At 70.6% G+C, this 56,383-nt stretch carries 52 protein-coding genes, 3 tRNA genes and 1 pseudogene; 30 read left to right on the top strand and 26 right to left on the bottom strand.

The genetic code is table 11. The annotated features are described in order from the left end of the window. Positions 1-8 precede the first annotated feature (8 nt). On the bottom strand, positions 9-893 hold the full coding sequence (locus IFT90_RS00275) for an NAD(P)H-binding protein (RefSeq protein ID WP_192040507.1): 885 nt from the start codon (positions 891-893) through the stop codon (positions 9-11). Here IFT90_RS00275 and IFT90_RS17215 point away from each other — a divergent pair. Both IFT90_RS17215 and IFT90_RS00270 read left to right on the top strand, forming a co-directional pair. Continuing rightward, positions 892-1,014 (top strand): hypothetical protein, encoded by a 123-nt coding sequence (locus tag IFT90_RS17215; RefSeq protein WP_256413418.1) that lies wholly within the window; start codon positions 892-894, stop codon positions 1,012-1,014. The genes IFT90_RS00275 and IFT90_RS17215 overlap by 2 nt on opposite strands. 54 nt (positions 1,015-1,068) lie before the next feature. Continuing rightward, the gene (locus tag IFT90_RS00270; protein WP_192040506.1) at positions 1,069-1,983 is read left to right on the top strand and encodes a cation diffusion facilitator family transporter; all 915 of its coding nucleotides are present in this window, start codon (positions 1,069-1,071) and stop codon (positions 1,981-1,983) included. Between the two features lie 13 nt (positions 1,984-1,996). On the opposite strand, the gene IFT90_RS00265 is transcribed toward IFT90_RS00270, so the two are convergent. After that, positions 1,997-2,533: a universal stress protein gene (locus tag IFT90_RS00265; protein WP_192040505.1), complete on the bottom strand. Its 537-nt coding sequence runs from the start codon at positions 2,531-2,533 to the stop codon at positions 1,997-1,999. 159 nt (positions 2,534-2,692) lie between these two features. Here IFT90_RS00265 and IFT90_RS00260 point away from each other — a divergent pair, with 159 nt between their 5' ends. Then, on the top strand, positions 2,693-3,376 hold the full coding sequence (locus IFT90_RS00260; protein ID WP_192040504.1) for an SOS response-associated peptidase: 684 nt from the start codon (positions 2,693-2,695) through the stop codon (positions 3,374-3,376). Between the two features lie 168 nt (positions 3,377-3,544). Here IFT90_RS00260 and IFT90_RS00255 read toward each other — a convergent pair. Beyond that, positions 3,545-3,628: transfer RNA gene (locus IFT90_RS00255), tRNA-Leu, on the bottom strand. Between the two features lie 109 nt (positions 3,629-3,737). On the opposite strand from IFT90_RS00255, the gene IFT90_RS00250 reads away from it, so the two are divergent. The 7 genes from IFT90_RS00250 (at position 3,738) to pknB (ending at position 12,802) form a co-directional block, all read left to right on the top strand. Beyond that, positions 3,738-4,451, top strand: coding sequence for a DUF3662 and FHA domain-containing protein (locus IFT90_RS00250; RefSeq protein ID WP_123547418.1), 714 nt, complete (start codon positions 3,738-3,740; stop codon positions 4,449-4,451). After that, positions 4,448-4,981, top strand: a complete 534-nt coding sequence (locus tag IFT90_RS00245) for an FHA domain-containing protein (protein ID WP_370544942.1) — start codon at positions 4,448-4,450, stop codon at positions 4,979-4,981. Before IFT90_RS00250 ends, IFT90_RS00245 begins: the two co-directional genes overlap by 4 nt. Positions 4,982-4,988: 7 nt before the next feature. Beyond that, positions 4,989-6,233 (top strand): PP2C family serine/threonine-protein phosphatase, encoded by a 1,245-nt coding sequence (locus tag IFT90_RS00240; RefSeq protein ID WP_123547417.1) that lies wholly within the window; start codon positions 4,989-4,991, stop codon positions 6,231-6,233. Further along, on the top strand, positions 6,217-7,710 hold the full coding sequence (locus tag IFT90_RS00235) for an FtsW/RodA/SpoVE family cell cycle protein (protein WP_192040503.1): 1,494 nt from the start codon (positions 6,217-6,219) through the stop codon (positions 7,708-7,710). Before IFT90_RS00240 ends, IFT90_RS00235 begins: the two co-directional genes overlap by 17 nt. Continuing rightward, positions 7,710-9,182, top strand: a complete 1,473-nt coding sequence (locus tag IFT90_RS00230; RefSeq protein WP_192040502.1) for a penicillin-binding protein 2 — start codon at positions 7,710-7,712, stop codon at positions 9,180-9,182. The genes IFT90_RS00235 and IFT90_RS00230 overlap by 1 nt, the downstream gene beginning before the upstream one ends. Continuing rightward, entirely contained in the window at positions 9,179-10,963 is a 1,785-nt protein-coding gene (locus IFT90_RS00225) for a serine/threonine-protein kinase (protein ID WP_192040501.1), read from the top strand. The genes IFT90_RS00230 and IFT90_RS00225 overlap by 4 nt, the downstream gene beginning before the upstream one ends. Before the next feature lie 129 nt (positions 10,964-11,092). Next, positions 11,093-12,802: a Stk1 family PASTA domain-containing Ser/Thr kinase gene (gene pknB / locus IFT90_RS00220; RefSeq protein ID WP_192040500.1), complete on the top strand. Its 1,710-nt coding sequence runs from the start codon at positions 11,093-11,095 to the stop codon at positions 12,800-12,802. A gap of 57 nt (positions 12,803-12,859) precedes the next feature. Here the strand turns inward: pknB and IFT90_RS00215 are convergent, their stop codons facing one another. From IFT90_RS00215 to IFT90_RS00205, 3 genes are read right to left on the bottom strand one after another with little or no spacing between them, the layout of a single operon-like run. After that, a complete protein-coding gene (locus tag IFT90_RS00215) occupies positions 12,860-13,498 on the bottom strand; it encodes an aminodeoxychorismate/anthranilate synthase component II (RefSeq protein ID WP_192040499.1) in 639 nt (212 codons plus the stop codon). Next, entirely contained in the window at positions 13,495-13,656 is a 162-nt protein-coding gene (locus tag IFT90_RS00210; protein ID WP_192040498.1) for a hypothetical protein, read from the bottom strand. The genes IFT90_RS00215 and IFT90_RS00210 overlap by 4 nt, the downstream gene beginning before the upstream one ends. Positions 13,657-13,658: 2 nt before the next feature. Then, positions 13,659-14,432: a class E sortase gene (locus tag IFT90_RS00205; RefSeq protein WP_192040497.1), complete on the bottom strand. Its 774-nt coding sequence runs from the start codon at positions 14,430-14,432 to the stop codon at positions 13,659-13,661. Positions 14,433-14,546: 114 nt separating this feature from the next. Between IFT90_RS00205 and IFT90_RS00200 the strand changes: the two genes are divergently transcribed. Beyond that, positions 14,547-14,810, top strand: coding sequence for a cell division protein CrgA (locus tag IFT90_RS00200; protein ID WP_123547410.1), 264 nt, complete (start codon positions 14,547-14,549; stop codon positions 14,808-14,810). A gap of 205 nt (positions 14,811-15,015) precedes the next feature. Here IFT90_RS00200 and IFT90_RS16720 read toward each other — a convergent pair whose 3' ends face one another. Further along, the gene (locus tag IFT90_RS16720; RefSeq protein WP_192040496.1) at positions 15,016-15,861 is read right to left on the bottom strand and encodes a rhomboid family intramembrane serine protease; all 846 of its coding nucleotides are present in this window, start codon (positions 15,859-15,861) and stop codon (positions 15,016-15,018) included. Further along, positions 15,862-16,401, bottom strand: a complete 540-nt coding sequence (locus IFT90_RS00190) for a peptidylprolyl isomerase (protein ID WP_123547408.1) — start codon at positions 16,399-16,401, stop codon at positions 15,862-15,864. It lies immediately after the preceding gene. A 138-nt stretch (positions 16,402-16,539) separates the two neighbouring features. Between IFT90_RS00190 and IFT90_RS00185 the strand changes: the two genes are divergently transcribed. Beyond that, positions 16,540-17,085 carry a hypothetical protein gene (locus tag IFT90_RS00185; protein WP_192040495.1) on the top strand — a complete coding sequence of 182 codons (546 nt, stop codon included), beginning with the start codon at positions 16,540-16,542 and terminating at the stop codon, positions 17,083-17,085. 327 nt (positions 17,086-17,412) lie between these two features. On the opposite strand, the gene IFT90_RS00180 is transcribed toward IFT90_RS00185, so the two are convergent. The 10 genes from IFT90_RS00180 to dnaA form a co-directional block, all read right to left on the bottom strand. Further along, positions 17,413-17,485, bottom strand: a tRNA-Ala gene (locus IFT90_RS00180). A gap of 37 nt (positions 17,486-17,522) precedes the next feature. After that, positions 17,523-17,596, bottom strand: a tRNA-Ile gene (locus IFT90_RS00175). Positions 17,597-17,667: 71 nt separating this feature from the next. Then, complete coding sequence (locus IFT90_RS00170) at positions 17,668-18,075, bottom strand: DUF3566 domain-containing protein (protein ID WP_123547406.1); 408 nt, start codon at positions 18,073-18,075, stop codon at positions 17,668-17,670. Then, the gene (gene gyrA, locus IFT90_RS00165) at positions 18,068-20,740 is read right to left on the bottom strand and encodes a DNA gyrase subunit A (protein WP_192040494.1); all 2,673 of its coding nucleotides are present in this window, start codon (positions 20,738-20,740) and stop codon (positions 18,068-18,070) included. The genes IFT90_RS00170 and gyrA overlap by 8 nt, the downstream gene beginning before the upstream one ends. 76 nt (positions 20,741-20,816) lie before the next feature. After that, positions 20,817-22,790: a DNA topoisomerase (ATP-hydrolyzing) subunit B gene (gyrB, locus tag IFT90_RS00160; protein WP_123547404.1), complete on the bottom strand. Its 1,974-nt coding sequence runs from the start codon at positions 22,788-22,790 to the stop codon at positions 20,817-20,819. Positions 22,791-22,955: 165 nt separating this feature from the next. Continuing rightward, a complete protein-coding gene (locus IFT90_RS00155; RefSeq protein ID WP_371741043.1) occupies positions 22,956-23,537 on the bottom strand; it encodes a DUF721 domain-containing protein in 582 nt (193 codons plus the stop codon). Next, complete coding sequence (gene recF / locus IFT90_RS00150) at positions 23,534-24,784, bottom strand: DNA replication/repair protein RecF (protein WP_192040493.1); 1,251 nt, start codon at positions 24,782-24,784, stop codon at positions 23,534-23,536. Before recF ends, IFT90_RS00155 begins: the two co-directional genes overlap by 4 nt. Positions 24,785-24,799: 15 nt before the next feature. After that, complete coding sequence (gene gnd / locus IFT90_RS00145) at positions 24,800-25,684, bottom strand: phosphogluconate dehydrogenase (NAD(+)-dependent, decarboxylating) (RefSeq protein WP_192040492.1); 885 nt, start codon at positions 25,682-25,684, stop codon at positions 24,800-24,802. A 56-nt stretch (positions 25,685-25,740) separates the two neighbouring features. Next, positions 25,741-26,889 (bottom strand): DNA polymerase III subunit beta, encoded by a 1,149-nt coding sequence (gene dnaN / locus IFT90_RS00140; RefSeq protein WP_192040491.1) that lies wholly within the window; start codon positions 26,887-26,889, stop codon positions 25,741-25,743. Between the two features lie 490 nt (positions 26,890-27,379). Further along, positions 27,380-28,795: a chromosomal replication initiator protein DnaA gene (gene dnaA / locus IFT90_RS00135; protein ID WP_192040490.1), complete on the bottom strand. Its 1,416-nt coding sequence runs from the start codon at positions 28,793-28,795 to the stop codon at positions 27,380-27,382. A 307-nt stretch (positions 28,796-29,102) separates the two neighbouring features. Between dnaA and rpmH the strand changes: the two genes are divergently transcribed. From rpmH to IFT90_RS00095, 8 genes are all read left to right on the top strand, one after another. Continuing rightward, a complete protein-coding gene (rpmH, locus tag IFT90_RS00130) occupies positions 29,103-29,240 on the top strand; it encodes a 50S ribosomal protein L34 (RefSeq protein ID WP_123356527.1) in 138 nt (45 codons plus the stop codon). An 8-nt stretch (positions 29,241-29,248) separates the two neighbouring features. After that, positions 29,249-29,584: a ribonuclease P protein component gene (rnpA, locus tag IFT90_RS00125; RefSeq protein ID WP_123547399.1), complete on the top strand. Its 336-nt coding sequence runs from the start codon at positions 29,249-29,251 to the stop codon at positions 29,582-29,584. Then, positions 29,581-29,943, top strand: coding sequence for a membrane protein insertion efficiency factor YidD (gene yidD, locus IFT90_RS00120; protein WP_123547398.1), 363 nt, complete (start codon positions 29,581-29,583; stop codon positions 29,941-29,943). Before rnpA ends, yidD begins: the two co-directional genes overlap by 4 nt. 10 nt (positions 29,944-29,953) lie before the next feature. Further along, a complete protein-coding gene (yidC, locus tag IFT90_RS00115; protein ID WP_133739077.1) occupies positions 29,954-30,916 on the top strand; it encodes a membrane protein insertase YidC in 963 nt (320 codons plus the stop codon). A 95-nt stretch (positions 30,917-31,011) separates the two neighbouring features. Beyond that, complete coding sequence (locus tag IFT90_RS00110; RefSeq protein ID WP_244644725.1) at positions 31,012-31,611, top strand: R3H domain-containing nucleic acid-binding protein; 600 nt, start codon at positions 31,012-31,014, stop codon at positions 31,609-31,611. A 7-nt stretch (positions 31,612-31,618) separates the two neighbouring features. After that, positions 31,619-32,269, top strand: coding sequence for a 16S rRNA (guanine(527)-N(7))-methyltransferase RsmG (gene rsmG, locus IFT90_RS00105; RefSeq protein WP_192040489.1), 651 nt, complete (start codon positions 31,619-31,621; stop codon positions 32,267-32,269). 462 nt (positions 32,270-32,731) lie between these two features. After that, positions 32,732-33,682: a ParA family protein gene (locus tag IFT90_RS00100; protein ID WP_192041354.1), complete on the top strand. Its 951-nt coding sequence runs from the start codon at positions 32,732-32,734 to the stop codon at positions 33,680-33,682. Then, the gene (locus IFT90_RS00095; protein WP_192040488.1) at positions 33,682-34,644 is read left to right on the top strand and encodes a ParB/RepB/Spo0J family partition protein; all 963 of its coding nucleotides are present in this window, start codon (positions 33,682-33,684) and stop codon (positions 34,642-34,644) included. The genes IFT90_RS00100 and IFT90_RS00095 overlap by 1 nt, the downstream gene beginning before the upstream one ends. A 433-nt stretch (positions 34,645-35,077) precedes the next feature. On the opposite strand, the gene IFT90_RS00090 is transcribed toward IFT90_RS00095, so the two are convergent. The 6 genes from IFT90_RS00090 to IFT90_RS00065 all read right to left on the bottom strand — a co-directional run bounded on the left by IFT90_RS00090 (position 35,078) and on the right by IFT90_RS00065 (position 43,138). After that, positions 35,078-36,037, bottom strand: coding sequence for a D-alanine--D-alanine ligase (locus IFT90_RS00090; RefSeq protein ID WP_192040487.1), 960 nt, complete (start codon positions 36,035-36,037; stop codon positions 35,078-35,080). A gap of 65 nt (positions 36,038-36,102) precedes the next feature. Then, positions 36,103-37,410, bottom strand: coding sequence for a PLP-dependent aminotransferase family protein (locus tag IFT90_RS00085; protein ID WP_192040486.1), 1,308 nt, complete (start codon positions 37,408-37,410; stop codon positions 36,103-36,105). A gap of 123 nt (positions 37,411-37,533) precedes the next feature. Continuing rightward, the gene (trxA, locus tag IFT90_RS00080; protein WP_123547390.1) at positions 37,534-37,860 is read right to left on the bottom strand and encodes a thioredoxin; all 327 of its coding nucleotides are present in this window, start codon (positions 37,858-37,860) and stop codon (positions 37,534-37,536) included. Between the two features lie 71 nt (positions 37,861-37,931). Then, positions 37,932-38,939, bottom strand: a complete 1,008-nt coding sequence (trxB, locus tag IFT90_RS00075) for a thioredoxin-disulfide reductase (RefSeq protein WP_192040485.1) — start codon at positions 38,937-38,939, stop codon at positions 37,932-37,934. 219 nt (positions 38,940-39,158) lie between these two features. Further along, positions 39,159-40,832 carry a murein biosynthesis integral membrane protein MurJ gene (gene murJ, locus IFT90_RS00070; protein WP_371741097.1) on the bottom strand — a complete coding sequence of 558 codons (1,674 nt, stop codon included), beginning with the start codon at positions 40,830-40,832 and terminating at the stop codon, positions 39,159-39,161. Then, entirely contained in the window at positions 40,829-43,138 is a 2,310-nt protein-coding gene (locus tag IFT90_RS00065; RefSeq protein WP_192040484.1) for a DUF6049 family protein, read from the bottom strand. The genes murJ and IFT90_RS00065 overlap by 4 nt, the downstream gene beginning before the upstream one ends. 173 nt (positions 43,139-43,311) lie before the next feature. Here IFT90_RS00065 and IFT90_RS00060 point away from each other — a divergent pair, with 173 nt between their 5' ends. The 7 genes and pseudogenes from IFT90_RS00060 (at position 43,312) to dnaB (ending at position 50,310) form a co-directional block, all read left to right on the top strand. After that, entirely contained in the window at positions 43,312-44,742 is a 1,431-nt protein-coding gene (locus IFT90_RS00060; RefSeq protein ID WP_192040483.1) for a CCA tRNA nucleotidyltransferase, read from the top strand. 16 nt (positions 44,743-44,758) lie between these two features. After that, positions 44,759-46,165: a sugar ABC transporter substrate-binding protein gene (locus tag IFT90_RS00055; protein ID WP_192040482.1), complete on the top strand. Its 1,407-nt coding sequence runs from the start codon at positions 44,759-44,761 to the stop codon at positions 46,163-46,165. A 210-nt stretch (positions 46,166-46,375) separates the two neighbouring features. Then, positions 46,376-46,738: pseudogene (rpsF, locus tag IFT90_RS00050) on the top strand (30S ribosomal protein S6); the annotation flags it as partial. A gap of 111 nt (positions 46,739-46,849) precedes the next feature. Then, positions 46,850-47,425: a single-stranded DNA-binding protein gene (locus IFT90_RS00045; protein WP_192040481.1), complete on the top strand. Its 576-nt coding sequence runs from the start codon at positions 46,850-46,852 to the stop codon at positions 47,423-47,425. 51 nt (positions 47,426-47,476) lie between these two features. After that, positions 47,477-47,737 (top strand): 30S ribosomal protein S18, encoded by a 261-nt coding sequence (gene rpsR, locus IFT90_RS00040; RefSeq protein ID WP_055964231.1) that lies wholly within the window; start codon positions 47,477-47,479, stop codon positions 47,735-47,737. A gap of 28 nt (positions 47,738-47,765) precedes the next feature. Beyond that, the gene (rplI, locus tag IFT90_RS00035; RefSeq protein ID WP_123547383.1) at positions 47,766-48,218 is read left to right on the top strand and encodes a 50S ribosomal protein L9; all 453 of its coding nucleotides are present in this window, start codon (positions 47,766-47,768) and stop codon (positions 48,216-48,218) included. A gap of 688 nt (positions 48,219-48,906) precedes the next feature. After that, the gene (dnaB, locus tag IFT90_RS00030; RefSeq protein ID WP_192040480.1) at positions 48,907-50,310 is read left to right on the top strand and encodes a replicative DNA helicase; all 1,404 of its coding nucleotides are present in this window, start codon (positions 48,907-48,909) and stop codon (positions 50,308-50,310) included. 11 nt (positions 50,311-50,321) lie between these two features. Here the strand turns inward: dnaB and IFT90_RS00025 are convergent, their stop codons facing one another. Together IFT90_RS00025 and IFT90_RS00020 are read right to left on the bottom strand one after the other, a co-directional pair. After that, a complete protein-coding gene (locus tag IFT90_RS00025) occupies positions 50,322-51,923 on the bottom strand; it encodes an ATP-binding cassette domain-containing protein (RefSeq protein ID WP_192040479.1) in 1,602 nt (533 codons plus the stop codon). A 341-nt stretch (positions 51,924-52,264) separates the two neighbouring features. Beyond that, complete coding sequence (locus IFT90_RS00020; protein WP_192040478.1) at positions 52,265-52,891, bottom strand: TetR family transcriptional regulator; 627 nt, start codon at positions 52,889-52,891, stop codon at positions 52,265-52,267. A gap of 101 nt (positions 52,892-52,992) precedes the next feature. Here IFT90_RS00020 and IFT90_RS00015 point away from each other — a divergent pair, with 101 nt between their 5' ends. From IFT90_RS00015 to IFT90_RS00005, 3 genes are all read left to right on the top strand, one after another. Further along, a complete protein-coding gene (locus tag IFT90_RS00015) occupies positions 52,993-54,849 on the top strand; it encodes a carboxylesterase family protein (RefSeq protein WP_199861616.1) in 1,857 nt (618 codons plus the stop codon). A 133-nt stretch (positions 54,850-54,982) separates the two neighbouring features. Continuing rightward, positions 54,983-55,255, top strand: a complete 273-nt coding sequence (locus IFT90_RS00010; RefSeq protein WP_192040476.1) for a hypothetical protein — start codon at positions 54,983-54,985, stop codon at positions 55,253-55,255. A gap of 149 nt (positions 55,256-55,404) precedes the next feature. Then, positions 55,405-56,307, top strand: a complete 903-nt coding sequence (locus IFT90_RS00005; RefSeq protein ID WP_192040475.1) for a phosphotransferase — start codon at positions 55,405-55,407, stop codon at positions 56,305-56,307. Positions 56,308-56,383: the final 76 nt, after the last annotated feature.

Raw genomic sequence — 56,383 nt, 5'->3', positions numbered from 1 at the left:
TCGGCGGCTCAGGCGCCGCGCGGGCCGAAGAGGGTCTCGATCGTGAGCGGGTCGTGGCCGGTCAGGTCGCGGACGTCGGTCGTGACGCGGGACACCTCGCCCGACGCGATCGACGTGTACGTGCTGACCCACGCATCGGCCTGCCACGGCTCGGGCTGCCAGCGCTGCCGTGACGCGTACGCCTCGTCGAGCGTCTCGTCCACGAACGAGAACGGCCGGCCGAGCGCGCCGGCCAGGCGTGCCGCGGCCTCCTCGAGGCTGACCGCCTCCGAGCCGGTCAGCTCGTAGGTCGCACCGGCGTGCGCTGACGGCTCCTGCAGCACGGCCGCGACGACGTCCGCGACGTCCGCCCGTGCGACCGCGGCGACGCGCCCCGACCCGGCGGGCCCGCGGAGCACGCCCTGCTCGTCCGCGAACTCAGGCAGCACGTCCAGGTAGAAGGAGTCGCGCAGCAGGGTGACCTGCATGCCCGACGAGCGCAGCGCCTCCTCGGTGGCCCAGTGGTCGCGGGCGAGGGTGAAGACGGCGTCGGGCGCCGCGCCCTGGAACGACGTGTAGACGACGTGGCCGACGCCGGCCTCGGCGGCCGCCGCGACGAAGTCGAGGTGCTGGGCCCGCCGGTCGGGCGCCTCGGCGGCCGAGACCATGAAGAGGACGTCGACGCCGCGCAGCGCCGCGACGGAGGCCTCGTGGTCGCCGTAGGTCGCCTCCGCCACCTCGGCTCCCTCCAGGCGGGGCGCCCTCGAGGCGTCGCGGACGACCAGGCGCTGCCGGACGCCAGCCTCGGCGAGCGCCGCCGCGACACGGCCGCCCACGGCACCGGTCGCTCCGGTCACGCCGACGAGCGGGCCGGACGAGGAGGGGCGGGGGACGGAGGAGGAGGTCTCGGTCATGACGCTCCCAACGACCGAGGCGCCTCCTGTGTTCCCCCTCTCTGCCTGGGTCGCGCAGTCGGGAACGATCCTCGTCATCGACTGGCTCGCACACCTGTCGAGCGTCGGTCGCCGCCGGTAGGGTCGACGACGGCCGGCACCCGGCAGGCCGACCGGGTGACGTGAGGAGCGACGCATGGGCCACGACCACGCGCACGGCCACATGGCCGCCGACGGCCGTCGCCTGCGCCTCGCGATCGGCGTCATCGCCCTGGGCCTCGTCGCCCAGCTCGTCGGTGCGGCCCTCTCCGGCTCGCTCGCGCTGCTCGCCGACTCCGGGCACATGGCCTCCGACCTCGCCGGCCTCGTGATCGCCCTGCTGGCGACGATCGTCGCCGCCCGCCCCGCGAGCGGCCGTCAGACCTACGGCTACCGACGCGCCGAGGTCTTCGCGGCGCTGATCAACGGCCTCGTGCTCGTCGCCGTCTCGCTCTCCGTGGCCGTCGCCGCCGTGTCGCGGCTCCTCGACCCGAGCCACCTCGAGGTGCTGGGCCTGCCGATGCTCGTCGTCGGCCTCGTGGGCGGGGCCACCAACGTCGTGGCGCTGCTCGTGCTGCGCGGCGGCGCCTCCCACTCGATCAACATGCGCGGCGCCTACCTCGAGGTGCTCGGCGACCTGCTCGGGTCGGCGGCGGTCGTCGTCGCCTCGGTCGTCGTGCTGACGACGGGCTTCGCCCAGGCCGACTCGGTGGGCTCGCTGATCATCGCGGCCATGATCGTGCCGCGGGCGTGGTCGCTGCTGCGCGAGGCCGTGCGCGTGCTCTTCGGCTCGGCGCCGGGCGACATCGACCTCGCGGCCGTGCGCGCGCACATCACCGACACGGCCGGGGTGGTCTCCGCCCACGACGTGCACGCCTGGCAGATCACCAGCGGCGCGACCGTCTTCTCGGCGCACGTCGTGGTCGAGCGCGACGTGTTCTGCGACATGCGCGTCGACGAGACGCTCGACGCCCTCGACAAGTGCCTCGCCTCGCACTTCGAGGTGGAGCACGCGACGTTCCAGCTCGAGCCGGCCGACCACGCCGAGCACGAGCGCGCCACGCACGACTGAGCAGGAGGCGCCGCTACAGCTCGTCCTCCCACGGCAGCGCCTGCGTGCGGGCCACGGGTGCGAGCGGCACGACGACCACGGGTCGCGTCTGCCGGTGGCTGAGGTGCAGCGCCACGGAACCGGCGAAGAACTCGCGCAGGCTCCCCCGGAGCCCCGCCTCCCGGCTGCCCACCACGATCATCGGCGCGTCGACCGTGCCGGCGAACGACGCGAGGCCGGTCGCGGGGTCGCCCGTGAGCGCCACGAAGGCCACGGGCCCGGCGTGGTCGACGAGCACGGTGAGCAGGCGCTCGCGCAGCTCCGGCTCGAACGTGATCTCGTCGGCCCAGTCCTCCGGCGCGATCGGGTACGAGAGCACGGTCCCGTCGATGCTCTCGGCGAAGGCCATCCGGTCGGGCTCGACCGCCACGCAGGCGAGCCCGGTGCCGAACCGGCGCGCGAACTCCGCGGCCCGGGCGACGACGGCCTCGGCGGTGGCAGGGACGACGCCCACGACCACCCAGCCGCGCAGCTCCTCCGCCGGGTCCGGGACCTCTCCTGAGCGAGCCACGGCGACCACCTCTCCTGCTCCCGAGCGGCGGCGGCGCCGCCGCGCGTGGCCACAGTGAACCACGCGGGTGCCCCCGAGGGGAACCGTCCGGCGCCCCGTCGACAGAGGGCCCCGGTCCGGCCTCTTCCCCCGACGTCCCGACGGGAGCAGACTGACGCCATGTGCGGCCGCTACGTCATCGCGAAGGCCACGTCGGACCTGATGCCCGACCTGCTCGCCGGTCTCGGGACCCTGCCGGACGACTTCAACGTCGCCCCGACCACGACGGTGCCCGTGGTGCGCACGCGCCACGGCGAACGTGAGCTCGCCCAGGCGCGCTGGGGGCTGACGCCCTCGTGGTACCCCGACCTGAAGAAACGGCCCCAGCCGATCAACGCCCGCGTCGAGACCGTCGCGACGAGCGGGATGTTCCGCCGGCCGTTCGCGCAGGCACGCTGCATCGTGCCGGCCCTCGGGTACTACGAGTGGGTCGTCACCGAGACGGGCAAGCAGCCGCACTTCGTGCACCAGCCGGACGCCGGCCTCGCGATGGCCGGCGTGATGAGCGCGTGGCCCGACCCCGGCAAGGACGAGGACGACCCGACGCGGTGGGTGCTCTCGATGTCGATCATCACCCGGGACGCCCACGTGGCTCCCGGCGAGGTCCACGACCGGATGCCGTCCTGCCTCACGCCCGACGCCTACGACGACTGGCTGGGCGACCACCTCGACACGGGCGAGCTGCTCGCGCTGCTCGACCGCGCCTCCTTCGAGGTGGCCCACGACCTCGTGCACCACGAGGTCACGCGCGACGTCGGCTCGGTGCGCAACACCGGCCCCCGCCTGATCGCCCCGCTCGCCTGACCCCGCAGCGCCGAAGCGCCGCAGGGGCGGCGGCGCGACAGAAGGCACGACGAACGAAAAAGGCCCTCCTACAGGAGGGCCTCTCGACGCTGCGCCGCAGGGGCGGCGGCGCAGCCAGACGAACACAAAGGAAATGGCTCACCCGCAGGGGTGAGCCATTTTCGTTCGTGCGCGAGGGGGGACTTGAACCCCCACGCCCTTTCGAGCACTGGCACCTGAAGCCAGCGCGTCTGCCAATTCCGCCACTCGCGCGAACTCGAGAACATTATCATGTCCGAGCGCCCCGTCAGAGCACCTGCGGGGGCCGTCCACGCCGTCCGGCTAAGATCGGGCGACCAGCGACCCCCGAACCTGGAGACCCATGGGACTGCTCGACAACTTCGAACGCGGGCTGGAGCGCGCCGTGAACGGCGCCTTCGCCAAGACGTTCCGTTCGAGCGTGCAGCCCCTCGAGATCACGAGCGCGCTGCGGCGCGAGCTCGACACGAAGGCGGCGGTGGTCTCCCGTGACCGCATCCTCGTGCCGAACGAGCTCCTGGTCCGGCTGTCCCCGGCCGACCACGAGGCGATGGCCTCCGTGGGTCCCGCCCTGATCGACGAGCTCACGCAGCTCACGCAGCGTCACGCGACGGCGCAGGGCTACCAGTTCGCCGGTCCGCTCCGGGTCCAGCTCCGGGAGGACGAGGCCCTGAGCGTCGGCATCCTCGCCGTCGACTCGCGCAACGTGCAGGGCGACGTGAAGTGGCGCCCGTTCGTCGACGTCGACGGCACGCGCCACGCCATCACCGGCCAGCGCACCGTCATCGGCCGCGGCAGCGACGCGGACATCACCGTGCAGGACACGGGCACGAGCCGCAAGCACGTCGAGATCCTCTGGGACGGCCAGCGCGCGCAGGCTCGCGACCTGGGCTCCACGAACGGCTCGAAGCTGAACGGCGCACCGCTCTCGAAGGCGGCCCTGCAGCCCGACTCGGTCATCGAGATCGGTCGTACGCGTATCGTGTTCCGGGTGCTCCCCCAGTCATCGACGCCCGACCCCTTCGACGGGCCCGACGTCCGAGGGGGATCCTGGTGACCAGTGAGCTGACCCTCTTCGCCCTCCGCTTCGCCTTCCTGGCCGTGCTGTGGCTCTTCGTCTTCGCCGTCGTCTTCGCCCTGCGGTCCGACCTCTTCGGCCAGCGCGCGCGCAAGATGCCGACCGACCAGCAGCCGGGACGAGCCTCGTCGGCCGCCGCCGCGCCTCCTGCGCCCCGGCCCGTGTCCACGCCGGCGCCCGCGCAGCAGCGCCCTCCTGCCGCCCCCTCGTCCGACGGGGCCGCGACGCGCCTCGTCATCACGAAGGGCGCCAAGGCGGGCCTCGAGATGCCGCTCGGCGACGGCCCCCTCACGATCGGTCGGTCGCAGGAGAGCAACCTGGTGATCCGCGACGACTACACCTCGACGCACCACGCCCGGCTGATGCTCTGGAACGGACGCTGGGTCGTGCAAGATCTGGACAGCACGAACGGGACGTTCCTCGCGGACGAGCGCGTCACCGTCCCCACTCCGGTGCCGACGGGCGCCACGGTGACGATCGGGCAGACGAGCTTCGAGCTGCGACGGTAGCCGCCCGATGACGACGCCCAAGAGTGCCGCCCTGTCCAACGTGGGCAAGATCCGGTCCAACAACCAGGACAGCGGCTACGCCGGTCAGCAGCTGTTCGTCGTCGCGGACGGCATGGGCGGCCACGCCGGCGGCGACGTCGCCTCGGCCATCGCCATCCGCCGCATCCGCGAGACCGACAAGCAGTACACGTCGCCGGGCGACGCGGAGTTCGCGCTGCAGTCGTCGCTGATCGCGGCCAACCAGCTGCTCGCCGAGACGGTCTTCGAGCACCAGGAGCTCACCGGCATGGGCACGACCGTGAGCGCGCTGCTCCGCGTCGGCGACAGCATGACGATCGCCCACATCGGCGACTCCCGCATCTACCTGTGGCGCGACGGCGAGCTGAGCCAGATCACCGCCGACCACACCTTCGTCCAGCGGCTCGTCGACAGCGGCCGGATCACGGCCGAGGAGGCGGCGGTCCACCCCCGCAGGAGCGTCCTGATGCGCGTCCTCGGCGACGTCGACGCGGCCCCCGAGATCGACACGGCCATCATCGGCACCCAGCCGGGCGACCGCTGGCTCATCTGCTCCGACGGGCTGAGCAGCTACCTCGCCGAGGACCGCATCAAGAAGGCCCTCGCCGCCGGCCTCGACGCCGACCAGACGACGCGCCGCCTCGTCAAGGAGACCCTCGACCACGGCGCCCCCGACAACGTGACGGTCGTGGTCGTCGACGTCGACGACACCGGCGACTCGTCCGTCGAGCCTCCGGTCACGGTCGGCTCGGCGTCGGCCCCGCTGACGTTCGAGGGCGAGGCCGGTCGCAAGTCGCTGCGCCTGCCGACGATCCTGCTGCACCCCCTCAAGGTCGCCTCGACCCCGGAGGACAGCCACTTCGAGCCCGAGTCCGACGAGTACCTCGCCGAGCTCATCGCCGAGGACAGGCGTCGGCGTCGCCGTCGCCGCGTCACCTGGCTGGTGGCGCTGGTCGTCGCCGTCGGCGCCCTCGTCGCCGGCCTGTTCCTCGCCTACCAGTGGACGCAGGACCACTACTACGTCGGCGAGCGGAACGGCACGGTCGTGATCTACAAGGGCGTCCAGCAGACGCTCGGCCCGATCACGCTGAGCGAGGTGCACGAGGTCACCGACGTCCGGGTGGACGACCTGCCGAACTACACGCAGCAGACCGTCGAGGACACGATCAACGCGGACTCGCTGGGCGACGCCCGCGCCATCGTCGAGAGGCTGGCCGATGCCGTCGCTCGATGACCAGTGGTCCGACGAGGCCTCCACCGAGCTGATCGGCCGTCCCGCAGGAGGCGCGGGGGCGTCCCGCGGACCCGCCCGCTCCTCCGGTGCCTCGCCTCGTGACCCCGGGCAGGCCCAGAACCTGACGCAGGCGATCACGCTGCGGCTGCGCCAGCCCGCGAAGCTGCGGAACCTCGAGCTGCTGCTGCTGATCGTCGCGGCCGGCATCTGCGCCGGGGCCATCGTCCTCGTGCAGCTGGGCGCGACCGGGGCGATCGACGCCTCCGTGCTGGTGGCCGGCTCCGCCGTGCTCGGCCTCGGGCTGATCTTCCACCTCGTGCTCCGGGTCGTCGCCCGCGAGGCCGACCCGTTCCTCCTGCCGATCGCGCTGACGCTCAACGGCATCGGCATCTCGATGATCTACCGGATCGACCTCGCCTACGGGCGCGAGGGCTGGGCCGCCTTCGGCATCAAGCAGATCGCGTGGACGGTCATGGCGATGACGATCGCGCTCGTCGCGCTGATCGTGGTGCGCAACTACCGGGTGCTCTCGCGGTACCGCTACATCGCGATGTTCGTGTCCATCGCGCTGCTCCTGCTGCCCCTGGTCCCCGGCCTGGGTCGTGAGGGGCTGAACGCGCGCGTCTGGATCGACATCGGCCCGTTCTCGTTCCAGCCGGGCGAGATCGCGAAGATCACGCTGGCGATCTTCTTCGCGGGGTACCTGGTGACCGCCCGCGACAACCTCTCGCTGATGGGGCCCAAGATCCTCGGCATGCGGTTCCCGCGCGCCCGCGACCTCGGGCCGATCCTCATCGTCTGGGTCGTCGCCATGGGCGTGCTGATCTTCCAGCGCGACCTCGGCACCTCGCTGCTGTACTTCGGGCTGTTCCTGGTCATGATCTACATCGGCACGGGCCGCGGCAGCTGGATCGTGCTGGGCCTCACGATGTTCCTCGGGGGCGCCATCGTCGCCAGCACGTTCCTCGGGTACGTCCAGGGGCGCTTCCGGGCCTGGCTCAACCCGTTCGACCCTGCCGAGTACACGGCCGACGGCGGCTCGTTCCAGCTCGTGACGGGCCTGTTCGGCTTCGCGAACGGCGGCCTCGTCGGCACCGGGCTCGGCCAGGGCCGTCCGCAGACGACGCCCCTCGCCGAGAGCGACTACATCTTCGCCTCGCTCGGCGAGGAGCTCGGGCTGGCCGGGATCTTCGCGATCCTGGCGCTCTACCTGCTGCTCGTCTCCCGTGGCTTCCGCATCGGCTTCGTCGGCCAGGACGACTTCGGGCGGATGCTCGGCGTCGGCATCGCCTTCGTCATCGCCCTGCAGGTGTTCGTCGTGATGGGCGGCGTCACGCGGGTGATCCCCCTGACCGGGCTGACGGCCCCCTTCATGGCCGCGGGCGGCTCCTCCCTCGTGGCGAACTGGATCATCGTGGCGCTCCTCTTGCGGCTGTCCGACTCCGTCCGCGACCAACCGAGGCTGGTGATCGGCTGATGAACAAAGAACTCAAGCGCGTGAGCTTCGTGGTGCTCGCCATGTTCGTGGCGCTCTTCATCTCGAGCTCGTACATCACGACGATCCAGGCCGACACGCTGCGCGCCGACGGGCGCAACTACCGGTCCCTGCTCGCGAGCTACTCGGCCCAGCGCGGCCCGATCCTCGTGGGCGGCCAGCCCGTGGCGCAGTCGGTGCCCGTCGACGACGTGTACGAGTTCCAGCGGACCTACCCGCAGCCGGAGCTCTACGCCCCCGTGACGGGCTACTACACGCTCGGCCAGGGCTCTCGCGGCGTCGAGGACGCCATGAACCAGCAGCTGACGGGCAACGCCAACTCGCAGTTCTTCGACCAGATCAACTCCCTGCTCACCGGCCAGGACCCGGAGGGCGCCACGGTGAACCTCACGCTCGACCCCGCGGTGCAGCAGGCGGCCTACGACGCCCTCGGCGACAACTCCGGCTCGGTCGTCGCGATGGACCCGGCGACGGGCAAGATCCTCGCCATGGTGTCGAAGCAGAGCTACGACCCGAACCCTCTCGCGTCGCACGACCCCGCGGCGGTCAAGAGCTCGTACGACGCCCTCGTCGCCGACCCGTCCGACCCGCTGCAGAACAGGGCGATCCAGGGCGACCTCTACGCCCCGGGCTCCACGTTCAAGCTGGTCACGGTCGCCGCGGCCCTCGAGAGCGGCGACTACACCCCCGACAGCGAGTTCCCGAACCCGGCGACCCTGCAGCTGCCCGGCTCCACCTTCAGCATCAACAACGCCGAGGGCGGCAGCTGCGGAGGCGGCGAGACGGCCACCATCGCCACCGCTCTCCGCCTGTCGTGCAACATCCCCATGGCCCAGCTCGGGCAGGCGCTCGGCGCCGACGCCATGGCCGACCAGGCCGCGGCGTTCGGCTTCGGCGACGACTCGATCGACATCCCCCAGGCCGTCACGCCGAGCCGCTTCCCGATCGAGCGCGACGGAGAGCCGATCGACGACGCCACGCTCATGCTGCAGTCGTTCGGCCAGGGCTCGGACCGTGTCACGCCGCTCCAGATGGCCATGGTCTCGTCCGCGATCGCCAACGGCGGCACGCTCATGGACCCGACGCTCATCGAGAGCGTCCTGAACCCGGACCTCAGCCCTGTGGAGGACTTCTCGCCCAGCGAGTACGGGAAACCGGTCAGCACGGCGACGGCTCAGACGATGACCGACATGATGGTGCAGGACGTCGCGGACGGCGCCGCCAGCGGTGCGAGAATCGCTGGTGTCGACGTCGCGGGCAAGACGGGAACGGCCGAGAACGGCCCGGGCGACCCCTACACGTTGTGGTTCACCGGCTTCGCGCCGGCGGCGGACCCAGAAGTGGCCATCTCGGTGGTCGTCGAGAACGGCGGCGGACTCGGACAGTCCGCGTTCGGGAACAGTGTCGCGTCACCAATCGCGAAGAAAGTACTAGAGGCGGTGCTGAACAAATGAGACCTTCCGGCGGAATCACCTTCGGTGGGCGATACCAGTTGTCGACCCGCGTCGCCATCGGCGGCATGGGCGAGGTCTGGGAAGCCACGGACCTGGTCATCGGCCGCACGGTCGCGATCAAGATCCTCAAGGACGAGTACCTCGGCGACCCCGGGTTCCTCGAGCGCTTCCGCGCCGAGGCGCGGCACGCCGCCCTCGTCAACCACGAGGGCATCGCGAACGTCTTCGACTACGGCGAGGAAGAGGGCAGCGCCTACCTCGTGATGGAGCTCGTCCCCGGCGAGGCCATGTCGACCGTGCTCGAGCGCGACCGGGTGCTGCCCACCGACAAGGTGCTCGACATCGTCGCGCAGACCGCCTCCGCCCTGCAGGCGGCCCACGCCGCGGGCCTCGTGCACCGGGACATCAAGCCGGGCAACCTGCTCGTGACGCCCGACGGCCGCGTCAAGATCACCGACTTCGGCATCGCGCGCATCGCCGACCAGGTGCCGCTCACCGCCACCGGCCAGGTCATGGGAACGGTGCAGTACCTGTCGCCCGAGCAGGCGAGCGGGCACCCCGCGTCGCCGAGCACCGACATCTACTCGCTCGGCATCGTGGCGTACGAGGCGCTGGCCGGCCGGCGTCCGTTCACGGGTGAGTCGCAGGTCGCCATCGCGATGGCGCAGATCAACGAGCAGCCGCCGGACCTGCCCTCGACGGTGTCCGAGCCCGTGCGTCGCCTGGTGCTCTCCTGCATCGCCAAGAAGCCGGCCGACCGCCCCGCCAGCGCCTCGGCGCTCGCCCAGGCGGCCCGGGCCCTGCGTCGAGGCGACGTGGCCGCTGCCACCGTGGCGGTCCCGATGATCGGCATGGCCGCCGCCGGGGCAGGCGACGCCGCGACCCAGGCCTTCAGCGCCCAGGACGCCACCACCCAGCTCTACGACCCCACCGGCAGCACGCGCCAGCAGCCGGGCGCCGCCGCCTGGACGCCCGGCTCCGCCGACCCCGAGGCCCAGCGCGGCGAGGGCGACGAGCTGGACGACGAGAAGAAGCCGCGCAGCCCGTGGTTCTGGCCCCTCATCGTGCTGGGCGTCATCGTCCTGGTCGGTGTCGCTGCCCTCGTCGCGTTCGCGGTGAACTCGGACGACCCGGCGCCGGCCCCGACCACCCCGTCGTCGTCGGCCCCCGCGCCGTCCCCGTCGACCACGACGCCGGAGCCGGAGCCGAGCCCGACGACGGTCGCCGTCGACGAGAGCGCCTACGTCGGCCTCGCCGAGGACGACGCCCGCAGCCGACTCGCCGACCTGGGCCTCGACGTCCTGTCGGTCGACGCGACCACGCAGGCGCCCGACGAGGCCGCGGTCGGCACCGTCGCGGGCCTCGACCGCAGCGGCAACGTGCCCATCGGCGCCTCGGTGACGATGTACATCTACCGTGCCGCGCCGACGCCCCCGCAGCCCACGGCGCCGACCGCCTCCGCGCCCCAGGTCAGCGGCGACGGCCAGGAGCAGGTCACCATCTCGTGGCAGGCGTACGGCAACTGCCCCGTGGGCTACACGCTGACCGGGTACACGTACTCGGTCACGGGCGGCACGGACACCGCCGGCCAGACCAGCGGACAGCTCGGCACGAACGTCACGAGCGTGTCCGTGAAGTCGGCGACGCCCGGCAACATGACCGTCCAGTACGTGGCCGTCTGCGGCCAGCTGAGCTCGGCTCCGTCGGCCGGCGTGACGGTCGCCGTCACGGCTCCCGCCATGAGCCCCAGCCCGAGCCCCAGCAACGGCGAGGACGGGTAGCGCGAGGGTCCGTCCCCCNCATCCCTCTGGCGTAGGCGGCGGCCCCGTCCGGGGGTCGAGGCCCGGATACACTGGGTGCGGTTCGGAAGGGTCGCGCAGGCAGCGGGGTCCCAGAGGGGAGACTGGCGCGTGGCTGAAGGCGTGAGAGAGGGCATCCACCTCCTCGCCAACCGGTACCAGATCGGCGAGCTGATCGGCCGGGGCGGGATGGCCGACGTCCACGTCGGGACCGACGCGCGGCTCGGCCGCCGTGTGGCGATCAAGCTGATGAAGCCGTCGCTCGCCACCGACCCCGCATTCCGCACCCGCTTCCGCCAGGAGGCGCAGGCCGCGGCCCGCATGGCGCACCCCACCATCGTCCGCGTCTTCGACGCCGGCGAGGAGTCGACGCGGGACCGCAGCGGCCACGAGGTGCAGGTCCCCTTCATCGTCATGGAGTACGTCGAGGGGCGGCTCCTCAAGGACGTCGTCCGCGAGGGCCCGATGGACCCGACCGAGGCCGTCCGCATCACCGAGGGCATCCTGACCGCCCTCGAGTACTCGCACCGGGCGGGCGTCGTGCACCGCGACATCAAGCCCGGCAACGTCATGATCACGCACTCCGGCCAGGTCAAGGTCATGGACTTCGGCATCGCCCGAGCCATCTCCGACTCCTCCGCGACCGTCGCGCAGACGACGACCATCCTCGGCACGGCCCAGTACTTCAGCCCCGAGCAGGCACGGGGCGAGACGGTCGACGCCCGCTCCGACCTCTACTCGACCGGCGTCCTGCTCTTCGAGCTCCTCACCGGCCGCGCGCCGTTCCGGGGCGACTCCCCCGTGGCGGTCGCCTACCAGCACGTCAGCGAAGCGCCCGTGCCCCCGAGCACGGTGGCGCCCGCGGTCTCCCCGGCCTTGGACGCCGTGGTGCTCCGTGCCCTCGCGAAGGACCGCTTCGAGCGCTTCCAGACGGCCGCCGACTTCCGGGCCGACGTCCACGCCGCCGGCGAGGGTCGTGCGCCCGAGCGACGCCGGGCCGCGCCCGAGGCCGGCTCGACGCTCTTCGGCGTCGACCCGCACAGCCGGGTCGGCAGCGAGGCCGCGCTCAAGGAACTCTCCTCCGACGACAACGACCGGCCCCAGCGGACGCAGACCCGACCCCCGGTCGCCTGGATCTGGGCGGGCATCGTGCTCGTCGGCATCGTGATCGTGGCCGTGGTGTTCTGGGTGGTGAACCTCCAGCCGCCCCAGATCGACAACGCCCAGACCTCGACCATCCCCGTCGTCGCCGGCAGCACCTACGACGACGTCGCCGCCCAGCTGGGCGACCTCGACCTCACGGTGACGCGCACCGACGCCCCGAGCGACACCGTCGACGAGGGCCTCGTCATCTCCACCGACCCGGAGGCCGGCACGGCCGTGCTCAAGAACTCCGCCGTGGCCGTCACGGTGTCCTCGGGGCCCGTCCAGGTCGCGATGCCCGGCGTCGACGGCCAGCAGCTCGACGCAGCCTGGGCCGCGATCACCGCGGCCGGGCTCGTCCAGGGGCAGCAGGTCTCCGACTACTCGCCCGACGTCCCCGAGAACGGCGTGCTCGAGTCGACGCCGGCGGCCGGCACCCAGGTCGACGTCGGCAGCACGGTCGACCTCGTCGTCAGCAACGGCAAGGTGAGCGTGCCCGACGTGACCCGCCAGTCGTTCGAGCAGGCCGTCTCGGTCCTCGGCGACCAGCTCGGCCTGACGGTCAAGTCGTACGTCGACCCCGGCTGCTCCGGCGGCAGCGTGTCCAACCAGTCCCTCCCGCCGGGAGACCAGCCGCAGGGTTCCGAGATCACGCTCGGCGTGTGCAGCGCAGGCTGACCCGCGCGGCTGCTGACGGCCACGGGCCCAGACGGCCGACGCGGCCGGGGGCCGACGTCAGCTCAGGTCGACCAGCGGGCTCAGCGAGCGCGCGGTGACCGACGCCTCCGGCAGGCCGGCGACGCCGAGCCAGTTGCCGATCATCTGGTAGCCGCCCTGGGTGAGCACCGACTCCGGGTGGAACTGCACGCCGTAGAGCGGCGCGGAACGGTGCTGCAGGCCCATGATGACCCCGCCGGAGGTGCGGGACGTGACCTCGAGGTCGCCCGGCACCGTCTCGTCGACGACGGCCAGCGAGTGGTACCGGGTGGCCGTGAAGGGCTGCGGCACGTCGGCGTAGAAGGCGCTGTCGTCGTGCTCGACGCGCGACGTCTTGCCGTGCATCAGCTCTTCCGCGTGCGTGACGGTGGCGCCGAGTGCCTCGGCGATGGCCTGGTGGCCGAGGCAGACGCCGAGCAGCGGCTTGTCGACCGCGAGGGCGGCGTGCACGACGTCGACCGAGACGCCCGCCGCCGCCGGCGTGCCCGGGCCGGGCGAGAGCAGGACGGCGTCGTACTCGGCGATGCGACCGGCGATCTCGTCGCGGCCGAAGGCGTCGTTGCGCACGACGTCGGTCTCGGCCCCGAGCTGCTGCAGGTAGCCGTTCAGCGTGTAGACGAAGCTGTCGTAGTTGTCGACGACCAGGATGCGCGTCATTGTTCCTCCACGGTGACGTCGGGGGCGGGGACGAGCTCGTTCACGAGCGGGAAGACCCACTCGACCAGGGCGAACAGGACGGCGGCGAGGAGCACGAGCAGCAACAGGAGCCGCAGCCACCAGGGGCCCGGGAGCACGCGCCAGAGGGCGCCGTACACGGTCAGCCCCCGATCCCGGCCGCGGCCAGGGCGGCGGGCGGGCCGTCCGAGAGCGGCTGCCACGAGTCGAAGACGCCGTAGGCGACGATGCGCTCCTGGGCGGTGAACATGGGGTTGCAGCTGGTGAGGGTGATGAGGCGCTCCCCGGAGGCGGCGGAGACGTCAGGTGCGTCGGGCACGGGCTGGAGCACCGAGACCTGGGTCGCCTGCACGTACTGGAGGTTGCGGAAGGTGTAGGTGTACCAGCCGTCGGCCGTCTGGACGTAAAGCTCGTCGCCCGGTCGCAGGTCGGCGACCTCGTTGAACGGGGCGCCGTAGGTCGTCCGGTGCGCGGCGATCCCGAAGTTGCCGACCTCGCCGGGCATCTGCGTGTCGTCGTAGTGCCCGATGCCGATCTTGTTCAGGGTGCGGACCGTGCTCGTGCCGCCCGCGATCGGCACCGCGTAGTCGGCGCCGAAACGCGGCACGTACAGGTTCGCGAAGGTCTCCGCCTCGGCGGGGGCGGCGGTGACCGGGGGGTCGCCGGCCTCGTCCGCGGTGGCGGGAGGCGCCTCCTGCGCCTGGCGCTCGAGCTGCTGCGAGAGCTGCGAGGCCTGGTCCCGGTGCTCGCCTGCCACGACCAGGTCGTTGAACCACTGCTGCCACGCGATGAAGAGCAGCACCAGGACGCCGGCCGTGATGAGGAGCTCGCCGAGCACGCCGACGAACGACACGGGGCGGCGCCGTCGCCGGGGACGACGGCCGTCGGCGGGGGCGATGCGCGCGTCGACGGTCATGGGGTCGATCCTAACCGCGGCGCCTGGGGTGTCGGGGGCTGCACGCCGGACCCTGTGGACGAGGTCCCGCACGGCCGAGGGGCCCGTCAGGGCCGCCACGCTAGGATGTGCGCCATGGCTGCAGACAAGAACCCCACCTCGAAGCCCGCCCGCGCCCGCGCGGACCGCTCCGCCGAGGCGCGCCCCGCGGCCGACGCCCCGAACCCGGTGTGGTTCAAGCCGGTCATGTTCGGCTTCATGCTGATCGGCCTGGCCTGGATCGTCGTCTTCTACGTGAGCCAGAGCGCCCTGCCCATCGGCTCGCTCGGCTCCTGGAACATCCTGATCGGCTTCGGGATCATGTTCATCGGGTTCCTCATGACCACCCGTTGGCGCTAGGCACCCGAGACCTCCGTCCCTCTCGAACAGGCGTTCGCACTTACACGGCTGTAACTATCCCCACTGTGGACAGTCCTGTGGATAAGTCGGTGGACAACCTCGTTCTCTGAGATGTGAGCGGCCCGACGACGAAGGAGGCGGCACCCGGGTGGGTGCCGCCTCCTTCGTTCTCCTCACCTCACGTCGGAGGCACCCGCGGGCCGGGTCAGAGGTAGCCGAGGTACATCGCCGAGCGCCCGAGGACGATCAGCAGGCAGACCGCACCGATGGCGACGAGACCCGCCGTCTGCAGGCCGACCTTCGAGCGGTGGCGTGTCTTCGTGTAGACGAACGACACCAGGGCGCCCACGACGAGGCCGCCGACGTGCGCCTGCCACGAGATGTTCGGGGAGACGAGGCCGATGGCGAGGTTGATGCCCAGCACCACGAGCAGCTGGACGCCGTTCGAGCCGCCCAGGCTGCGGGCGATCACGAAGAAGCCCGCCATGAGGCCGAAGATCGCGCCGGAGGCGCCCACCACCGGGGTGGTCGGCGACAGGAGCGTCACCGCGGCCGCGCCGCCCAGCCCGCTGATGAAGTAGAGCGCCGCGTAGCGGGCCCTGCCCAACGTCCGCTCGAGCTGCGCTCCGAAGATGTACAGCGCGTACATGTTGAAGAGGATGTGCAGGACGCCGCCGTGGGTGAACATCGACGTGACGATGCGCCACGGCTCGACGAGCGCGATCGGCGCGTAGTACGAGAACGCCGAGCTGACCACGCCGCCCGTGAGCACCTGCGCGAGGTACACGACGAGGCTGACGCCGATGAGGCCGTACGTGACGACCGGGGCCCCGCCGCGGGAGGCGCTGCGGATGCTGCCCAGGACACGAGGCTGCACGCGCGGAGCGGAGGCCTGAGCCTCGCGCACGCACTCCGGGCAGTGCACGCCCACCGCGGCCGGGGTCTGGCACTGGCCGCAGATGGTGCGACCGCACCGCTGGCAGAGCACGAAGCTCTGCCTGTCGGGGTGCCGGTAGCAGTAGTTCGCTGCGTCGGCGGGGACCTGTGTCACCTAGACCTCGTCGATGGTGACGCTCTCGATCACGACGTCCTCGAGGGGCTTGTCGCGCGCGTCGGTGGGGACGGCCTCGATGGCGTCGACGACCTTCTTGGACTCGTCGTCGGCGACGACGCCGAAGATGGTGTGCTTGCCCTGCAGCCACGGCGTGGCGACGGTGGTGATGAAGAACTGCGAGCCGTTGGTGCCGCGGCCGCCCTGCTTGCCGGCGTTCGCCATGGCGAGGACGTAGGGCTCGCCGAAGTTCAGCTCGGGGTGGATCTCGTCGTCGAACTGGTAGCCGGGGCCGCCGATGCCCTGGCCGAGCGGGTCGCCGCCCTGGAGCATGAAGTCCTTGATGATGCGGTGGAAGACGACGCCGTCGTAGAGCCGGTCGGTGCTGACCTTGCCCGTGGAGGGGTGGGTCCACTCGATGGTGCCGGTGGCGAGCCCGGTGAAGTTGGCGACGGTCTTGGGTGCGTGGTCGCCGAAGAGGTTCACGGTGATGGTGCCGTGGTTGGTCTTGATGGTGGCGACAGCGGTGTGCGTAGACATGAGGCCATTCTCCCACAGGGCCCTCAGCACATCAGCGGGTGCCCAGCGAGCACGGTGTTACCTGCCAGGAAGCCTCGTGCCAGACTGGGAGGCCAGCAGCGAACCGAGCCGTTGCGCACTAGTCGTTGGAGGAACACTGTGGCCCTGTCACGCAAGCAGAAGAAAGAACTGAAGAAGTTCAAGAAGCACGCGTTCGACGTGTGGTCCGAGCAGCGCGAGGTCGTGAGCCACGCAGGCAAGGTCATCGGCGACGCCCGTGACCACGGAGTCCGCTACGCCAACAAGAACGTGACGCCGCGCATCAAGCACGCCGTCGACCAGAACGTCCGTCCGGCCGTCTCGCAGGGCCTCTCGGCCGGCAGCCACGCCGCGACCGTCGCCCAGGACCGTCTGAAGCACGACGTCTACCCGGCCCTCTCCTCCTACTTCGGCGGTCTCGACCTCGTCAACGACCCCAAGGTCGCGAAGGCCGTCAAGAAGGCCAAGAAGCAGGGCGGCAAGTTCGCCTCGCAGGCGTCGAAGTACGCGCCGACCAAGAAGAAGTCGGGCCCCGGCGTCGGCGGCGTGTTGCTGATCGGCCTCGGCGTCGTGGCGCTCGGCGGCCTCGTCTTCGCCGCCGTGCAGACGCTCCGCGCCGACGACGAGCTCTGGGTCGCCGACGACGACGCCGACACGAAGGCCTAGTCACTCAGTCCCCACCCGCACCACCCCGCAGGGCCCGCCTCCTCCCCGGAGCCGGGCCCTCCGCACACCCCCCGGCGCCGCAACGAGCGAAGCGAAGTTGCGACCGGCGACGAGCGAAGCGACGTCGCCCCCTCGCGGCAACGAGCGAAGCGAAGTTGCGACCGGCGACGAGCGAAGCGACGTCGCCCGCTGCGCAGGCGGCTGTACCGTCTGGGTCGGCGTAGCCGACACGCTGCGCCGCAGGAGCGGCGGCGCAGCCGAACCAGCACGAACGAAAAATCCCCGCGAACCCACGACGTGGGCGAGCAGGGAAAGGCCTATTTTTCGTGGAGCCTAGGAGAATCGAACTCCTGACATCCTGCTTGCAAAGCAGGCGCTCTACCAACTGAGCTAAGGCCCCGAGGTACCGGGTGCACCCGTCGGAGGACCTTCGGGAGTGGGGCTAACAGGACTTGAACCTGTGACCTCTTCGTTATCAGCGAAGCGCTCTAACCGCCTGAGCTATAGCCCCCGGACCGTCGTAAAGCCTACAGCACCACGACGGAGATGACGAATCGACCGCAGGGGCCGATCCGACCCGGATCAGTTGTTCGTGAAGCCGACCAGCAGGCCGCCGGTGACCCGGACGCTCAGGTTGTAGAGCACGGCCACGACGGCGCCGAGCACGGTGCCGACCACGACGTTCAGCACGGCCACGACGATCGAGAACAGCATGACCTGCCCGACGTTGAAGCTGTCCTGGATGGTGAAGTTCTGGTCGCCCAGGATGTCGCGCAGCACCTGGTCGAGGTCGTTGAAGATGCCCGTCTGGTTGAGGATCAGCCAGATCAGGAACGTCGCCACGACGGTGACGATCCCGAGCGCGACAGCGATCAGGAACGACAGCTTCACGACGGACCAGAAGTCGATGTAGACGAGCTTCAGGCGCACCTGCTTGGTGCCGGACGGGCGCGCGGTCTTGCGCTGAAGCTTCTCGGCGACGCTACTCATTGGTCGGTTCCTCTCCGGTGCTGCTGTCGTCGGCCGTGTCCGCGGGTGCCTCCGTGACGGGGTCGACGGCGTCGATCACGTCTCCGGGGCTGACTGCGGGCACGGCGTCGTTGTCGCCGACGGCGTCGATGACGGCCTCGTCGGACGGTGCCACGAGGTTGCGCTCGGTGTTGCGCGCCAGTGCGATGATGCGGTCGTCGGCGGCGAACCGCGCGAAGACGACACCCATGGTGTCACGTCCCTTCGCCGGTACCTCGGCCACGGCAGAACGTACCACCTTGCCGCTCGAGAGCACGACGAGCACCTCGTCGTCGTCGCCGACGATCAGGGCGCCGGCCAGGTCGCCCCGGGCCTCCGCGAGCTTGGCGACCTTGATGCCGAGCCCGCCGCGGTTCTGCACGCGGTACTGGTCCGCGCCGGTGCGCTTGGCGTAGCCGCCCTCGGTGACGACGAAGACGTAGCCCGTGTCGTCGGCCACGGAGGCGGAGAGCAGCGTGTCGCCCTCGCGGAAGGTCATCCCCTTCACCCCGGACGTGGAGCGGCCCATCGGGCGCAGCGAGTCGTTGGTGGCCGTGAAGCGCAGCGACATGCCGTGGCGCGAGACGAGCAGCAGGTCGTCGCTCTCGTCGACGAGCAGCGCCGAGACGAGCTCGTCGTCGTCGCGGAGGTTGATGGCGATGATGCCGCCCGTGCGGTTCGTGTCGTACTCGGTCAGGGCCGTCTTCTTGATGAGGCCGTCGCGGGTCGCGAGCACGAGGTACTGGGCGACCTCGTAGTCGCGGATGTCGAGCACCTGCGAGATCGACTCGTCCGGCTGCATGGCGAGGAGGTTCGCGACGTGCTGTCCCTTGGCGTCGCGTCCCGCCTCCTGCAGCTCGTAGGTCTTGGCCCGGTAGACGCGTCCCTTGTCGGTGAGGAAGAGCAGCCAGTGGTGCGTCGTCGTGACGAAGAAGTGGTCGACGACGTCGTCGGCCCGCAGCTGCGCGCCGCGGACGCCCTTGCCACCGCGGTGCTGGCTGCGGTAGTTGTCGCTGCGGGTGCGCTTCACGTAGCCGCCGCGGGTGATGGTGACGACCATCTCCTCCTCGGGGATCAGGTCCTCGACGCTCATGTCGCCGTCGAAGCCGAGCATGATCTCCGTGCGCCGGTCGTCGCCGAACTTGTCGGTGATCTCGCGCAGCTCGTCGCTGACGATCGTGCGCTGGCGCTCGGGCTTGGCGAGGATGTCCTTGTAGTCGGCGATCTCGCGCTCGAGCTTGTCGGCGTCGTCCTGGATCTTCTGGCGTTCGAGGGCGGCCAGGCGGCGCAGCTGGAGGTTGAGGATGGCGGAGGCCTGGACCTCGTCGACGTCCAGCAGGTCCATGAGGCCGGCGCGCGCCTCCTCGACCGTGGGCGAGCGGCGGATGAGCGCGATGACCTCGTCGAGGGCGTCGAGCGCCTTGAGGTAGCCGCGGAGGATGTGGGCGTCCGCCTCGGCCTTGCGCAGGCGGAACTGGGTGCGCCGGACGATGACGTCGATCTGGTGCGCCACCCAGGCGGAGATGAAGCCGTCGAGCGCCAGCGTGCGGGGCACGCCGTCGACGATGGCCAGCATGTTGGCGCCGAAGTTCTCCTGGAGGGAGGTGTGCTTGTACAGGTTGTTGAGGACGACCTTCGCGACGGCGTCGCGCTTCAGGACGATGACGAGGCGCTGCCCGGTACGGCCCGAGGTCTCGTCGCGGATGTCGGCGATGCCGCCGATGCGGCCGTCCTTGACGAGCTCGGCGATCTTGATCGCGAGGTTGTCGGGGTTGACCTGGTAAGGCAGCTCGGTGACGACGAGGCAGGTGCGGCCCTGGATCTCCTCGACGTTCACGACGGCCCGCATGGTGATCGAGCCACGGCCCGTGCGGTAGGCGTCCTGGATGCCGCGGACGCCGAGGATCTGCGCGCCGGTGGGGAAGTCGGGCCCCTTGATGCGCTCCATCAGCGCCTCGAGCAGCTCCTCGCGGGAGGCCTCGGGGTGGGCCAGCGACCACTGCGCGCCCTCGGCGACCTCGCGGAGGTTGTGCGGCGGGATGTTCGTCGCCATGCCGACGGCGATGCCGACCGAGCCGTTGACGAGGAGGTTCGGGAAGCGTGCCGGCAGGATGGCCGGCTCCTGCGTGCGGCCGTCGTAGTTGTCCTGGAAGTCGACGGTGTCCTCGTCGATGTCGCGGACCATCTCGAGGGCGAGCGGCGCCATCTTCGTCTCGGTGTACCGGGGGGCCGCGGCGCCGTCGTTGCCGGGCGACCCGAAGTTGCCCTGGCCGAGCGCGAGCGGGTAGCGGAGGCTCCACGGCTGGACCAGCCGGACGAGGGCGTCGTAGATGGCCGTGTCGCCGTGCGGGTGGAACTGGCCCATCACGTCGCCGACGACGCGCGAGCACTTCGAGAACGCGCGGTCGGGACGGTAGCCGCCGTCGTACATCGCGTAGATCACGCGACGGTGGACGGGCTTGAGGCCGTCGCGCACCTCGGGCAGCGCACGGCCGACGATGACGCTCATCGCGTAGTCGAGGTACGAGCGCTGCATCTCGAGCTGCAGGTCGACCTGCTCGATGCTGTCGCGCTTGATCGCCGCGGGGAACGCGGTGGTGCCCTCGGCGTCGGTGCCCTCGGGGGTGTCGTTCGGCTCGTCGGCCATGATTCTCCGTCTGTCGTGGTCTGCCCCGGTGTCCTCCGCGGGGCGCGGGCGTGCTCCGGCTCAGCCGTCGCACGCGTCAGATGTCGAGGAAGCGGACGTCTTTCGCGTTCTGCTGGATGAAGTTGCGTCGTGACTCGACGTTCTCGCCCATGAGCGTGTCGAAGATCGTGTCGGCCGCCGCGGCGTCCTCCAGTGTCACCTGCAGCAGGGTGCGCGTGTCGGGGTCCATGGTGGTCTCCCACAGCTCCTTGTAGTCCATCTCGCCGAGGCCCTTGTAGCGCTGGATCGCGTTCTCCTTGGGGATGCGCTTGCCGGCGGCCTTGCCCGAGACGAGGACGGCGTCGCGCTCGGCGTCGCTGTACACGTACTCGTGCGCGGCGTTGCTCCACTTGAGCTTGTAGAGAGGCGGCTGCGCGAGGTAGACGTAGCCGAGGTCGATCAGCGGACGCATGTACCGGAACAGCAGCGTCAGCAGCAGGGTCGTGATGTGCTGGCCGTCGACGTCGGCGTCGGCCATCAGCACGATCTTGTGGTACCTGGCCTTGTCGGGGTCGAAGTCCTCGCCGATGTCGGCGCCGAACGCCTTGATCATCGCCTGGACCTCGTTGTTGCCGAGCGCGCGGTCGAGCCGCGCCTTCTCGACGTTGAGGATCTTGCCTCGGAGGGGCAGGATCGCCTGCGTCTCGGGGTTGCGGCCCTGGACGGCCGAGCCGCCGGCCGAGTCGCCCTCGACGATGAAGATCTCGCTGCGCGACGGATCCTTGCTCTGGCAGTCCTTGAGCTTGCCCGGCATGCCGTTCGACTCGAGCACGCCCTTGCGCCGCGTCTGCTCGCGCGCCTTGCGGGCGGCCATGCGCGCCTGCCCGGCCAGGATGCCCTTGCGGACGATCTCGGCGGCCTGCTTGGGGTTGCGGTCGAACCAGTCGGTGATCTGGTCGAAGGTGACCTTCTGCACGAACGACTTCGCCTCGGTGTTGCCGAGCTTGGTCTTGGTCTGGCCCTCGAACTGCGGCTCGCCGAGCTTGATCGAGATGACGGCGGTCAGGCCCTCGCGGACGTCGTCGCCCGTGAGGTTGTCGTCCTTCTCCTTGAGGAGGTTCTTCTCACGCGCGTACCGGTTGATGAGCGTCGTGAGGGCCGCCCGGAAGCCCTCTTCGTGGGTGCCGCCCTCGTGGGTGTTGATCGTGTTGGCGTAGGTGTGGACGCTCTCCTGGTACGAGGTGTTCCACTGCATGGCGACCTCGAGCGAGATCTTCTTCTCGGTGTCCTCCTGCTCGAAGGCGAGGATGTCGTCGTGCACCGTCTCGACCTTCTTGACCGCGTTCAGGTACTGGACGTAGTCGACCAGGCCCTTCTCGTAGTGGAAGACGTCGTGTCGGGGCTCGGCGTCGTCGGGCTGCGGGCGCTCGTCGCTGAGCTCGATCCGCAGGCCCTTGTTGAGGAACGCCATCTGCTGGAACCGGGTGCGGAGCGTCTCGTAGTCGAACTCGACCGTCTCGAAGATCTCGGCGTTGGGCCAGAAGGTGATCGTCGTGCCGGTGGTGTCGTCCTCCTCGCCCTTGGCGAGCGGCGCGACGGGGACGCCGTCGGTGAAGCTCTGGCGGTAGACGTTGCCCTGTCGACGGACCTCGACGTCGAGTTCGCTCGAGAGCGCGTTCACGACCGAGCTGCCGACGCCGTGCAGGCCGCCGGAGACCGCGTAGCCGCCGCCGCCGAACTTGCCGCCGGCGTGCAGCACCGTGAGGACGACCTCGACGGTCGACCGGCCCTCGACGGGGTGGACGTCGACGGGGATGCCACGGCCGTTGTCGACGACGCGGACGCCGCCGTCTTCTCGCATGGTGATCTCGATGTGGTCGCACCAGCCGGCCAGGGCCTCGTCGACCGAGTTGTCGACGATCTCGTAGACCAGGTGGTGCAGACCGCGCGGGCCCGTCGAGCCGATGTACATGCCCGGTCGCTTGCGCACCGCCTCGAGACCCTCGAGCACCTGGATCGCGCTGGCGCCGTAGGAGTCGTCGGGCTGGGCGTCGGCGGGGTTCGGTGTCATGTTCGCGGGGGCTCCTGGCGTCTGGGACGAGGGTCGTCGCCCGGCCGCGACCTCGCTGAGGACGGCTCGCGGACGACCTTGTGAGTCTACCGCAGGCCTGTCCCCCACGGGGCGAATTCCGCCCTCAGAGGGATTTTCCCGAGCCGGGTGGACGATTCACCCTCCCTAGCCGTAGGTATCGCGAGGGCCACGCCCTGGGACCGATCTGGGGCCGCGTTTCCAGGACGGGGCGTTGGGTGCCAGGAAACGCACCGACTGGATGCCGGCGTCGGGGTAGCGCTGGACGATCGTCGTGGTCACCGTGCCGCGCATCAGGCGCAGCTGCGTCGCCCACGCCGTCGAGTCGCACTGCACGGTCAGGGTGCCGTCGTCGATGGACACCGGGTGCGAGTGCGCGGACAGCTCGTCGCCGACCATGTCGGGCCACGCCGCCATGAGGTCGGACTGCGCCAGGGGCGACTTCCAGCCCAGCTCGGACGTGACGCTCGCGAGCACGTCGGCGATGCCGCGGGGCTCACGTCCCGTGCCGAAGGGCTGGCTCGGCGAGCCGAGCTTGATGGCCTTCCGCCGCCGGCCGTCGCGCGAGCGTCCGTTCGGGTCCCCGAAGACGCGGCGGAACCTCAGGTAGACGCGCTGCGCCTCGTCGTCCGGCAGCGGCTCGGGGGGCGCAGGAGGCGGCGGTCCCGTCGTCGAGGAGGGCGCCTCCTCCGCGGGGCGCGCGGTCGGGTCGTCGTCGTCGGCGTTCACGACGGGTCCGCGGTCGCGCCCGCGGCGTCGGTGGGTGCCGCCGTGTCCGCGGTCGTGGTCACGGTCGCGGCCGTGACCTCTGCCGTGTCCGACTCCTCGACGATGGTGCCCGCGGAGATGCGGACGGTGTGCGCGGCCAGCCGGTCGGGCACGTCCTCCTCGACCGCCGCGGTGATGAGCACCTGCTCGTAGTCGGCCACGGCGTCGGCCAGTCGCTCGCGCCGGGACCCGTCGAGCTCGGCGAACACGTCGTCGAGCACGATGACGGGGTCGCCCGTCGTCGCCTCGGCGCGGACGACGGCCGCCGACGCGAGCTTCAGGGCGAGGGCGAACGACCAGGACTCGCCGTGGCTCGCGTAGCCGCGGGCAGGGAGGCCGTTGAGCGAGAGGAAGAGGTCGTCGCGGTGCGGCCCGACGAGCGTGAGGCCACGGTCGAGCTCGCTGGGCCGGACCCGGGCGAGCGCTTCGCGGAACACGTCGGCGACCTCGGCCGGCGCCACCTGCTCGGTGGGCGCCTCCGGCGCCGGGGCGTCGTCGTCGACCGTCGCGCCCCGGATGCTCAGGACGGTCGAGAGCCGTGCCGCGTGGTCCTCGCCCGCGACGGCGGCGTACGAACGAGCCACCTCGGGGGCGAGATCGGCGACGAGCCGCTCGCGTGCGACGACGATCTCCGTGCCCAGCGCCACGAGGCGCTCGTCCCAGATGTCGAGGGTGCCGAGCTGACCCGCCTTGACGCCGGAGGCGCGGGCCGACTTGAGGAGCGTGTTCCGCTGGCGGAGCACCCGGTCGTAGTCCGCCTGGACCCCGGCGAACCGGGGCGCCCGGGTCACGAGCAGCTCGTCGAGGAACCGGCGACGGCCCGACGGCTCCCCCCGCACGAGCGCGAGGTCCTCCGGAGCGAACAGCACGCTGGTGAAGTAGCGCGGCAGCTCGCGGGGCTTGATCGCGCTGCGGTTGACCTGGGCGCGGTTGGCGCCGGTGCGGTTGATCTGCACCTCGGCGAGGAGCTCGCGACCCTCTGACTCGAGGCGCGCCCTGACGATCGCCGAGTCCGTGCCCTGTCGGATCATCGCGGCGTCGGACGAGACGCGGTGCGACCCGAGGGTCGCGAGGTAGCCGAGCGACTCGACCAGGTTGGTCTTGCCCTGGCCGTTCCGGCCGATGAAGAGGTTGGGCCCGCGCGCGAGCGCGACTTCGGCGGAAGCGTAGTTCCGGAAGTCGGTCAGGCTCAGATGGAGTACTCGCACGCGGGCCGGAGGCGACTAGGCCTTCTTGACCGCGTGGCCGCCGAACTGGTTTCGCAGGGCGGCGACGGCCTTCATGGTGGGCGAGCCCTCGCCCTGACGCGACACGAAGCGCGCGAAGATCGACGCGCTCAGCGCCGGCATCGGCACGGCGTGGGCGATGCCCTCCTCGAGCGTCCAGCGGCCCTCGCCGCTGTCCTCGACGTAGCCCGAGAGAGCGTCGAGCTTCGGGTCGGCGTCCAGCGCGAGGACCATGAGCTCGAGCAACCAGGAACGGACGACCGTGCCGCGCTGCCATGCCTTGAAGACGGCGGGGACGTCCTCGACGAGGCCCTTGGCCTCGAGGAGCTCGTAGCCCTCGCCGTACGCCTGCATGATCGCGTACTCGATGCCGTTGTGGACCATCTTGGCGTAGTGGCCTGCGCCGACGGCGCCCGCGTGGCTGAAGCCCTCCTCGCGGGGGCCCTCAGGGCGCAGCGCGTCGAAGACGGGCATCGCGCGCTCGACGTCGGCGGAGTCGCCGCCGACCATCAGGCCGTACCCGTTCTCAAGGCCCCACACGCCGCCGGAGACGCCGGCGTCCATGTAGCGGATGCCCTTGGCATCGAGGAGGGTCGCGTGGACCTCGTCGTCGAGCCACTTCGAGTTGCCGCCGTCGATGACGAGGTCGCCCGGCTCGAGGACCTCGCCGAGGTCCTTGATGACGGCGTCCGTGATCTGGCCGTGGGGGACCATCACCCAGACGAGGCGCGGCGACGGGAGCGCCTGGGCGAGGGCACCCAGGTCGGCGACGTCGGAGACCGCGGGGTTGGCGTCGTAGCCGGTCACCTCGATGCCCGCGTTGCGCAGGCGAGCGCGCATGTTGTTGCCCATTTTGCCGAGACCGACGAGGCCGATGTGCATGAGGATCCTTCGTTCTGTGGAGGCGTCGATCGTGGCGCCTCCGTCGTGTCGCGCTGTCAGCGCAGGAGGAGGTTGGGCTGCAGCAGGTAGCGGTAGCTGTCAGCCCCCGCCTGGTCCTTGGAGGACTGACTGGTGATCAGCACAGGACCGGGCTTGTTCGGGTTCTCCGTCTTGGTGAAGGAGATCCGCACGAACTCGGAGTGGACGGCTCCGAGGCCGTCGAGGAGGAACTGGGGCTTCAACGAGACCACCGTGTCCTCTCCCGTCAACAACGCGTCGATCGACTCTGATGCCTGCGCTTGTTCGCTGCCGACCGCCTCGAGGGTGAGGCCGTCGATCGTGAACGTGAACCTGAGGGCCGCCTCGCGCTCGAGCACGAGCGAGACGCGGCGGATGGACTCGACGAGCTCGGCGGTGTTGATCACCGCGAAGTTCTCGACGGTCTCGGGGAAGAGCCGCTTGACCGGGGGGAAGTTGCCCTTGATCAGCAACGACGTCACGGTCTTGTCGCCGGCCTGGAACGCGATCAGCTCGCGGTCGTCGCTGCCGGTGATCGACACGGACACGGTGCTGGCGCCGCCGAAGGTCTTGCCGACCTCCTGCAGGGTGCGGGCCGGGACGAGCGCTGTCGTCGTCTCGGTGCTCGCGGCGGTGCCGGGATCGAACTCGATCCCCCGGACGGCCACCCGGTAGCGGTCGGTGGCCACGAGCGACAGGGCGTTCTCGGTGACCTCGAGCTGCACGCCCGTGATGACCGGCGTCACGTCGTCGCGGGAGGCGGCGACGGCGACCTGGGAGATGGCCAGCGAGAAGGCGTCCCCGGGCACGACACCCGAGCGCTCGCCGACCGTGGGCAAGGTCGGGTACTCCTCGACGGGCATGCTCAGCAACGAGAAGTTGGCGGAGCCGCAGCTCACGGCGATGCGGTTCTCGTCGGTCGAGAACGTCACGGGCGCGTTGGGCAGGCGGTTGGCGATGTCGGCGAGGAGGCGCCCCGACACGAGGATCGTGCCGGGCTCGTCGACCTCGGCCGCGATGCTCGTCTGGGCCGAGACCTCGTAGTCGAAGGACGAGAGCGTGAGCCCGTCGGCGTCCGCCTCGATCAGCACACCGCTGAGGATCGGCAGCGTCGTCCGCTGGGGCAGGAGCTTCACGGCGAAGGAGACGGCATCGCTGAAGACGTCGCGGTTGACCTGGAACTTCACGCGGGGACCCCTGTTCGACTACTCGCTCGTGGATGGCCCGCCAATACTGCCACAGCGAGGAGGCGGGCGGTCCCGGGCCCGAGGACCGCCGTCGGCTGTCCACAAGGTTGTCTCTCCAACAATTTCTTGTAATCAGGATTAACAGTCTTAACCGTTGTGCACAGTGTGGATAACCTGTTTAAAACCCCGAGGCCAGAGGGAACTACACGATTGTGACTTGTGCACGGAGTGTGGACTCGACGGGGTGATCGAACGACGTCCTCCTCGTCCGCCGAGGTCGGTTCCCACAGGCCCGAGCGATCCGTGAACACCCGAGCTGTAGTTGTCCACGTCTTTCCACAAGTTATCCACACTGTGGGATCGATGGCTGTCCCCAGGTGCTACAGGCCGCCTCCTGCGTGCTCGTGCACGCACGAACGGGCGCCGACCCGAGGTCGACGCCCGTCCGGGGCACGCAGCGAGGAGGCGCCGGCACAGCGCCTCGACTCGCCTACTTGTAGCGGGTGTCCTGCTTGATCCGGCTCGTCAGCTCGGTCACCTGGTTGTAGATCGAGCGGCGTTCCTTCATGAGCTCGCTGATCTTCTTGTTCGCGTACATGACCGTGGTGTGGTCGCGGTTGCCGAAGAGCTGGCCGATCTTGGGGAGGGACAGGCTGGTCAGCTCGCGGCAGAGGTACATCGCGATCTGTCGAGCCGTGGCGATCGCCTGCGAGCGGGACGACCCGTAGAGGTCGTCGACCGAGAGCTTGAAGTAGTCGGCGGTGTGGTTGATGATGTCGACCGGCGCGACGATGTTGTCCTCGTCGAGGGTGATCAGGTCCTTCAGGACTGTCTGCACGAGGGCCATGTCGACCGCCGTGCGGTTCAGGCTGGCGAACGCCGTCACCCGGATGAGCGTGCCCTCGAGCTCGCGGATGTTGCTCGACACCTTCGTGGCGATGAACTCGAGCACCTCGTCGCGGACCTGCAGCTTCTCGCTCTGCGCCTTCTTGCGGAGGATCGCGATGCGGGTCTCGAGGTCGGGCGCCTGCACGTCGGTGATGAGGCCCCACTCGAAGCGCGAGCGCATCCTGTCCTCGAAGCCCGTCAGGTGCTTGGGCGGCAGGTCGCTCGTGATCACGAGCTGCTTGTCGTGGTCGTGCAGGGTGTTGAAGGTGTGGAAGAAGGCCTCCTGCGTCGAGTCCTTGCCCTGCAGGAACTGGATGTCGTCGATCAGGAGGATGTCGATCTCGCGGTACCGCTGCTGGAACAGGTTCGAGCGGTTGTTGGCGATCGAGTTGATGAAGTCGTTCGTGAACTCCTCGCTGCTCACGTAGCGGACCCGGATGCCCGGGTACATCGTCTCGGCGTAGTGGCCGATGGCGTGGAGGAGGTGCGTCTTGCCCAGCCCGGACGAGCCGTAGATGAAGAGGGGGTTGTACGCCTTGGCCGGCGCCTCGGCGACGGCCACCGCCGCGGCGTGGGCGAACCGGTTCGACGCGCCGATCACGAAGTTGTCGAAGCTGTACTTGGGGTTCAGCCGCGAGTCGTTGCGCTTGCCGGTCGACGGCGACTCGACAGGCGTCGGCACGAACGGGGCCTCGATGTAGTGGGCCGGCTCCGACTCCTCGGGCTGCTGGGTGAGGGTGTCGGGCGTGATGTCGGGGTTGACGGTGATGGCGAAGCTCGCGACCGAGGTGTCGCCGAGCGCGGCGATCGACTCGAGCAGCGGGGTGCGGATGCGCTGCTCGAGCATGCCGCGGGTCAGGTCGTTGGGCACCTCGAGGTAGAGGGTGCCGCCCAGCACGCCCTTGGGCTCGACCAGGCTGATGAAGCCGTGCAGCTGAGGAGTGATGCGATCGTCGGTCGTCAGGGTCGCGAGCACGGATCGCCAGAGGTCCTGGACCGGATCGACGGTGTTCGCCACGGGGCTCTTCCTACCTACTTATGCACAGGTTTCTCCACTGGCCGACGAGCGACGTCAGAGCCAGGAACACTGCTACTTCCCCAGAACTACGCGGATGCGGAGCGGGAGGTGCCCACTTTAGTTCGTCGGGCCGCACCCTCCGCAACCGAGGTTGTCAACACTGTGGAGAACTCCGGGGAGGGCTGTCGTTTGACCGCAGGACAGAAGCCGCGTACTTTTAATCAGTTGAATCCCAGCCGACTCGGCTGACGAAGACTTCTCGGATCACGGCACCAGGCCAGGTCCGCATCCCCCTGGAGAGAACACCATGAGCAAGAGAACGTTCCAGCCGAACAACCGCCGCCGCGCCAAGAAGCACGGTTTCCGTGCTCGCATGCGCACCCGTGCCGGTCGCGCCATCCTGGCGCACCGCCGCGGCAAGGGCCGCACCGAGCTCTCCGCGTAGCAGCCTCCGTGTTGGCCCGGGCCAACCGGATCGTCCGCGCAGACGACTACCGCAACACAGTGCGCCGTGGCCGCAAGTCGGGCACGGCGCACTCGGTCGTCTACGTGCGTCGTCGAGACGACGACCTGGTCCGGTTCGGCTTCATCGTGGCCAAGACGGTCGGCAACGCCGTGGCGCGCAACACCGTCCGTCGTCGGCTCAAGCACGTGTGCCACGACATCCTCCCGGGGGTGCCCCCGGGCACCGACGTGGTCGTCCGGGCACTGCCAGGCAGCCTCGACGTTCCGTGGTCTACCCTGCTCAGGGACATCTCGGGGGTCGTCGACAAGGTCGTGGGACAGTGAAGCAAGCGGTGCAGTTCGTGACGTTGCTGCCGCGCAACGTGTGCGTCGTGCTGCTCCGCGCCTACCGGGCCGTCGTCTCTCCCCTCTACGGCGAGGTCTGCCGGTACCACCCGTCCTGCTCGCGGTACGCGCTCGAGGCCATCCAGCAGCACGGCGTCGTGCGGGGCTCGGCTATGGGCGCGTGGCGGATCGGCCGCTGCAACCCCTGGGCCGCAGGCGGCATCGACGACGTGACCCCGCCCCGGCGACAGAAGTACACCACCACGGCCTTCGGCTTCGTGGTCCCTCGATCCGACGTGGTCGCGCCCGCCCCGAGCGGCGTGCCCCGTCTCATCGTCCAGAGCCACGGAAAGGGCTGACCCGAACACCATGGACTTCATCGGAACCATCCTCTGGCCCCTCAGGTGGGTCGTCGAGGCGATCCTCGTGGGCTTCCACAACGTGCTCACCGCGCTCGGCATGGACACGGCCGCCGGCAGCACCTGGGTCCTGTCGATCGTCGGCCTCGTGCTCGTCGTCCGAGCTGCCCTCATCCCGATCTTCGTCCGCCAGATCAAGAGCCAGCGACGCATGATGGAGATCGCGCCCCGGCTCAAGAAGATCCAGGACAAGTACAAGGGCAAGCGCGACCAGTTCAGCCGCGAGGCGATGTCGCGCGAGACCATGGCGCTCTACAAGGACACGGGCACGAACCCGCTCAGCTCCTGCCTGCCGCTCCTCATCCAGATGCCGATCTTCTTCAGCCTCTACACGGTGCTGCACAACGCCCAGCAGGACAAGGTCGGCATCGGCCTCCTCAGCCAGGCGCTCTCCACCTCGTTCGGCGAGTCCTCGCTCTTCGGCGCACCGCTCAAGGAGACCTTCCTCGGCGCCACGACCTGGGAGGTCCGGCTGATGGCCGGCATCATGGTCGTCGTCATGACCGCGTCGCAGTTCATCACGCAGCTGCAGATCGTCTCGAAGAACATGTCGCCCGAGACCAAGGCGAGCCCCATGTTCAAGCAGCAGCGGATGCTGCTCTACTTCCTCCCCCTCGTGTTCGTCTTCTCGGGCCTCTCGTTCCCCCTCGGCGTCATGTTCTACTGGCTGACCTCGAACATCTGGACGATGGCGCAGCAGTTCATCGTCATCCGGAACATGCCCACCCCCGGCAGCGAGGCGGCCCTCGCCCGCGAGGAACGTCTCGCGAAGAAGGCCCAGCGCAAGGGCCTCGGGCTCGGCGACATCACCGTCACCGAGATCGAGTCCGCCCCCGCCGTGCCGAAGGCGACGCAGCGCGCGCAGCCCGTCGGCAAGAACCGCGCCAAGAAGCAGAACGGCGCCAAGAAGTAAGCAGCGCCGTGCTCCCCCGGCCTCGTGCGGCGGGAGCAATTCCGGCAGGCGATGCCGGCGACGTGTGACCGATCTACCCGGAAGAGGCGACGAGCATGACCGACAACGACACTGCCGACATGGACACCACCGGCGCAGACCTCCCCGAGGGCACCGCGGCGGTGGCCGAGGAGGCGACGATCACGGACGACCGGCAGCGCACCTCCGGCGCGTCCGACTCGGTCGACGGGGCCGACGCTGCCTCCGTCATCGACGAGGGCGAGATCGCCGCCGACTACATCGAGGAGCTCCTCGACATCTGCGACTTCGACGGCGACATCGACATCGAGGTCCGCGGCGGCCGGTCGTACATCTCGGTCGACGCCTCCGGCGAGGGGTCGCTGCGGACGCTGTCGAAGCCCGACACGGTCACGGCCCTCCAGGAGCTGACCCGCATCGCGGTGCAGACGAAGACCGGTGAGTTCTCCCGTCTCATCCTCGACATCGGCGGGTCGCGGCAGACCCGCGAGGCCGAGCTCGGGGCCATGGTCGACCGGGCCGTCGAGCGTCTCGAGGAGGGCGCCGAGGCGGCGTCCCTGCCGCCCATGTCGTCGTACGAGCGCAAGCTGGTGCACGACATCGTCGCCGCCCGCGGGTTCGTCTCGGAGTCCGAGGGCGAGGGCCGCGACCGGCACACCGTCATCAAGCGCGGCTGAGCCGATCGTGAGCACCGACCAGGCGGGCCTCCTCGAGGCAGAGCCCGCCGTCGCGCGGGAGATCTTCGGCGACCGCCTCGAGATCGTCCGACAGTTCACCGCCGACCTCGCCCAGCACGGCGAGGAGCTCGGGCTGATCGGACCCCTCGAGCTCCCCCGCTTGTGGACACGTCATGTGGTCAACTCCGGGCTGGTCGCGCCGCTGCTCCGATCGGGTGCACGTGTGGGAGACATCGGCTCCGGCGCGGGCCTGCCCGGCCTGGTGCTGGCAGCCGCGCGCCCGGACACGACGCTCCTGCTCATCGAGCCGATGGAGCGACGGACCGACTGGCTCTCCGCCGAGGCCGAGCGTCTCGGCCTGACCAACGTCGAGGTGATCCGGGCCCGCGCGGAGGACGTCGAGCTCGACGCCTGGCTCGACCAGGCGACCGCGCGTGCCGTGTCGGCGCTGACCAAGCTGATCCCGCTGACGGCCCGACTCGTGCGGACCGGCGGCGAGCTGATCCTGATGAAGGGCGCGCGCGTCGACCAGGAGGTCGAGGCGGCCCGCAAGGTCATCGCCCGGACGCACCTGGTGGACGTCGAGGTGCTCGAGCTCGGCGTCGGGGTCGTGGACCCCGCGGAGACGACCCGGGTGTTCAGAGCTACCCTCGACTGACGAGAGTCGAGGAGGCGCTGGCCGGCTCCACAGGAAGCGATCTGAGCGCCGCGGGTGATCCACCATCAGACACGTCGCCGCTCACGGTCTGAGATTGGCCGTCTCGTCGATCGGGGCGCATATTGCATTTGATCAGGGCATTTATTGCTATTCGCTGATTTCGAGCTGATCTCGGTGTTCTCGGGTCCGGAGCACGAAAACTCGTCCGGCATGGCTCGTCCTGGGGGTCGGGACGAGTTGCCGGCGACCTGCTCGACGCGCCTGCGACACAGTTATGCACATGTTGGCGAGCCTGTGCACAAACATGTCTCGCGCTCGTCCTGCACATCCCGCGCCGGCATTCACGCCTCGTTTCACGTGAAACGCGGACACGCTCGGAGGGGCTCCGATGCCTGTCAGCACCACCCGGCGAGATAGAGTGGAGGCTCGGCTCAGCAGTGATGATCATCGTCGATCGTGACCATGCGCGAGGCCGTTTCACGTGAAACACAGCGATGCGGAGATCCCCCGGTGAGTTCATCCACGGAGTACGACGACAGCACTCCTCTGGCGCGCGAGCTCGCTGATCTCCGGCGCCGGCGTGAGGCGCTCTCGAAGGACCCGCTCCCCGCGCCGGCGAACACACGGATCCTGACCGTCTCGAACCAGAAGGGCGGGGTCGGCAAGACGACGACGACGGTCAACCTGGCCGCCGCCCTCGCTCGGAGCGGGGCTCGGGTGCTCGTGATCGACCTGGACCCGCAGGGGAACGCATCGACCGCACTCGGGGTGGAGCACCGTGCGGAGACGCCCAGTGTCTACGACGTGATCGTCAACGAGGGCGACATCTCGGACGTCGTGCAGCAGAGTCCGGAGTTCCCCGACCTGTACTGCGTGCCGGCGACGATCCACCTGGCCGGTGCCGAGATCGAGCTCGTGTCGCTCGTGGCCCGTGAGCAGAGGCTCCGGACGCAGCTCGACGCCTACCTGTCGGCCACGGAGGCGGCGGGTGAGCGGTTCGACTACGTCTTCATCGACTGCCCGCCGTCGCTCGGACTGCTGACCATCAACGCGTTCGTCGCGGCCGGCGAGGTGCTCATCCCGATCCAGTGCGAGTACTACGCGCTGGAGGGGCTCAGTCAGCTGCTCCGCAACATCCAGCTGATCGAGAAGCACCTCAACCCGACCCTCCAGGTCTCGAGCATCCTGTTGACCATGTACGACGGGCGCACGAACCTGGCGCGACAGGTCGTCGCGGACGTGCGCGAGCACTTCCCGGCCGAGGCGCTGGACACTCTCATCCCCCGGTCCGTCCGCATCAGCGAGGCGCCCGGCTATGGTCAGACGGTCATCAGCTACGACACGAACTCACCCGGCTCGATCTCGTACCTCGAGGCCGCAGCAGAACTAGCACGACGAGGAGCACCCCAGTAGTGGCAACCAAGAGAACGGGCCTCGGGCGCGGCATCGGCGCCCTCATCCCCGTGGCAGAAGAAGGCCAGGACAGGCCCGTCGACGTCTTCTTCCCGACAGGACAGCAGACGGCGGACGAGCTGGTGGCGGTGCCGGGCGCTCGACTCGCCAACCTCAACCCGCTCGATGTCGTGCCCAACGCGCAGCAGCCCCGTGCGGAGTTCCGCGAGGAGGAGCTCGCCGAGCTGGTCACCAGCATCCGCGAGGTCGGTGTTCTCCAGCCCATCGTGGTGCGCCCTCTCCCCCGCGACGCCTCCGCCAAGGGTGCCACTGCGGCTCCGCAGTACGAGCTCGTCATGGGTGAGAGACGTCTGCGGGCCACGAAGCAGCTCGGCCTGGCGACGATCCCTGCGATCGTCAAGGAGACCGCCGACGAGTCGATGCTCCGCGACGCCCTGCTCGAGAACCTGCATCGAGCGGAGCTGAACCCGCTCGAAGAAGCCTCGGCCTATCAGCAACTCCTTGCAGACTTCGGCATCACCCAGGAGGAGCTGTCGAGCCGCATCGGCCGCAGCCGGCCACAGATCTCGAACACCCTGCGTCTCCTCCGCCTCCCTGCGAGCGTGCAGCGACGAGTGGCGTCGGGTGTCTTGTCGGCGGGCCATGCCCGGGCCATCCTGTCGACCGGGGATTCGCTCCTGATGGAGCGGCTCGCGGACAAGATCGTCAACGAGGACCTGTCGGTGCGTGCTGCCGAGGCCGCAGCGGCGGGCACGAGCATCAAGCCCCGCACGACCCGGGCTGCCGTGGGTCGGCACCAGGCTCATCTCGACGAGGTCGCCGAGAACCTCGGGGATCGACTCGAGACCAAAGTGAAGGTCAAGATGGGGGCCAGGAAGGGCTCGATCGCCATCGACTTCGCCTCGATGCAGGACCTCAACCGGATCCTCGCTGCTCTGGGGCAGGATCCGTTCTCCCAGTAGCCCTGCCGACCTAACCGACTCGGTCATGCTCGGTTTCACGTGAAACGCCCGCTTTCTCTCCGGTTGAGGCGGGCGTTTCGCCGTATACGCAGTCTCGACCCACCGGGCGGTCGGTGTTTCACGTGAAACGCTCCCCTTATTCAAGAAGGGACAGGCGTGGGATACCCGGTGTCTCGCGGCTCGTCGGGTTGTACGTGCGAGGCACGCGCACGCCCGGTCCTAGAGAAAGGGCGGGAATTGCGTAGGAACGGTCTCGGGGATCTCGGGCCTCCTTGGTGCGACGGACCATGTGTCTCATCTGCAGGTCTGTACTCCCGTGAAGGGAGGCTCTCGTGTGCCGATCGAGCTCGCTGCGGCCTGCTCCGCCACGCGTGTTCAACGCGAAACGCCCGCCCTCACGATCGACGGGACGGGCGTTCCCCGTGAAACGGTGTCACGCGTGGTCGAGGACGGCCTTCTCAGCGAGAGCCGCGTAGACCAGACCGAGCTCGAAGCCGGCGGCATCGAGGGCCATGGGGACCAGTGAGGTCTCCGTCAGGCCGGGCAGGACGTTCACCTCGAGGAACCACGGGGTGCCCGCCGCGTCGACGATCAGGTCGACGCGGGAAAGGTGGCGGAGGCCGAGCGCCTGGTGAACGGTCACCGCGGTCTGGGCCGCCGCCTCCTGCGCCCGGGCATCGAGGCGGGCCGGTGTGAAGAACGTCGTCTCGCCCGCGTTGTACCGGGCCTCGAAGCCGTAGACGCCGTTGCGGGGGACGATCTCGACGGCCGGCAGCGCGGAGGGGCCGTCGCCCGTGTCGATGACGCCGACCGCGACCTCGGTGCCGGTGATCTTCTGCTCGACGATCACGTCGTCGCAGTACGTGTAGGCGTCCACCATCGCACGGGGCAGCTGATCAGCGGATTCGACGACGGTGACGCCTTGCGCCGAGCCACCCCGGGCCGGCTTCACGACGACCGGGACGGGGTGTTCCTCCGAGATCGCGGCGAGCACACCTGCTGCGCCGAGCTCACGGAACGCGTCGTGCGAGAGGGTGATGCCCCGGGGCGTCCGGACCCCGGCGCGGTGCGCCAGCTCCTTGGCGGTGGGCTTGTCCCACGCGAGCCGCGCCGCCGCCGAGCTGCTGCCGACGAACGGGATGTCCAGCGCCTCGAGCAGGCCACGCAAGGCGCCGTCCTCGCCGCTGGCACCGTGCAGCGCGGGCCAGACGACGTCGGGTCGCGTGGTGGTGAGGTGTCCGAGCAGGGAGGCGTCGGGATCACGCAGGTCGACCTCGATGCCGTTCGCGACGAGGCTGTCGACCACGCGCCTCCCCGACCTCAGCGAGACGTCTCGCTCGTGGGAGATGCCCCCGGCCAGCACGGTGACCTTCTTGACGGCGCTCTGAGTCATCGGGGCTCTCTCTCGTGGGTCGGCCACGTGGTCGTCCCGTGGCGGCGTTACGTCTTAAGTGCTGATCAGTTGGTGTTCGGCGGCGGCGTCGACACACCGGTGCGCATCGTCAGCGGCGAGCCGAGCCGGGCACCGGAGAACGTCGCGAGGAGGTCGAGCTCGCCGTTGACCACGGTCGCGAGCCGGGCGATCCCGGTCCGGATCGACTCGGGCGTCGGGTAGCAGAACGACAGCCGGATGTTCTGGCGGCCACCGCCGTCGGCGAAGAACGCCGTGCCGGGCGTGTACGCGACGAGCTCCTTGACGGCACGGGGCAGCATCGCCTTCGAGTCGAGCTCGTCGGGCAGGGTGACCCAGACGAAGAAGCCCCCGTCGGGCACGGTCCAGCTGAGCGACGGGAGGTACTCCCCCAGCGCCGAGATCATGGCGTCCCGACGCTCGCGGTAGAGGCCGCGGAACGACTCGATCTGACCGCGCCAGTCGGCCTGGTCGAGGTACTCGGTGATGACGAACTGGCCGAACGAGTTCGGCGAGAGCGTCGCGGACTCGTTGGCGAGGATGAGCTTCTCGCGGATGGCGTGCGGGGCGAGGGCCCAGCCGACGCGGAAGCCGGGCGCGAGCGTCTTGGAGAACGAGCCGAGGTAGATGACGCCCTCGTCGTCGACCGAGCGCATCGCCTGGGGGGCCGGCTGGTCGAAGTACAGGAGGCCGTACGGGTTGTCCTCGAGGACGAGGATCCCGGCGTCGCGGCAGATCTCGAGGATCTCGAGCCGGCGGGCCCAGGTCAGCGTCACGCCGGCCGGGTTGTGGAAGTTGGGGATCGTGTAGAGGAACTTGATGGTGCGGCCCTCGGACCTGACCCGCGCGATCGTCTCTCGCAGCGCCTCCGGCACGAGGCCCTCGGCGTCGGTCGTGACGTGCGAGACGTCGGCCTGGTAGGCCTTGAAGACGCCCAGGGCGCCCACGTAGCTGGGCGACTCGGCCAGCACGACGTCGCCCGGGTTGACGAACAGCCGGGTCACCAGGTCGAGGGCCTGCTGGGAGCCGGTGGTCACGACGACGTCGTCGGCGCTGCCCCGGATTCCCTCCATCGCCATGATCTGCATGATGTGCTCCCGGATGGCCGGGGTGCCCTGCCCGGAGCCGTACTGCAGGGCCATCGCCCCGCCGTTCTGCGACATCACGCGGTCGATCGCCCCGGTGACGAGTTCGCGCGGCAGGGCGGAGACGAACGGCATGCCGCCGGCCAGGGAGACGACCTCGGGTCGGCTGGCGACGGCGAAGAGGGCTCGGACCTCGGAGGCGCTCAGGCCGGCCGTGCGGTCGGCGTACGAGTCGTACCACGGGTCGAGGTTGGTGCCCTTGTCGGTCATGTGCGTCCCTGTCGGTCAGAGGTGGTGCGGTTCAGGATATGCCCGGAGCGGCCCGGAGACGGCGAGAGCCCGCCCAGCGGGTGCTGGGCGGGCTCTCGGGCGGTGCGTCGACGCGGGGTCGACCTACGCGAGGAACTCCGCCAGGTCGGCCTCGAGGGCCGGCTTCGGCTTGGCGCCGATGACGGTCTTGACGACCTGGCCGCCCTTGTAGACCTTCATCGCCGGGATCGACGTGATCTGGTATTGCATGGCGGTCTGCGGGTTGTCGTCGACGTTGAGCTTGACGATCTCGATCTTGTCAGCGTTCTCGGCCGCGATCTGGTCGAGGATCGGCGAGACCGCGCGGCACGGGCCGCACCACTCGGCCCAGAAGTCGACCAGGATCGTCTTGTCGGACTTGAGGACGTCGGCCTCGAAGGAGGCGTCGGTGACTGCCTTGGCGCTGCTCATGGTGGTTCCTTTCGTCAGGGGGTTCGTGTGGTCGTGCGTGCGGGCCGACGTCGTCGACCCGCGGTCGCAGGTCAGGCGGAGACGGGCTCCGGGGCGACCGACTCGGCGGTGTCGATGCCCTCGGCGGCGCCCTCGGTGTTCTCGGCTAGAAAGGTCTGGTCGAGGCTCGCCAGGAAGTGCTCGGCGTCGAGCGCGGCGACGACTCCGGAGCCGGCCGCGGTGGCCGCCTGGCGGTAGGTGTCGTCGACGACGTCGCCCGCTGCGAAGACGCCGCGGAGGTTGGTCTTCGAGCTGCGGCCCTCGACGGCGATGGTGCCGCTCGAGGTGAGGTCGACCTGGCCGTGCACGAGGTGCACGCGGGGGTCGTTGCCGATGGCGATGAAGAGGCCGTCGAGGTCGAGGTCGCTCGTGCTGCCGTCGACCGTGTCGGTCAGCTGCACGCCCGTGGCCTTCTCGTCGCCGAGGATCGCCGTGACCTGCTTGTTGAACAGGAACTCGATCTTGTCGTTGCCCTGCGCGCGGTCCTGCATGATCTTCGAGGCGCGCAGCGTCTCGGAGCGGTGGATGACGTAGACCTTCGAGGCGAAGCGCGTCAGGAACGTCGCCTCCTCCATGGCCGAGTCGCCGCCTCCCACGACCGCGATCTCCTTCTGCTTGAAGAAGAAGCCGTCGCAGGTGGCGCACCAGCTGACGCCGCGGCCGCTGAGGCGCTCCTCGTCGGGCAGGCCGAGCTTGCGGTACGCGCTGCCGGTCGCGAAGATCACGGTCAGCGCCTCCTCGACGGTGCCGCTGCCGAGCGTGACCTTCTTGACGTCGCCCGTCAGGTCGACGCTGGTGACGTCGTCGAGCAGGACCTCGGCGCCGAACTTCTCGGCCTGCTCCTGCAGCTTGAACATGAGCTCGGGGCCCTGGATGCCGTCGGGGAAGCCGGGGAAGTTCTCGACCTCGGTGGTCTTCATGAGCTCGCCGCCCGCCTCGACCGAGCTCGCCACGATCAGCGGCTCGAGACCGGCGCGCGCCGCGTAGATGCCCGCCGTGTAGCCGGCGGGTCCGGAGCCGATGATGATGATCTGGCGCATGGCACCTTCCTCAGTGACGTTCGTGGATGACGGGAGAGGGACTGCGGGCGGTCTGCCCGTCTCGCCCTCGCTCGACCGTCTGGTGCAACACATCCTAGGGTCGGGGCATTCCGTCGGTCCGGGGCTCGCAGACGGCGCTCAGCGACCGGCCTGCCAGCCGGTCGGCGACCGGCTCGGCGACCAGCCTGCCAGCCTGTCGCGACCGGCTCGGCGACAGGGTCAGCGACGCAGGAGGCGCGCTGCCAGCGGGCGCACCCGGCGGATCACCGGGGCGGTCAGGTCGGTCAGCTCGGGCAGGCGGATCAGCGCGAGGAGGCCGAGGTACACCGCGGCCATGACGAGCCCGGCGACGACGACGGTCAGGATGCCGGCGATGCGGCCCGAGTGGGCGAAGCCGTCGGGGGTGAAACCACCCAGCACGGTCACGACGGCGAGCCCGACGGCACCGGCGACCAGCGAGAAGAAGGCGAACTGCAGGTAACGGCGCAGCACCCACCGACCGTCGATGCCGCCGAGCCGGCGCTTCACGAGCACGAGGGCGACGATCGTCTGGGCCGAGCCGGCGATCGAGGTGGTGATCGCGATGGCCACGGCGATGAGCTCGTCGGGCACGACCGCCGACGACATCAGCGTGCCGACGACGAAGATGCCCGACTGGACGATCTGCATGAAGAACGGCGTGCGCTGGTCGTGCAGGGCGAAGAAGACGCGCTGCACGACGAACAGGACGCTGAAGAGCACGAGCCCGGGCATGAAGCCGAGGATGACCTGCGCCATCTGGCTCGCCCCGGTGAAGGTGCTCTCGAAGAAGCTCGCGAACGGGTAGGCCACGACGCACATGGCCACCGTCGCGAAGACCATGAACATGCCGATGGTGCGGAGCGACTGCGACAGGTCGGTGCGCACCGCACGCAGGTCGCCGCGCGAGGCGTGCCCGCTCATGCGCGTGAAGTAGGCGGTCGCGATCGAGACGGCGACGATGCCGTGGGGCAGCATGAACAGCAGCCACGAGTTGGCGAGCACGGCGTTCGAGGCGCCCGTGCCGCTGCCCTCGGACGCGACGCGGCTCTGCACGAGGCCGGCGAGCTGGGTCACGAGCACCATCCCGAAGAGCCAGCCGGCGGCCTTGCCGGTCGCCCCGAGGCCGACGCCGCGCCAGCGGAAGTCGGGACGGAACGACAGCCCCGCACGTCGCCAGAACAGCAGCAGGAACCCTGCCTGTGCCAGGACGCCGAGGCTCGCCGTGCCGGCGAGCACGGTGATGCGGCCGGGGGTCCAGACGTCGACGACCGAGTTCTCTGCCGATCCGCCGAAGAGCACCATGAAGACGACCAGGCCGGCGATGGCGACGACGTTGTTGATGACCGGGGCCCAGGTGAACGGCCCGAAGACCTGGCGGGCGTTGAGCACCTCGCTGAGCAGCGAGTACATCGCGTAGAAGAAGATCTGGGGCAGGCACCAGTAGGCGAACGCCGTGGCGAGGGCGATCGCGTCGGACGTGTAACCACCTTGACCGGTCGACCCTGCCTGTTGGGCGTAGAGCCGCACGAGCAGGGGCGCGAGCAGCGTGCCGACCAGGCCGACCGCCGCGAAGACGATGGTGCCGAGCGTCACGATCTTGTTGATGAACCGCTGGCCGCCGTCGTCGTCCTGGGTGGCGGCACGCACGATCTGCGGCACGAGCACCGCGCTCAGCAGGCCGCCCGCGATGAGGGCGTAGATGTTGTTCGGCAGCTGGTTCGCGAGGGCGAACGAGTCGGCCGCCCGGCTGGCCGACTGGCCGATCGCCGCGGCGAGCACGGCGGTCTTGACGAAGCCGAGCACCCGGGACACCATCGTGCCCGAGGCGAGCAGCACGCTCGCCCGGCCCAGGCCGGCCTGCTGTGCGCTCACGAAGTGACACCCGTCTCGGTGGTGTCAGGTCTGACACCGGTCTCGGTGGTGTCGCTGCCGGCGGCTCCTGCGGCACCGTCCGCACCGGCGGACGTCCCTGCCGCGGCCTCCTCGCGAGCGAGACGCCGCTTGCGGAACGTCCGGTAGATCCCGCCGCCGAACAGCACCAGGAACCCGACGGCGAACACCCACGTGATCGCGGTCTCCCAGCCGGCCTGCACCGAGATGGACACGGTGGACGGCGTCGAGATGGCGACCCCGGTCGCGCTGACGAGGCTGAGCGACACGTCGACGGTCCCGTTGGCGACGGACTGCACCGGGACGCGGACACGGGCCTGCGAGTCGGAGGCGACGGTCACCTCGATGCGGTTCTCCTCGACCGACAGCAGCGAGTTCGACGGCTGCACCATCAGGTAGACGGTGGCCGCCGACGAGGTCGAGTTCTGCACGTAGAGCGGCAGGGAGGTGCGGTCGCCGAGGATGGAGAGGTCGCTGCCCTGCACGATCGAGACGAGACCCGACGTGGCGACCGACTCGGCGTCGGCGTCGGCGACCTCGGCGGCGAGGCCGTCGGGGTTCGCACGCCAGGAGTGCGACGCGAGGGCGAGGGTCCGCAGGCGCGAGGGGGCGGTCACCGTCTGGGGCTGGGCGAGCGCGGTGGAGAAGTCGGAGACGCGGCGGTCGGCTGTCGCGAGGGTGCGCATCAGGGCGGCGCGCGCGTCGTCCTCGGGCTCGTCGACGACGGTGGCGGCGGTCGGGGCGCTGGCCACCGCCTCCTGCAGGGTGCTCTCGGCGGACCACGGGAGGTCGCGCAGCGCTGCCAGCGTCCGCGTCAGGTAGGCGCTGTCGGGCGACCAGCCGCGACCGAGCGTGGCGAGGAGCGTGCGGGCGTCGCTCGGACGCTCGCGGGCGACGGTGGCGACGCTGGCGGAGAGCTCGGCCATCGCCGTGGCCCAGGCCGCGTCGTCGGAGGCGCCGGCCGCCTCCGAGAGGAGCGTCGAGAGCGTGTCGTCCGAGACGAGCCCCGCGGTGGCCCCGAGCTGCGTCGCCGCGTTCTCGGTCGCCCCGGTCGAGACCTCGACGTTCGAGCTGGACAGGATCGTCGAGGTGTACCCGCTGGCGGCCAGGACGTCGAGGTCGGCGGCGACGACCGTGTCGGCCTCGGGCCACGCGACGCCGGTGGTCGACCAGGGCCAGCTCAGCAGCGACTCGGTGGTGGGCAGGGGAGGTGCGGCCGAGGGGTCGTCCGCCTGGCCGGTGCCGGTGCCTCCGGTGCCGGTCCCTCCCGTGCCGTCGGTGCCGGTGCCCCCGGTGCTGCCCTCGGCGGGCGGCTCGACGGCCGAGGGGTCGGACGTGCCGCTCGACGACGGCTCGGGCGTGCCGCTCGGCGTCGGCTCGGCGAACAGCGTCGGGTCGATCAGGGCGTCGAACGAGACGGGCGTCGGGATCGGCGTCGCGCCTCCCTGGCTCAGGCCTGCGACGTCGGCGTCGGCGTACGCGAGCGGGAACATCTCGAGGCCCGACCGCAGCAGCTGGTCGAGCCAGTCGAGGGCGGAGGGCGGTGCCGAGGTGCCGAGCAGCCGGACGGAGGCGATGATCATGGGGTCGACGGCCACCGCGGCCTGCGTGCCCTGCACGGCCCTCAGCTGCCGCGTCAGGGTGCCGTCGATCGAGGTGTACGCCGAGAGGGCGCTCGCGTCGAGCACCCCGTTCTCGGTCTCGGGCGTCGTGATCGGCACGGCCACGGCGACCTTCGTCGCCTGGAAGCTCTCGGCCGGGAACCACGAGACGCTGCTGCGCGCCTGGGCGAGCTGGGCCCCGTCGTCGTCGACCAGGCGGGCCCCGAGCGCCCGAGCGCCCCAGCCGTAGCCGCCGAGCGCGACGGTCGCGGCCGGCACGGTCACGGAGCCGACGGTGCGCGACTGCCCCGACGGGACCTCGGGCACGTCGACGCGCGTCAGGGAGGTGCCGAGGTAGTCGCTCCCGCTCGTCGAGGCGGGCGAGAGCCAGCCGGCGAGCTTGGCGCGGGTGACGAAGGCCTGCCGGTCGAGGTAGATGCGGGCGACGGAGGCCGCCAGGTCGTCCTCGGTCGCGTTCGTGACGACGACGTCGAGCACGAGGTCGCGGTCCGGCACGAGCACGCCCGACTCGGCGGGCGCCAGCGAGAGCGTGACGGCGTCGTCGGGAGCACTCGAGGCGGCGGCGGCCGCGCGGGCGGGCGACGAGCCCGACGACCCGAGGCCGAGCCCGACGACCACGACGAACACCGCCGTCAGCGCGGCGAGCAGGGCGTGGAGTCGTCTCATAGGCAGGGTGCGGCCGGCGCGGGACGGCCGACGAGCATGCCGAGTCTAGGCAATCGAGACCATGCGGTCGCGGTGGGCGCCCCGGGACGCGACCGACGACGGACGGCCTCAGCCCTGGGGAGGAGGCGCCCGCCGCCCGGTGCGCCGGGCGCACTGTGGCAAAGTGGTCGGTCATGGACACCGTCGCCTCCGCAGTCGAGCGACTGGACCGACTGGCCGCCGCTCCCCGCATCGAGAAGCTCGCCGCCGCGTTCGCCGCGGCCGGCCACGAGCTCGCCCTCGTCGGCGGCCCCGTCCGCGACGCGTTCCTCGGCCGCCGGGTCAACGACCTCGACTTCACCACCGACGCCTCCCCCGACGAGATCCTCGAGATCGTCGTGCCCCTCGCCGAGGCGCACTGGGACGTCGGCCGCCAGTTCGGCACCATCGCCGCCCGCGTCGACGGCGAGGTCGTCGAGATCACGACGTACCGCAGCGACGTCTACGACGGCGAGACCCGCAAGCCCGTCGTCGAGTTCGGCGACACCCTCGAGGGCGACCTCGTGCGGCGCGACTTCACCGTCAACGCGATGGCGCTGCGACTGCCCGAGCGGGTGCTCGTCGACCCGTCGGGCGGCGTGGAGGACCTGCTGGCCGGTCGTCTCGCGACGCCGGGCAGCGCCGTCGACTCGTTCCGCGACGACCCGCTCCGCATGATGCGCGCCGCACGCTTCGTCGCGCAGCTCGGCTTCTCCGTGTCGGACGAGGTGCGCGAGGCGATCTCGGCCCGCGCCTCCACCCTGTCGATCGTCTCGGTCGAGCGCGTCGCCGACGAGCTCTCGAAGCTGCTCCGCACCGACACGCCCCGCGACGGCATCCGGCTGATGGTCGACACGGGCCTCGCCGACCACGTCCTGCCCGAGCTCGCGGCGATGCGCCTCGAGATCGACGAGCACCACCACCACAAGGACGTCTACGAGCACAGCCTCACGGTGCTCGACCAGGCCATCGGCTACGAGCGCGAGCGGCACCCGGGCGAGGCTCCCGACCTGACCCTCCGGCTCGCCGCGCTGCTGCACGACTGCGGCAAGCCCGACACCCGCAGGCTCGAGCCGGGCGGGGTCGTGACGTTCCACCACCACGACGTCGTCGGGTCGAAGCTGGCCCGGAAGCGCCTGCGCGCCCTCCGGTTCGACAACGACACGACCAAGGCCGTGTCCCGCCTGATCGAGCTGCACCTCCGCTTCTTCGGGTACACCGAGGGCGCCTGGACCGACTCGGCGGTGCGCCGCTACGTCCGCGACGCCGGCGACGAGCTCGAGCGCCTGCACATGCTGACCCGTGCCGACGTGACGACGCGCAACAAGCGCAAGGCCGACCGGCTCGGCTTCGCCTACGACGACCTCGAGGCCCGCATCGCCGACCTGCGCGAGCGCGAGGCGCTCGACTCGCTCCGTCCCGACCTCGACGGCGACGACATCCAGCGCGTGCTCGGCATCTCCCCCGGCCGCGAGGTCGGCGAGGCGTACCGGTTCCTGCTCGAGCTGCGCACCGAGGAGGGGCCCCTCGGCAGCGAGGTCGCGACCGACCGGCTGCTGGCCTGGTGGGCGGCGCGCGCCTCCTAGGCCGTACTGTCGGGTCGTGCGCACCCGACCCAGCTCCGTCACGATCGCCGCCGCCGTCTGCGTCGTCGTGGTCGCCGGCTCCGCGGCGGGCATCGCCGCCTTCGGCGCCTCCCACTCGTCCGAGGGCGCGACGGCGTCGCCCGGCCGTGACGGTCGGACGACCGTCACCGTGCGGCTCTGGGACGAGGGCGTGGCCGCCGGCTACGAGAAGTCGTTCGCGACCTTCGAGCGCGACAACCCGACGATCGACGTGGACGTCGAGGTGGTGCCCTACGCCGAGTACGCCGCCGACCTCGAGTCGGACGTCGACGACGGCAGCGCCCCCGACGTCTACTGGCTGAACAGCGCCGCCTACGCCGACCAGGCCGAGGCGGGCGACCTGCTCGACGTCGACCGAGTGCTCGGCGCCTCGGCGCACCGCGCCTGGAGCCCCGAGGTCACCGAGCAGTACACGCTCGACGGCCGGCTCTGGGGCGTGCCCCAGCTCAGCGACGGCGGCGTCGCGCTCTACTACAACGCCGACCTGCTCGCCGCGGCGGGAATCGACCCCGCCGCGCTCGACGAGCTGACCTGGGCGCCCGGCGGCGGCGAGGGCGACACCCTGCTGCCGGTGCTCGAGCAGCTGACCCGCGACGCGCAGGGCCGCAGCGCCGCCGACCCCGCCTTCGACGGCACGCCGGTGCAGTACGGCTACAACGCCGGCGAGGACCTGCAGGCGATCTGGCTCGACTACCTCGGGTCGAACGGGGCGAGCCTCGAGGACGCGACGGGCACCTCCTTCGAGCTGGACACGCCGGAGGCGCAGGCCGCGTTCCAGTACGTGGTCGACCTGGTGCAGCAGCACCGGGTCGCTCCCCCGGCGTCGCTCACCAACGCCGACCCGGACTACAGCCGCGACCAGTTCACCTCCGGCCACATGGCGCTGTTCCAGTCGGGGCTGTACAGCCTGGCGCCGGTCGCGGCCGGGTCCGACTTCACCTGGGGCGTCGCGCGCATGCCCGCCGGCCCCGAGGGCCGGGTCAGCGTGTCGAACGGCATCGTCGCGGCAGGCAACGCCCACACGCCCCACCTCGACGCCACGGCGCGGGTGCTCGCCTGGCTCGGCTCGACCGACGGCTCGCGCTACATCGGCGCCGAGGGAGCGGCCGTGCCCGCCGTGCTCGGCGCCCAGGCCGCCTACTACGAGCACTGGTCGGACCAGGGCGTCGACGTGGCGCCGTTCTTCGACGTCGTCTCGTCGGGGCGCTCGATCCCGGCCCCGACCGGCATCTGGGGCGACGCCGAGCCGGTCGTCGACCCGGTGCTCGACGAGATGTTCCTCGGCACGACGACGGTCGAGGAGGCGCTGGCCAGGGCCCAGGAGCTGGCGACGGCCACGCTCGAGGACGACCCCGGCGAGGGCGGGCGCGGGACGCCTCGCTGATCGGTCGCCTCGCTGATCGGGCGCCGGGCTGCCCGGGCGCCGGGCTGATCGTCGTGCGCTGGTCGCTGGCCACTAGCCCGGCATTGTGCGAGGCGGGGCGACCGGCTACGCTGGGAAGGTTGCGTCTGCCCCCGGGCGGGCGCGACGTCATGAACACCCTCCTGCTGCAGAACGTCTGTAGCCGCGAAGTCCGAAGGAGGTGGGTTAGTCATGCACCAGTACGAACTGATGGTCATCCTGGACCCCGAGATCGATGAGCGCACCGTCGCCCCGAGCTTGGACAAGTTCCTCAACGTCATCCGCAACGACGGCGGCACGATCGACAACATCGACATCTGGGGTCGTCGTCGTCTCGCCTACGAGATCAAGAAGAAGACCGAGGGCATCTACGCCGTCGTCAACATGACCTCGAACTCGGCCGCCACGGTCGAGCTCGACCGTCAGCTGGGTCTCTCCGAGGCCGTGCTCCGCACCAAGGTGCTGCGCGCCGAGGAGGCCATCGCGATGGTCGCCGAGGCCAAGAAGCTCTCGGACGAGAAGGCTGCCCGCAAGGCCGCCAAGGCTCCCGCCGCTGCTCCGGCCGCCGCTGCTGCACCGGCCTCCGCCGGTGCCGCGACGCCTGCCGGCTCCGCGACCCCTGCCGCTCCCGCTGCGCCCGCCGCACCGAAGGCTGCCGAGTAGCCGATGGCAGGCGAGACCGTCATCACAGTGGTGGGCAACCTCACCAGTGACCCCGAGCTGCGCTACACGCAGAACGGGCTCGCGGTCGCGAACTTCACCATCGCGTCGACCCCCCGCACGTTGGACCGCGCGTCCAACGAGTGGAAGGACGGCGAGGCGCTCTTCCTCCGTGCCAGCGTCTGGCGCGAGTTCGCCGAGCACGTGGCGTCGTCGCTGACGAAGGGCTCGCGCGTCATCGTGCAGGGCCGTCTGAAGCAGCGCAGCTACGAGACGAAAGAGGGCGAGAAGCGCACCAGCTTCGAGCTCGACGTCGACGAGATCGGCCCCTCGCTCCGCTACGCGACCGCTCAGGTCACGCGTGCGGCCTCGTCTCGCGAAGGCGGCGGCGGCGGTGGCTCCTTCGGGGGCAACCGCGGCGGCGGCCAGCAGGGCCAGGTCGGCGGCGGCCAGCAGTCCGAGCCGTGGGGCCAGTCCGCACCGGCTCAGGGCGGCGGCCAGCAGGGCGGCGGTTCCCAGGGCGGCGACGTCTGGAACACCCCCGGCGGCGGCGGCACCTACAACGACGAGACGCCTTTCTAGGCCTCGTCGCACCTCACTTCTTCTTCATCTGAACTCGAAAGCAGAAAAACAATGGCTGGAAAGAGCAGCGGCGACCGCCGCAAGCCCCTCCGCGGCAAGGGCGGCAAGAACGCCGCTCCCGCGAAGGCGATCCGCGTCGGCGTCATCGACTACAAGGACGTCGCGACCCTCCGCAAGTTCATCTCGGAGCGTGGAAAGATCCGCGCCCGTCGCATCACCGGCGTCTCCGTCCAGGAGCAGCGCCTCATCGCCCGTGCCGTGAAGAACGCCCGCGAGATGGCGCTCCTCCCCTACGCCGGCTCCGGCCGCTGATCAGCGGCGAACGGAAGAGAGAGCAACCATGTCCAAAGTGATCCTCACGCACGAGGTCTCCGGCCTCGGCTCGGCCGGTGACGTCGTCGACGTCAAGAACGGCTACGCCCGCAACTACCTCGTCCCCCAGGGCTTCGCCGTGGCGTGGTCGCGTGGTGGCGAGAAGCAGGTCGAGCAGATCCGCACCGCCCGCGAGACCCGCGAGCTCAAGACCATCGAGGAGGCGCACGACCTCAAGGCCCGCCTCGAGGCCCAGAAGATCCGCCTCACGGTCAAGACCGGTGCCGACGGCCGCCTGTTCGGCTCCGTCCGTCCCGGCGACGTCGCGGACGCGGTCAACGCCCAGGGCGTCGCGACCATCGACAAGCGCAAGGTCGAGATCCCGACCGCGATCAAGCTCGTGGGCGACCACGAGGCGACCCTGCGCCTGCGCGAGGACGTCGTCGCGACGATCACCCTCACGGTGGTCAGCGCGAAGTAGTCCCGCGCTGCGTCAGCAGCCAGCACCACCGCAGCACAGCAGAGCGGCGGCCCCCTCGGGGGTCGCCGCTCTTCTGCGTGCCCAGGGCGCGTCAGCCGGCTCAGGGTGGGCTCGACAGGGCCGACTCCTCTGCGCGCGGGCCTCGATGCCCCGTTCCGGACAAGATGCCTCCGCGTGCCGCGTCATCTCGTCCGGAAGGCCACACGGAGGGCACGAGGCGGTCCACGAGGGTCCCGCAGGAAACGGCGAACAGCCCCCGAACAGGGGGTTACGTCAAGCTGAACGCGACCTGCGCTCGTACCGGGTGCCGCGCCTCCTTGTCAACTTGTCTGTGCACAGCCGGATGTCAAATCGGGACTCTCAACCCACGGTTCAAGGAACTTTCTACACACAGGCTGCGGGAAAATAAAGCCCAGGTCAGAATGCCCAAGTCGCTGCGAAGTATCTGTTTGTCCACAGGACGATCCACAGTTGTCAACAAGCACCCCCGGCGTTTCTCACCGGTTCTCCCCAGAGTTATCCACAGGTGCATTTGCTGTGGAGAACTAGGTGTCCATAAGGTGTACCGCGCTCGCCAGACGGGGGTCGCGGGGGCTCGGCACGGGGATGTCGGTCGCTCGCTGTAGAACCGTCCTGGACGACGTCCGTCGCCGTCCGGCACGCACCCGAACACCCTGCAGGAGGTCCCATGTCGATCGCTCACCTCGGTATCGCGAGCGGCACCTCCGGCGACAGCGACCGGCAGCCGCGCAGCGACCGCGGCGGCATGGGCACGGGCATGGACCGGGTGCCCCCGCACGACCTGCTGGCCGAGCAGAGCACCATCGGCGGCATGCTGCTGAGCAAGGACGCGGTGGCCGACGTCATCGAGACCGTCCGCGGCATGGACTTCTACGTGCCGAAGCACGAGGTCATCTACGACGCCATCCTCGGCCTGTACTCGCACGGCGAGCCCACCGACGTCATCACGGTCAGCGACGAGCTGATGAAGTCGGGCGACCTGTCGAGGGCAGGAGGCGCGGAGTACCTCCACACGCTCACCGGCGTCGTGCCCACGGCCGCCAACGCCGGCTACTACGCGTCGATCGTCGCCGAGAAGGCGGTGCTGCGGCGCCTGGTCGAGGCCGGCACCCGCATCGTGCAGATGGGCTACGCGAGCGAGGGCGAGGTCGTCGACCTGGTCAACAACGCGCAGGCCGAGGTCTACAACGTCGCCGGGGGAGTCCAGACCGAGGACTACGTGCCCCTGAACGAGGCCGTGACGGTCGCGATCGACGAGATCGAGGCGGCCAAGGGCCGTGACGGGCAGATGACCGGCGTGCCCACCGGCTTCGCGCAGCTGGACGCGCTGACCAACGGGTTCCACCCCGGGCAGCTGATCATCGTGGCGGCGCGACCGGCGCTCGGCAAGTCGACGCTGGCGCTCGACCTCGCGCGGGCGGCGTCGATCAAGCACGGCCAGGCCTCGGTCTTCTTCTCGCTCGAGATGGGGCGCAGCGAGATCGCGATGCGCCTGATGTCGGCCGAGTCGAGCGTGCCGCTGCAGAACATGCGCAAGGGCACCGTCGACGCGCGCGACTGGACCAACATCGCGCAGGTGCGCGGTCGCATCAACGACGCGCCCCTGTTCATCGACGACTCCCCCAACATGACGCTGGTCGAGATCCGGGCGAAGTGCCGTCGGCTGAAGCAGCAGCACAACCTCAAGCTCGTGGTGATCGACTACCTGCAGCTGATGACCTCGGGCAAGCGTGTCGAGAGCCGTCAGCAGGAGGTCTCGGAGTTCTCGCGTGCGCTCAAGCTGATGGCGAAGGAGCTGCAGGTGCCGGTCATCGCGCTGTCGCAGCTGAACCGTGGCCCTGAGCAGCGTGCCGACAAGAAGCCCGCGATCAGCGACCTGCGAGAGTCCGGCTCGCTCGAGCAGGACGCCGACATGGTCATCCTGCTGCACCGCGAGTCCGCCTACGAGAAGGACAACCCGCGCCAGGGCGAGGCCGACTTCATCGTCGCCAAGCACCGCAACGGCCCGACGGACACGATCACCGTGGCCTTCCACGGCATGTTCTCGCGGTTCGTGGACATGCCCAGCTAGACCCGTCACCGTCAGTCGAGGGCGACGCGGGCGTGCAGCCCGAGCCGGTCGAGGAACCTCTCGTCGTGGCTGACGATCACGAGGCCGCCGCGCCAGGCCGCGAGCACGTCGACGAGGTGGTCGGTGGTCGCCATGTCGAGGTCGTTCGTCGGCTCGTCGAGCACGAGCAGCTGGGGGACCGGGTCGGCGAGCACCAGGCCCGCGAGGGCCACGCGGAAACGTTCTCCTCCGGACAGTGTGGCCGTCGTCCGGTCGACGACTGAGCCACGGACGAGGAGACGCGCGAGGGCGTTGCGAAGCTCACGGTCGGGCACGGCGGGAGCGGCGCGGGCGACGTGCTCGAGGACGGTGTCGTCGTCGTCGAGCAGCCCGTCGCGGCGCTGGGGCAGCCAGGCGACCCGTTCGGTGAGCGACGTCGCCCCCGTGGCGGGCAGGGGGTGCGGCCTCACGCCATGGACGCCGACGAGCTGCTCGAGCAGCGTCGTCTTGCCCGTGCCGTTCGCGCCGACGACCGCGATCCGCTCCGGCCCCTGCAGCACGGTGGTCCTGCCCCGCACGGTCAGCTCCACGAGGCGCCGCCCCGCCGGGATCGCCGGATCGGGCAGGTCGACCCGGACGGCGTCGTCGTCCCTCACTGCTCGTGAGGCGACGTCGACCTGGTCCCTGGCCCGCGCCTCCGCGTCCCCGTGCCCCGAGCGCAGCCGGCCCGCCGTCGCTTCCGCCTTGTTCCTCCTCGCGTGGGCGATGATCGCGGGCATCGACTCCGCCGAGCGTCGCCCGGCCCGCGCTCGACGCGCGATCGTCGTCTCGGCCTCGATGCGCTGCCTTCGCTCGGCGCGCAGCAGCTGATCGGCGTCGCGCAGGTCGCGCTCGGCAGCCGACCGCTCGACGGCCAGGCGCTGCTCGAAGTCGGACCACGTCCCTCCCGAGGTGCGGATCGAGCCGTCGCGCAGCTCGGCGATCTCGTCGACGTGCTCGAGCAGCTCGCGGTCGTGGCTCACGACGACGAGCGTTCCGCGCCAGCGATCGACGAGGTCGAGCAGCAGCCCGCGCGACCGGAGGTCGAGGTCGTTCGTCGGCTCGTCGAGCACGGCGACGGGCCGGTCGCGCAGCCGCACGCCGGTGACGGCGGTGAGGACGGCCTGGCCGCCCGACAGGGTCGCGACCGGACGGAGCAGGTCCCCGGTGTCGAGGTCGAGCCCGACCTCGCTGAGGGCGGCGGCGGCCCGGGCCTCGAGGTCCCAGTCGTCGCCGAGGGCGTCGAAGTGGCGCGGATCGGGGTCGCCGCCGAGGATCGCGTGCAGGGCGTCGAGCCGCGGGCGGATGCCGAGCAGGTCGGCGACGGTGTCGTCGGGTCCGCGACGGAGGCGCTGCGGCAGCAGGTCGACCGGTCCGGTCGTCGAGACCCTCCCGCCGGTGGGGGCGAGATCGCCCGTGACGAGGCGGACGAGCGTCGACTTGCCGGCGCCGTTGGCCCCGACGAGGCCGGTACGGCCCCGCCCGAAGGCCGTGGTGACCCGGTCGAGGACGACGGCGCCGTCGGGCCAGGCGAACGAGCACTCGGTGAGGACGACGGACGGTGAGGGCGTGGTGGTGCTGAGGGTGGAGGGCACGGTGCTCCCGGTGATGGTGTCGGCGCACGACACCACCGCGCTCCCGGCCGGAGGCGGGGGAGCGTCGGCCTCGCCCGGGTAAGCGGGCGGGCACGGGCGGAGTCAGTGCGAGGGCAGCTGCTGCGTCGTGGACGCAGTACCGGTGCTGGTGCGCAATGGGCCGTCTTCCGTGCGAGGAGCCCCCGTGTCCGCGAGCCGTCCGGTCGGCCGGTGAGGTGGCCGCGCCGACGTCGCGGCTCGCGACGGGGTACGCGCCGATGCTAGGCGCAGGGTGCGGAGCGGCGCAAGGGCGTGACGCGGTGCGGCGCCCGGTGCGCGGGGCCCGCCGCCCACCGCGAGCCCTACGGCGCAGCCGACTCGACCGTCAGCCCGCGGATCACCGCCGTCACCGCGACGACCTGCGTCCGCACGCCGTCGGGATCGACGGCCGCCTGGCCGACCGCGCCCACGTGGGCGGCGACCACCGCCTTCGCCAGGAGGGCCGGCTCGACGACGGGCTCGCGTCCGTGGACGGCGGCGAGGGCGACGAACCGAGCGCCCAGCTCGGCCGCGACGGCGCCGTCGTCGATCCTCATCAGGTCGGCGAAGACGGGGTCCGCCGCCGCCCGTGCGAGCAGCACCGACCGCAGCGAGAACCACTCCCTGCTGTCGGGCAGCGAGTCCAGGAGGTGGCCCACCGCCTCCTCGAGGGAGTCCTGCCGCCCCTCACCTGACATCTGCGCCTCCAGGGCCGCCCACAGGCGGTGCCAGACCCGGCCCGCCTGCTCCTCGTGCAACGCGAGGTAGAGCTGGTCGACGCTGGTGAAGTTCGAGTAGAAGGCCCCGCGGGTGAAGCCCGCCCGCGCGCAGAGGGCCTCGACGCTCTGGCTGATCGTGCCGCTCGCCTCGAACAGGTCGGCCGCAGCCCCGAGGAGGCGACGCCGGGTGTCGGTCCGTCGCCGCACCGAGGGGGTTTCTCCGTCGTTCACGGGACGAGCCTATGCGCCCCGACCCCCACCCCCTCCAGGTTGAGTGCAGTTCGTATCGAGTACGGTTCGTATTGAGTACGGACCGCATCGAGAGGATCAGGGTGACGAAGAGAACGCAGGACGGATCAGGCAGCAGATCGCACGGCAGGAGGTGGTGGCTGCCGACCGCAGCCGTGGCGCTGGTCGGCGCGGTGGTCGCCTGGCTGAACCAGGCTCCGTGGTGGGGGTGGCTGTTCGTCGCTGCGACCGTCGCGGCGGCCGCGCTCCTCTCGCGGACGTGGCGGCGTCGACGGTGGTTCGTCCGCGGCGCAGCGTGGGTCGGGGTGGCGGCCCTCACCGGCGGCGTGGCCCTGGCTGCGGGGCCGATCGTCGGCACCCGGACCCTGGGCGGCCCCCACACGGACCCCGTGACGACCGCCCAGGGCGACGTGGTCGGCGTGCACGACGCGAGCGCCCGGGTGGACGCCTTCGCGGGCATCCCCTACGCGGCCCCGCCGGTCGGCGACCTGAGGTGGGAGGCGCCGCAGCCGGCCCCCGCACGATCCGAGACCCTCGTCGCCGACGACTTCGGCACCTCCGTGGTCCAGGCCGAGCCCAGTTTCGTCACCCGGGCCGGGACCCGCGTGCTCGACCTGCCGCTCGAGCAGACGCTGCTGGGCGGGTACGCGACCGACGAGGACAGCCTGCGGCTGAACGTCTGGAGACCGTCGGAGGCGCCTCCTGCGCCCCTGCCCGTGCTCGTCTACCTGCACGGCGGCGGGTTCGTCGCCGGCTCGGGCGCACTGCCCGCCTACGACGGGACCGCCCTGGCCTCCACCGGCCGAGCCGTCGTCGTCACGATCAACTACCGCCTCGGGGTGTTCGGGTTCTTGGACAGCACAGCCTTGGACAGCACAGCCTTGGCCGGCGACGAACTCGGCGGCAGCACCCCCGGCAACCAGGGCCTGCTCGACCAGCTCGCCGCCCTGCAGTGGGTGCACGACAACATCGGCGAGTTCGGCGGGGACCCGGGGCAGGTCACCGTCGCGGGGGAGTCGGCAGGCTCGGGGGCGGCGTGCATCCTGGGCGTCTCGCCCCTGGCCACGGGCCTCGTCCACGGACTGATCGGCGAGAGCGGGGGGTGCCTGGGCAGTGCGGGCGACCGCGACGGGGGCGACCTGTACGACGACGCCGAGCACGCCCGCGAGGCCGCTCGCGGCCTGAGCGACGCACTCGGCGGCGCGACCCTGGCGGAGATGCGCGAGATGCCGGCCGAGCGCATCGCGAAGGCCGCGGCGGCCGCGGACCTCGCGACGCACTGGTGGCCCGTCGTCGGCGACGCCGTGCTGCCCGACACCCCGTCGGCCCTCTACGAGGCGGGGCTGCAGAACGACGTCCCCCTGCTGCTCGGCAGCAACGCCGACGAGACGTCCCTCGACCTGATCAGCGGGGTCGACCCGGACCCGGCGACGTGGGCCCGGGAGGCCCGCGACGAGTACGGGGACGACGCCGACGAGTTCCTCGCGCTGTACCCGGGAGGAGACGAGGAGGAGGTGACCGAGTCGCGGATCCGGTCCGGCACCGACCAGTCCATGACCGCCCCGATGCGGAAGTGGGGCCTGACGGCCGCCAGTTCGGGGACGTCGCCGGTGTATCCCTACTACTTCACTCGCGTCCCCCCGGACCCGGACCTCGAGCGCTTCGGCGCCTACCACGGCTCCGAGGTGATGTACGCGTACGGCAACCTCGGCGCCGACGGGGACATCGACTACACGAGCGTCGACCGTCGCCTCGAGTCGGAGATGACGGGGTACTGGCTCGACTTCGCCACGCGGGGCGATCCGAACGGAGCCGACCGTGAACGGTGGCCGACCCTGCAGGAGGCGCCCGACAGCGTCCTGGAACTCGGCGACGTCACCTCCGTCACGTCGCGCCCGTCGGCGGAGGCGGTCGACTTCTGGCTGCGCCGGGAGGGCTGAGGCTGCGGGCTCACGACGAAGGGACGCCGCCCGGTTCGGTGACGGCCCTGCGTCCGTGCGGGGAGTCCTGCTCAGCCTGCGATCGCACCTCGCGGGGACGCGGAGAGAGTCGGACGTCTGGCATCCTCGGTCCATGCGCGACGAGACGGATCTGCCCAGGGCTCGACCCGTCGAGGTGCGTGAGGTCGTCGAGCAGCGGTCGCCGTGGCCGTCCGTCAGGGAGGTCGTGACCAACGTGCTGCTGGTCTTCGTCGGCGGCGCCCTGTTCTGGTTCGTCGCCGATCGGCTCGAGGAGCCGATGGGGGTCGCCTTCGTCGTCCTCGCAGGCGTCTGGATCGCGGGCACAGTGCTCGCCCGCCTCCTTCGACGACGGCGTCCTGCCGGGGCGGCCGACGCGGACGAGTGACCCGCCGCTGACCGTCGTCGAGCGGGGGAGGCGCGAGCACGGCACGGGACGGGACGGCGAAGGCGCGAGGAACACCGGAAAGGGACGACGTATCCGGAGGCCCCAGGGCATGTCGTCCCTTTCCGGGCATCTCACCGAGAGGAGCGGACATGACCAGGACGACTTGGGCAGAGGTGCCCACCACGGTGCGCCGTGCACTCGAGGAGGCGCTGGGCGACCAGGTCGAGGAGGCGGCGAGCCAGTCGGGAGGGTTCTCCTCCGGCAGCGCCGATCGGCTGGTGCTCCGCAGCGGGCGACGGGTCTTCGCGAAGTCGGTGAGCCGATCGCGCAACGCCGTCACCCATGAGCTGCACCGGCGGGAGGCCGCGGTCGTCCGGGGTCTGCCCGCGTCGGTGTCGGCACCCCGAGTGGTCGCGACGGTCGAGCAGGACGACTGGGTCGTCGTGGCGTTCGAGGACGTCGACGGCCGTCACCCCGGGCCGGACGACACGACGGTCGTGCTCGACGCGCTGGCCGACCTGCCCCGCATCACCGACACCTCGCTGCTGCCGCGCCTCCCGGACGAGCTCACGCCCGACTCCACGAGCTGGGTGCGCCTGAGCGAGGCCGGGGCGAAGGGAGGGCTCGATCCCTGGGTCACCGCGCACCTCGACCGGCTGCGCGACGCCTCGGCGCAGCTCCCTGGCGCAGCGGCGGGGGAGCACCTGGTGCACCTCGACTGCCGTGCCGACAACCTCCTCCTCGACGCCAGCTCGCGCGTGTGGCTGGCCGACTGGCCGTGGGCCTCGGTCGGCGCGCCGTGGTTCGACTCGGTGACCTACCTGCTCGATGTGCTCGTGCGCGACCCGCGCAGCGACGTGGAGGGGCACCTCCTGCACGACTCCCTGCGGGAGGTGCCGCCGGAAGCGGTCGACGCGGTCCTCGCGGGTCTCGCCGGTTCGTGGACGGAGGCGCTGAGGACGCCCGCACCGGCGGACATGCCGACCCTCCGGGAGTTCCAACGGCGGGAGGCCGCCGCCGCCCTGGGCTGGCTGAGGCGGCGCTGGGCCTGAGGCCCGCCCGGGCGCACGGAAAAACCCCATCCCGCTCACGAAGCGGGATGGGGTTCCACCGGGATGCCGGCCCTAC

Source organism: Frigoribacterium sp. CFBP 8766 (assembly GCF_014841435.1).
GTDB lineage: Bacteria > Actinomycetota > Actinomycetes > Actinomycetales > Microbacteriaceae > Frigoribacterium.
The sequence above is the reverse complement of the archived record's forward strand: the minus strand, read 5'-3'. Positions and strand labels throughout refer to the sequence as shown.

What these genes read in the sequence shown, in the direction of transcription:
- trxA (WP_123547390.1), bottom strand. Translation starts at nt 37,860, where the DNA reads ATGAGCAGCGCCAAGGCAGTCACCGACGCCTCCTTCGAGGCCGACGTC.
- IFT90_RS00100 (WP_192041354.1), top strand. Translation starts at nt 32,732, where the DNA reads ATGCGCGAGGCCGTTTCACGTGAAACACAGCGATGCGGAGATCCCCCG.
- IFT90_RS00215 (WP_192040499.1), bottom strand. Translation starts at nt 13,498, where the DNA reads ATGACGCGCATCCTGGTCGTCGACAACTACGACAGCTTCGTCTACACG.
- trxB (WP_192040485.1), bottom strand. Translation starts at nt 38,939, where the DNA reads ATGCGCCAGATCATCATCATCGGCTCCGGACCCGCCGGCTACACGGCG.
- IFT90_RS00170 (WP_123547406.1), bottom strand. Translation starts at nt 18,075, where the DNA reads ATGAGTAGCGTCGCCGAGAAGCTTCAGCGCAAGACCGCGCGCCCGTCC.
- yidC (WP_133739077.1), top strand. Translation starts at nt 29,954, where the DNA reads ATGGACTTCATCGGAACCATCCTCTGGCCCCTCAGGTGGGTCGTCGAG.
- IFT90_RS00090 (WP_192040487.1), bottom strand. Translation starts at nt 36,037, where the DNA reads ATGACTCAGAGCGCCGTCAAGAAGGTCACCGTGCTGGCCGGGGGCATC.
- IFT90_RS00060 (WP_192040483.1), top strand. Translation starts at nt 43,312, where the DNA reads ATGGACACCGTCGCCTCCGCAGTCGAGCGACTGGACCGACTGGCCGCC.
- gnd (WP_192040492.1), bottom strand. Translation starts at nt 25,684, where the DNA reads ATGCACATCGGCCTCGTCGGTCTCGGCAAAATGGGCAACAACATGCGC.
- IFT90_RS00235 (WP_192040503.1), top strand. Translation starts at nt 6,217, where the DNA reads ATGCCGTCGCTCGATGACCAGTGGTCCGACGAGGCCTCCACCGAGCTG.
- gyrA (WP_192040494.1), bottom strand. Translation starts at nt 20,740, where the DNA reads ATGGCCGACGAGCCGAACGACACCCCCGAGGGCACCGACGCCGAGGGC.
- IFT90_RS00260 (WP_192040504.1), top strand. Translation starts at nt 2,693, where the DNA reads ATGTGCGGCCGCTACGTCATCGCGAAGGCCACGTCGGACCTGATGCCC.
- IFT90_RS00230 (WP_192040502.1), top strand. Translation starts at nt 7,710, where the DNA reads ATGAACAAAGAACTCAAGCGCGTGAGCTTCGTGGTGCTCGCCATGTTC.
- rpsR (WP_055964231.1), top strand. Translation starts at nt 47,477, where the DNA reads ATGGCTGGAAAGAGCAGCGGCGACCGCCGCAAGCCCCTCCGCGGCAAG.
- IFT90_RS00010 (WP_192040476.1), top strand. Translation starts at nt 54,983, where the DNA reads ATGCGCGACGAGACGGATCTGCCCAGGGCTCGACCCGTCGAGGTGCGT.
- IFT90_RS00045 (WP_192040481.1), top strand. Translation starts at nt 46,850, where the DNA reads ATGGCAGGCGAGACCGTCATCACAGTGGTGGGCAACCTCACCAGTGAC.
- IFT90_RS00205 (WP_192040497.1), bottom strand. Translation starts at nt 14,432, where the DNA reads ATGACCGTCGACGCGCGCATCGCCCCCGCCGACGGCCGTCGTCCCCGG.
- IFT90_RS17215 (WP_256413418.1), top strand. Translation starts at nt 892, where the DNA reads ATGACGCTCCCAACGACCGAGGCGCCTCCTGTGTTCCCCCTCTCTGCC.
- IFT90_RS00005 (WP_192040475.1), top strand. Translation starts at nt 55,405, where the DNA reads ATGACCAGGACGACTTGGGCAGAGGTGCCCACCACGGTGCGCCGTGCA.
- IFT90_RS00110 (WP_244644725.1), top strand. Translation starts at nt 31,012, where the DNA reads ATGACCGACAACGACACTGCCGACATGGACACCACCGGCGCAGACCTC.
- IFT90_RS00275 (WP_192040507.1), bottom strand. Translation starts at nt 893, where the DNA reads ATGACCGAGACCTCCTCCTCCGTCCCCCGCCCCTCCTCGTCCGGCCCG.
- dnaB (WP_192040480.1), top strand. Translation starts at nt 48,907, where the DNA reads ATGTCGATCGCTCACCTCGGTATCGCGAGCGGCACCTCCGGCGACAGC.
- rplI (WP_123547383.1), top strand. Translation starts at nt 47,766, where the DNA reads ATGTCCAAAGTGATCCTCACGCACGAGGTCTCCGGCCTCGGCTCGGCC.
- IFT90_RS00085 (WP_192040486.1), bottom strand. Translation starts at nt 37,410, where the DNA reads ATGACCGACAAGGGCACCAACCTCGACCCGTGGTACGACTCGTACGCC.
- IFT90_RS00240 (WP_123547417.1), top strand. Translation starts at nt 4,989, where the DNA reads ATGACGACGCCCAAGAGTGCCGCCCTGTCCAACGTGGGCAAGATCCGG.
- IFT90_RS00200 (WP_123547410.1), top strand. Translation starts at nt 14,547, where the DNA reads ATGGCTGCAGACAAGAACCCCACCTCGAAGCCCGCCCGCGCCCGCGCG.
- IFT90_RS00270 (WP_192040506.1), top strand. Translation starts at nt 1,069, where the DNA reads ATGGGCCACGACCACGCGCACGGCCACATGGCCGCCGACGGCCGTCGC.
- IFT90_RS00250 (WP_123547418.1), top strand. Translation starts at nt 3,738, where the DNA reads ATGGGACTGCTCGACAACTTCGAACGCGGGCTGGAGCGCGCCGTGAAC.
- rpmH (WP_123356527.1), top strand. Translation starts at nt 29,103, where the DNA reads ATGAGCAAGAGAACGTTCCAGCCGAACAACCGCCGCCGCGCCAAGAAG.
- IFT90_RS00065 (WP_192040484.1), bottom strand. Translation starts at nt 43,138, where the DNA reads ATGAGACGACTCCACGCCCTGCTCGCCGCGCTGACGGCGGTGTTCGTC.
- IFT90_RS00225 (WP_192040501.1), top strand. Translation starts at nt 9,179, where the DNA reads ATGAGACCTTCCGGCGGAATCACCTTCGGTGGGCGATACCAGTTGTCG.
- IFT90_RS00190 (WP_123547408.1), bottom strand. Translation starts at nt 16,401, where the DNA reads ATGTCTACGCACACCGCTGTCGCCACCATCAAGACCAACCACGGCACC.
- gyrB (WP_123547404.1), bottom strand. Translation starts at nt 22,790, where the DNA reads ATGACACCGAACCCCGCCGACGCCCAGCCCGACGACTCCTACGGCGCC.